The 57,671-nt window shown below is 46.8% G+C and carries 50 protein-coding genes and 1 riboswitch (1 of these 51 running past the window's edge); of the genes, 14 read left to right on the forward strand and 36 right to left on the reverse strand.

Annotation, left to right across the window (positions count from 1 at the left end; genetic code table 11):
• Positions 1-168: 168 nt before the first annotated feature.
• From AMS66_RS24225 to AMS66_RS24255, 7 genes are all read right to left on the reverse strand, one after another.
• Positions 169-3,276 carry an alpha-mannosidase gene (locus tag AMS66_RS24225; RefSeq protein ID WP_053783228.1) on the reverse strand — a complete coding sequence of 1,036 codons (3,108 nt, stop codon included), beginning with the start codon at positions 3,274-3,276 and terminating at the stop codon, positions 169-171.
• Between the two features lie 3 nt (positions 3,277-3,279).
• A complete protein-coding gene (locus AMS66_RS24230) occupies positions 3,280-5,628 on the reverse strand; it encodes a glycoside hydrolase family 3 N-terminal domain-containing protein (protein ID WP_181014160.1) in 2,349 nt (782 codons plus the stop codon).
• Between the two features lie 33 nt (positions 5,629-5,661).
• Positions 5,662-6,516 carry a carbohydrate ABC transporter permease gene (locus AMS66_RS24235; protein WP_236703612.1) on the reverse strand — a complete coding sequence of 285 codons (855 nt, stop codon included), beginning with the start codon at positions 6,514-6,516 and terminating at the stop codon, positions 5,662-5,664.
• An 84-nt stretch (positions 6,517-6,600) separates the two neighbouring features.
• A complete protein-coding gene (locus AMS66_RS24240) occupies positions 6,601-7,530 on the reverse strand; it encodes an ABC transporter permease (protein WP_053783230.1) in 930 nt (309 codons plus the stop codon).
• A 75-nt stretch (positions 7,531-7,605) separates the two neighbouring features.
• Positions 7,606-9,078 (reverse strand): ABC transporter substrate-binding protein, encoded by a 1,473-nt coding sequence (locus tag AMS66_RS24245; RefSeq protein ID WP_053783231.1) that lies wholly within the window; start codon positions 9,076-9,078, stop codon positions 7,606-7,608.
• A 282-nt stretch (positions 9,079-9,360) separates the two neighbouring features.
• The gene (locus AMS66_RS24250; protein ID WP_053783232.1) at positions 9,361-10,875 is read right to left on the reverse strand and encodes a response regulator transcription factor; all 1,515 of its coding nucleotides are present in this window, start codon (positions 10,873-10,875) and stop codon (positions 9,361-9,363) included.
• Position 10,876: 1 nt separating this feature from the next.
• On the reverse strand, positions 10,877-12,664 hold the full coding sequence (locus tag AMS66_RS24255) for a sensor histidine kinase (RefSeq protein WP_407944570.1): 1,788 nt from the start codon (positions 12,662-12,664) through the stop codon (positions 10,877-10,879).
• Between the two features lie 253 nt (positions 12,665-12,917).
• On the opposite strand from AMS66_RS24255, the gene AMS66_RS24260 reads away from it, so the two are divergent.
• On the forward strand, positions 12,918-15,674 hold the full coding sequence (locus tag AMS66_RS24260; RefSeq protein WP_053783234.1) for an endo-beta-N-acetylglucosaminidase: 2,757 nt from the start codon (positions 12,918-12,920) through the stop codon (positions 15,672-15,674).
• A gap of 125 nt (positions 15,675-15,799) precedes the next feature.
• Here the strand turns inward: AMS66_RS24260 and AMS66_RS24265 are convergent, their stop codons facing one another.
• The 5 genes from AMS66_RS24265 to AMS66_RS24285 form a co-directional block, all read right to left on the reverse strand.
• Positions 15,800-16,456, reverse strand: coding sequence for a hypothetical protein (locus AMS66_RS24265; RefSeq protein ID WP_053783235.1), 657 nt, complete (start codon positions 16,454-16,456; stop codon positions 15,800-15,802).
• Positions 16,457-17,035, reverse strand: coding sequence for a DinB family protein (locus tag AMS66_RS24270; RefSeq protein ID WP_236703601.1), 579 nt, complete (start codon positions 17,033-17,035; stop codon positions 16,457-16,459).
• A 35-nt stretch (positions 17,036-17,070) separates the two neighbouring features.
• Entirely contained in the window at positions 17,071-18,042 is a 972-nt protein-coding gene (locus AMS66_RS24275) for a helix-turn-helix transcriptional regulator (protein WP_053783237.1), read from the reverse strand.
• 132 nt (positions 18,043-18,174) lie between these two features.
• On the reverse strand, positions 18,175-19,710 hold the full coding sequence (locus tag AMS66_RS24280) for a replication initiation and membrane attachment family protein (RefSeq protein ID WP_053783238.1): 1,536 nt from the start codon (positions 19,708-19,710) through the stop codon (positions 18,175-18,177).
• Positions 19,711-20,062: 352 nt separating this feature from the next.
• On the reverse strand, positions 20,063-20,356 hold the full coding sequence (locus tag AMS66_RS24285; protein ID WP_053783239.1) for a YuiB family protein: 294 nt from the start codon (positions 20,354-20,356) through the stop codon (positions 20,063-20,065).
• A gap of 230 nt (positions 20,357-20,586) precedes the next feature.
• Between AMS66_RS24285 and hemQ the strand changes: the two genes are divergently transcribed.
• Positions 20,587-21,333 (forward strand): hydrogen peroxide-dependent heme synthase, encoded by a 747-nt coding sequence (hemQ, locus tag AMS66_RS24290; protein WP_053783240.1) that lies wholly within the window; start codon positions 20,587-20,589, stop codon positions 21,331-21,333.
• Between the two features lie 131 nt (positions 21,334-21,464).
• Here the strand turns inward: hemQ and AMS66_RS24295 are convergent, their stop codons facing one another.
• Both AMS66_RS24295 and AMS66_RS24300 read right to left on the reverse strand, forming a co-directional pair.
• The gene (locus tag AMS66_RS24295; RefSeq protein ID WP_024632648.1) at positions 21,465-21,719 is read right to left on the reverse strand and encodes a hypothetical protein; all 255 of its coding nucleotides are present in this window, start codon (positions 21,717-21,719) and stop codon (positions 21,465-21,467) included.
• Positions 21,716-22,909, reverse strand: a complete 1,194-nt coding sequence (locus AMS66_RS24300; RefSeq protein ID WP_053783241.1) for an NAD(P)/FAD-dependent oxidoreductase — start codon at positions 22,907-22,909, stop codon at positions 21,716-21,718. The genes AMS66_RS24295 and AMS66_RS24300 overlap by 4 nt, the downstream gene beginning before the upstream one ends.
• Before the next feature lie 536 nt (positions 22,910-23,445).
• Between AMS66_RS24300 and AMS66_RS24305 the strand changes: the two genes are divergently transcribed.
• Together AMS66_RS24305 and AMS66_RS32490 are read left to right on the forward strand one after the other, a co-directional pair.
• Positions 23,446-24,420, forward strand: a complete 975-nt coding sequence (locus AMS66_RS24305; RefSeq protein ID WP_236703613.1) for an NAD(P)/FAD-dependent oxidoreductase — start codon at positions 23,446-23,448, stop codon at positions 24,418-24,420.
• Positions 24,421-24,504: 84 nt separating this feature from the next.
• Positions 24,505-24,756 (forward strand): hypothetical protein, encoded by a 252-nt coding sequence (locus AMS66_RS32490; protein WP_144424598.1) that lies wholly within the window; start codon positions 24,505-24,507, stop codon positions 24,754-24,756.
• 21 nt (positions 24,757-24,777) lie between these two features.
• Here the strand turns inward: AMS66_RS32490 and sda are convergent, their stop codons facing one another.
• Positions 24,778-24,921: a sporulation histidine kinase inhibitor Sda gene (gene sda, locus AMS66_RS24310; RefSeq protein WP_017692430.1), complete on the reverse strand. Its 144-nt coding sequence runs from the start codon at positions 24,919-24,921 to the stop codon at positions 24,778-24,780.
• Between the two features lie 355 nt (positions 24,922-25,276).
• Positions 25,277-25,936, reverse strand: coding sequence for a YheC/YheD family protein (locus tag AMS66_RS24315; protein ID WP_053783243.1), 660 nt, complete (start codon positions 25,934-25,936; stop codon positions 25,277-25,279).
• Positions 25,937-26,172: 236 nt separating this feature from the next.
• Here AMS66_RS24315 and AMS66_RS24320 point away from each other — a divergent pair, with 236 nt between their 5' ends.
• Entirely contained in the window at positions 26,173-26,427 is a 255-nt protein-coding gene (locus tag AMS66_RS24320; protein ID WP_024632653.1) for a hypothetical protein, read from the forward strand.
• A gap of 26 nt (positions 26,428-26,453) precedes the next feature.
• The gene (locus AMS66_RS24325; RefSeq protein WP_053783244.1) at positions 26,454-27,980 is read left to right on the forward strand and encodes a Ppx/GppA phosphatase family protein; all 1,527 of its coding nucleotides are present in this window, start codon (positions 26,454-26,456) and stop codon (positions 27,978-27,980) included.
• On the opposite strand, the gene ppk1 is transcribed toward AMS66_RS24325, so the two are convergent.
• A complete protein-coding gene (gene ppk1, locus AMS66_RS24330) occupies positions 27,940-30,021 on the reverse strand; it encodes a polyphosphate kinase 1 (RefSeq protein WP_053783245.1) in 2,082 nt (693 codons plus the stop codon). The two genes, AMS66_RS24325 and ppk1, sit on opposite strands and share 41 nt — an antisense overlap.
• Before the next feature lie 248 nt (positions 30,022-30,269).
• Between ppk1 and AMS66_RS24335 the strand changes: the two genes are divergently transcribed.
• The 3 genes from AMS66_RS24335 to AMS66_RS24345 all read left to right on the forward strand — a co-directional run bounded on the left by AMS66_RS24335 (position 30,270) and on the right by AMS66_RS24345 (position 32,867).
• Positions 30,270-30,497, forward strand: coding sequence for a hypothetical protein (locus AMS66_RS24335; RefSeq protein ID WP_053783246.1), 228 nt, complete (start codon positions 30,270-30,272; stop codon positions 30,495-30,497).
• 414 nt (positions 30,498-30,911) lie between these two features.
• Positions 30,912-31,892, forward strand: a complete 981-nt coding sequence (locus tag AMS66_RS24340; RefSeq protein ID WP_236703614.1) for a glycoside hydrolase family 53 protein — start codon at positions 30,912-30,914, stop codon at positions 31,890-31,892.
• 483 nt (positions 31,893-32,375) lie between these two features.
• Positions 32,376-32,867: a hypothetical protein gene (locus tag AMS66_RS24345; protein WP_053783247.1), complete on the forward strand. Its 492-nt coding sequence runs from the start codon at positions 32,376-32,378 to the stop codon at positions 32,865-32,867.
• 200 nt (positions 32,868-33,067) lie between these two features.
• Here AMS66_RS24345 and AMS66_RS24350 read toward each other — a convergent pair whose 3' ends face one another.
• A complete protein-coding gene (locus AMS66_RS24350; protein WP_053783248.1) occupies positions 33,068-33,709 on the reverse strand; it encodes an NAD(P)-dependent oxidoreductase in 642 nt (213 codons plus the stop codon).
• A 497-nt stretch (positions 33,710-34,206) separates the two neighbouring features.
• Entirely contained in the window at positions 34,207-34,563 is a 357-nt protein-coding gene (locus AMS66_RS24355; RefSeq protein ID WP_053783249.1) for a HesB/IscA family protein, read from the reverse strand.
• A 446-nt stretch (positions 34,564-35,009) separates the two neighbouring features.
• Between AMS66_RS24355 and mqnE the strand changes: the two genes are divergently transcribed.
• On the forward strand, positions 35,010-36,116 hold the full coding sequence (gene mqnE / locus AMS66_RS24360) for an aminofutalosine synthase MqnE (RefSeq protein ID WP_053783250.1): 1,107 nt from the start codon (positions 35,010-35,012) through the stop codon (positions 36,114-36,116).
• Between the two features lie 218 nt (positions 36,117-36,334).
• On the forward strand, positions 36,335-37,396 hold the full coding sequence (locus AMS66_RS24365; RefSeq protein ID WP_053783251.1) for an NAD(P)/FAD-dependent oxidoreductase: 1,062 nt from the start codon (positions 36,335-36,337) through the stop codon (positions 37,394-37,396).
• Here the strand turns inward: AMS66_RS24365 and AMS66_RS24370 are convergent.
• Positions 37,393-37,647: a YuzB family protein gene (locus tag AMS66_RS24370; protein WP_053783252.1), complete on the reverse strand. Its 255-nt coding sequence runs from the start codon at positions 37,645-37,647 to the stop codon at positions 37,393-37,395. The two genes, AMS66_RS24365 and AMS66_RS24370, sit on opposite strands and share 4 nt — an antisense overlap.
• Positions 37,648-37,727: 80 nt before the next feature.
• Between AMS66_RS24370 and AMS66_RS24375 the strand changes: the two genes are divergently transcribed.
• A complete protein-coding gene (locus AMS66_RS24375) occupies positions 37,728-37,973 on the forward strand; it encodes a NifU family protein (protein ID WP_053783253.1) in 246 nt (81 codons plus the stop codon).
• A gap of 141 nt (positions 37,974-38,114) precedes the next feature.
• Here the strand turns inward: AMS66_RS24375 and AMS66_RS24380 are convergent, their stop codons facing one another.
• Positions 38,115-38,894, reverse strand: coding sequence for an SDR family oxidoreductase (locus AMS66_RS24380; RefSeq protein ID WP_053783254.1), 780 nt, complete (start codon positions 38,892-38,894; stop codon positions 38,115-38,117).
• A 324-nt stretch (positions 38,895-39,218) separates the two neighbouring features.
• Between AMS66_RS24380 and AMS66_RS24385 the strand changes: the two genes are divergently transcribed.
• The gene (locus AMS66_RS24385; RefSeq protein ID WP_053783255.1) at positions 39,219-40,217 is read left to right on the forward strand and encodes a DUF2167 domain-containing protein; all 999 of its coding nucleotides are present in this window, start codon (positions 39,219-39,221) and stop codon (positions 40,215-40,217) included.
• A 166-nt stretch (positions 40,218-40,383) separates the two neighbouring features.
• On the opposite strand, the gene AMS66_RS24390 is transcribed toward AMS66_RS24385, so the two are convergent.
• From AMS66_RS24390 to AMS66_RS24415, 6 genes are all read right to left on the reverse strand, one after another.
• Positions 40,384-41,220: a MetQ/NlpA family ABC transporter substrate-binding protein gene (locus tag AMS66_RS24390; protein ID WP_053783256.1), complete on the reverse strand. Its 837-nt coding sequence runs from the start codon at positions 41,218-41,220 to the stop codon at positions 40,384-40,386.
• A gap of 80 nt (positions 41,221-41,300) precedes the next feature.
• Positions 41,301-41,960, reverse strand: a complete 660-nt coding sequence (locus AMS66_RS24395) for a methionine ABC transporter permease (RefSeq protein WP_053783257.1) — start codon at positions 41,958-41,960, stop codon at positions 41,301-41,303.
• Positions 41,961-42,995 carry a methionine ABC transporter ATP-binding protein gene (locus AMS66_RS24400; RefSeq protein ID WP_053783320.1) on the reverse strand — a complete coding sequence of 345 codons (1,035 nt, stop codon included), beginning with the start codon at positions 42,993-42,995 and terminating at the stop codon, positions 41,961-41,963.
• Positions 42,996-43,122: 127 nt separating this feature from the next.
• Positions 43,123-43,264, reverse strand: a riboswitch (SAM riboswitch).
• Positions 43,265-43,393: 129 nt separating this feature from the next.
• A complete protein-coding gene (locus AMS66_RS24405; protein ID WP_053783321.1) occupies positions 43,394-44,122 on the reverse strand; it encodes a Cthe_2314 family HEPN domain-containing protein in 729 nt (242 codons plus the stop codon).
• A gap of 213 nt (positions 44,123-44,335) precedes the next feature.
• Positions 44,336-45,274: a COX15/CtaA family protein gene (locus tag AMS66_RS24410; RefSeq protein WP_082350882.1), complete on the reverse strand. Its 939-nt coding sequence runs from the start codon at positions 45,272-45,274 to the stop codon at positions 44,336-44,338.
• Positions 45,275-45,567: 293 nt separating this feature from the next.
• Positions 45,568-45,912 (reverse strand): thioredoxin family protein, encoded by a 345-nt coding sequence (locus tag AMS66_RS24415; RefSeq protein ID WP_053783258.1) that lies wholly within the window; start codon positions 45,910-45,912, stop codon positions 45,568-45,570.
• A 141-nt stretch (positions 45,913-46,053) separates the two neighbouring features.
• On the opposite strand from AMS66_RS24415, the gene AMS66_RS24420 reads away from it, so the two are divergent.
• Complete coding sequence (locus tag AMS66_RS24420; protein ID WP_053783259.1) at positions 46,054-47,334, forward strand: DUF2515 family protein; 1,281 nt, start codon at positions 46,054-46,056, stop codon at positions 47,332-47,334.
• A gap of 174 nt (positions 47,335-47,508) precedes the next feature.
• Here the strand turns inward: AMS66_RS24420 and AMS66_RS24425 are convergent, their stop codons facing one another.
• The 9 genes from AMS66_RS24425 to AMS66_RS24465 all read right to left on the reverse strand — a co-directional run.
• Entirely contained in the window at positions 47,509-49,137 is a 1,629-nt protein-coding gene (locus AMS66_RS24425; RefSeq protein ID WP_053783323.1) for a putative polysaccharide biosynthesis protein, read from the reverse strand.
• A gap of 60 nt (positions 49,138-49,197) precedes the next feature.
• Positions 49,198-49,638, reverse strand: a complete 441-nt coding sequence (locus tag AMS66_RS24430) for a DUF456 domain-containing protein (protein WP_053783324.1) — start codon at positions 49,636-49,638, stop codon at positions 49,198-49,200.
• Between the two features lie 54 nt (positions 49,639-49,692).
• Complete coding sequence (locus AMS66_RS24435; protein ID WP_053783260.1) at positions 49,693-50,442, reverse strand: Cof-type HAD-IIB family hydrolase; 750 nt, start codon at positions 50,440-50,442, stop codon at positions 49,693-49,695.
• Between the two features lie 284 nt (positions 50,443-50,726).
• The gene (locus AMS66_RS24440; RefSeq protein ID WP_053783261.1) at positions 50,727-51,599 is read right to left on the reverse strand and encodes a metal ABC transporter permease; all 873 of its coding nucleotides are present in this window, start codon (positions 51,597-51,599) and stop codon (positions 50,727-50,729) included.
• Complete coding sequence (locus tag AMS66_RS24445; protein ID WP_053783262.1) at positions 51,599-52,558, reverse strand: metal ABC transporter permease; 960 nt, start codon at positions 52,556-52,558, stop codon at positions 51,599-51,601. The genes AMS66_RS24440 and AMS66_RS24445 overlap by 1 nt, the downstream gene beginning before the upstream one ends.
• Before the next feature lie 3 nt (positions 52,559-52,561).
• Positions 52,562-53,383, reverse strand: a complete 822-nt coding sequence (locus AMS66_RS24450; protein ID WP_236703602.1) for a metal ABC transporter ATP-binding protein — start codon at positions 53,381-53,383, stop codon at positions 52,562-52,564.
• 31 nt (positions 53,384-53,414) lie between these two features.
• Positions 53,415-54,362, reverse strand: coding sequence for a metal ABC transporter solute-binding protein, Zn/Mn family (locus AMS66_RS24455; protein ID WP_082350883.1), 948 nt, complete (start codon positions 54,360-54,362; stop codon positions 53,415-53,417).
• 239 nt (positions 54,363-54,601) lie between these two features.
• Positions 54,602-56,575 (reverse strand): peptidoglycan D,D-transpeptidase FtsI family protein, encoded by a 1,974-nt coding sequence (locus tag AMS66_RS24460; RefSeq protein WP_053783264.1) that lies wholly within the window; start codon positions 56,573-56,575, stop codon positions 54,602-54,604.
• Positions 56,576-56,947: 372 nt separating this feature from the next.
• Positions 56,948-57,671, reverse strand: partial view of a peptidoglycan D,D-transpeptidase FtsI family protein gene (locus tag AMS66_RS24465; RefSeq protein ID WP_053783265.1) — the 3' end only. Its footprint extends 1,304 nt past the window's final position; only the last 724 of its 2,028 coding nucleotides appear in the window; its start codon lies off the right edge, out of view; the stop codon is at positions 56,948-56,950.

A 57,671-nucleotide genomic window follows, 5' to 3' on the forward strand; every position in this document is an offset into this window, starting at 1 on the left:
CCTTCTCCAAAAGGTAAAATCCGGGGATAAAGGCATAGCATATGCTTTCGATGTAGCTTTCTTTCAGAAAGCTTTTAGCTTACGCTTTCTTCAGATTACTTCTGTCCTCTCCGTTAACGTGTGAATAAAGAGCTGAACATACATAGCTCAAAATATTTCAAAAAAGGTTTACCGTAGTAGCACGGTTTTTATTTCGTAAGGTTTAAAAGACAATGTAATCTGACCATTGGTGCTGGCCAGCGGTTCGCCCTGTTCTTCCAAGGCGTTGGAGTGATAGGCTTGCTCAAATGCATGCGGCCATTGCAGTGTCATACTTTCACGTGTGCCTGAAGATTCATAGAAACGAAGCACTGTACCGTGTCCTTCCTCAGCCGGTTTGACCGTATCCAGAATGACATGACTGCTATCAAATTCAATCCATGCTCCAGTTGCCGGGCGTATGCCTGCGTTCTGCGCCACCTGCTGCACCGGCACTTCATGATTCAATTCGGCTGCCTGACGCACGGTATGTGCACTTCTCCAGTCGCCTTCATGTGGATACAGGGAATAGGTAAAGTTATGTTCTCCAAGATCCGCAGTCCGGTCAGGCCATCTCGGTGCACGCAGCAAGGAGAGGCGAATCGTGCTTCCCTGTACGTCGTATCCGTATTTGCAGTCATTAAGCAAACTGACGCCATATCCGTACTCCGCGACATCTGCGAAGCGATGTCCGCACACTTCATACTGAGCTTGCTCCCAACTCGTGTTGCGATGGGTCGGACGCTCCAATGCACCGAATGGAATTTCATATGTTGCTTTGGAAGTCACCACATCGATCGGGAAGCCCACTTTGAGCAATTTATGATCTTCATTCCAGCTCACATGGGTCTTGAAATCGATTCGTCGATTGTCATGATAGAATATAACGTCCTGTGTGATTTCCGACTGATGGATTTTCCAGCGGAAGCGAAGTACATCCTTCGTCGTGCCTGCCAGCACCAGTTTCTTCTCCATAAGCTCCGCTTCTCCAGCAACCTGGGCCTCATAACGGCTGTCGATATCCCAAGCATCCCAGAGCGTCGGACGGTCATGGAAAAATTGAAATTGATTGCCGCGTTCACCCGGCTTCAGAATCTCGCGATCTGCTGTCTTGTCCCACAAGCGGGATATCTCGCCACGATCGTTAAACTGCACATGGTAATACTCGGTTTCCCATGTGTCGTTAAAGCTCTTTTGGCCGGCAATGCTCGTCATTTCCCGTACATTCGTTTCCCTTGCATTTTCCGGTACGAGCCAAATCGTCTTATGCCCAAACGCTGGAATGTCAGTCACCAGAATCGAAACTTGGCTGTCTTCCCTATCCATTCGCAAACGCTGACCTTCTTCATCTATGACGTAACGATCAAATCCATCATACATCTGAAGCTGAACAACTGCACTTCTATTCCAGCCGAGGCTGTTAAACACAACATAAGGAACAGAACCCTCTGGCCCCTGCGTGTTAATCTCCTTCGTCAATGCCGCAACCCCTTGATTCAGTCCTGCTCTACCTAACTCAAATACCCGAACATACTCCTCATCCGAAGTTACATAGGATTCCGTAATGGCCGAACCAGGGATAATATCATGGAATTGATTCAGCAAGATCAGCTTCCAGCCATCATGCAGGGAAGAGCGTACTTCCGCTTCCTGCTGTGCATCCATATTCGATAGCGCAAGGGTGTTCCAGAGCTCCGCTTCACGATAAAGTACCTCAGCCTTCCGGTTGTTGCGCTTATTGCGTCCATGAGTCGTATAGGTACCCCGGTGAAGCTCCAAATACAGGTCGCCATGCCATTTTGGAAGATCAGGCTGTGCCTTCTCGATTCCGGCAAAAAAGGCTCCGGCCGTACTATAACCATTCTTCGGCTGTCCCACCATCAACTCCGAACGATCCACATACTCCAGCATCTCTCGCGTTACGCCACCACCGCCGTCGCCATGCCCATACAGAAGCATATGCTCAGGATGCGCCGCCTTCTCGCGGTAAGACTGCCAATGATCATGAATGTCCTTCGGCAGCGTGTGCTCGTTGACACCATGATTGAGGTAAGACAGGATGGCCGTTCCATCAATACCTACCCAGTGGAAAAGGTCATATGGGAATACGTTCGTATCATTCCATCCGAGTTTGGTCGTCATAAAGTACTCGACATTACCATGCTTCAAAATCTGAGGCAGGGAAGCACAATAACCAAATGTATCTGGCAGCCATTCAATTTGGGATGTTTTGCCGAACTCCTCCATATAAAAGCGCTGACCGTATAACATCTGACGAATCAGAGATTCCCCGCTCGGAATGTTCAGATCGGGCTCAACCCACATACCGCCAACCAGTTCCCAGCGTCCTTCGGCAATGCGCTTCTTCACCCGTTCATACAGCTCGGGATCATGTTTCTTCAGAAAAGCATACAGCAAAGGCTGGCTCTGTGAATAAACATAATCGGGATATTCATTCATAAGTGCATCCACCGTGGAAAATGTACGACTGGTCTTCCGCACCGTCTCACGTACAGGCCACAGCCAGGCAATATCGATGTGCGATTGCCCCACCATATGCTCCAAGCCTTCAGCGTTTCCACCAATCTCACGCACTTCATGAATCAATCTTTCTTCGATGCTGTGGATGCCATTTCCCTGCTTGACATCCTCTTCTGTCAGGCCAACAAATTGATCCATCGCTCGATATATCGCTTCCAGTAGGCGCACACGGCGGAAATCACTTTCCGGCAGCAGCACCGCGGAATCACGCACAATCGTGACCGTGTACATCAGGCTGCGGACAGGTTCATTCGGTCGCACCAACAAACTGCGGATCGATGTAATCGGCGGCTGAATAACCGCTTGCTGATTCAATGGATCGACAGGCTCAGGTACCGGATCGAATAACTCAATCTCAAGCTCGGGCTGTGCCCCTATTCGGGAAGGATCGAGTGTTACATACGTATGATTACGATCCAGTCCTTGATAGGAGTGTCCATTCACCCGCAGCAAGCCTTCTCCACCGGATTCAAATACAAGTCCGTAAGGTGCCTTCAGCCAGGAGGCGGGCATTTCCAGACGGGTACGGAAGAAATAGGTCGTTCCCTGATCACTCGGGAAACGTTCCAATCCCTCGCCTTCTGTATACGCCTTCTGATCCTCGTATTGTCCTGGTACTTTATAATAAGCGCGGGTGATGTCCCAACTGCGCAGCTCCATTTGCTCCAGCCACTGACATTCGGATAACTCGCGAATAAATCGTCTGATGCGTTCCATTCCTTACGCCTCCTCTACCGTCAGCTCGGTAAACTGCGTATCATTCACATGGCTTCCGATATGAATATGGAATTGTCCAGGCTCAACGACAGGCTTGAGATCACGTCCGATATATTGCAGCTGCTCCGCTCCAATATGGAAGGTTACAGTCTGCGTCTCTCCGGGTTCCAAATTCACTTTAGCAAACCCCTTCAGCTCCTTGGCTGGACGAGCCACTCGGCTGACCACATCGGATACGTACATCTGAATGACTTCTGCACCTCTGCAAGCCCCCGTATTGGTGACATCCACGGATACGGTAACCGTCTCGTCTGCTGTCATCGATTCCGTACTCAGCTTCAGCTCGCTGTAATCAAAAGTAGTATAACTAAGCCCATATCCGAATGGATAGCGAGGCTCCAAATCCTCTTCCAAATATCGCTTGCCGCGTGATCGTTTACCATTGTAGTAGATCGGTAATTGACCCACATGCTTCGGAATGGAGATTGTCAATTTGCCGGAAGGATTCACATCGCCAAATAAAATGTCCGCAATGGCATGCCCGCCCTCCTGGCCTGGATACCATGCTTCCAGAATGGCATCGGCATGTTCATCTACCCAAGGCTCGGTAATCGGACGACCGTTGATATAAACAATGACAAGTGTTTTGCCAAGCTTGTGGATCTCTTGAATCAGCTCCAGTTGTACTCCCGCAAGTCCAAGCGTCATGCGGTCAATGCCCTCCCCGCACTCCATGTCATTCCATGAGTTATCCGACACATTGGAAGCGCCGGTCTTCAGATCGATCGTTCCTTCACCAAAATCACGGGCACTTGAGCCCCCAACGACCATGATGACTGTATCGGCTTGGCGCGCCGTTTCTATCGCGTGCTCGAACCCTTCCCTCGAATCGCCCTTGATGCGGCAACCCGGTGCGTAGAGCACTTCGGCTTCACCATTCGAATTTCCACCGGAGCCTTCCCCCGCGTGCCCACTCTTACTAACGGCAAGCTTACTACGGATGCCATCCAGCACCGTAGCCACTTTGGATTTCGGTTGGGGGGATGTATAATCGCCCAACTGGTTGTAGGCCTGGTCTGCATTAGGACCAATGACAGCAATTCGGCCCGCTGTTGCCGTCGACAGAGGCAGAGCTGCAGCTTCATTTTTGAGCAAGACCACACCTTCTGCAGCCAATTGGCGTGCCAGTTGAATATGCTCTGCGCTGCCAATGACTTCTGCCGCTCGATCAGCATCCACATAAGGCTGCTCGAATAGTCCCAGCTTGAATTTCAGCGCCAGCACACGGCGGACAGCCTGATCCAGTACATGCATTTCAAGCTTGCCTTCCGAGATCGCCTGCACCAGATATTGTCCAAACATCTCACCGGACATTTCCATATCAATACCTGCCTGAATGGCCTGTACGGATGCTTCCAATCCATCTGCCGCCACATCATGCCCACTTGCGAGCATGTTGATGGCACCACAGTCCGTAATGACCAGACCGTCAAAGCCCCATTCTTTACGCAGAACATCCTCCAGCAATTCCGTATTTACCGTACACGGAATACCGTCGATTTCGTTATAAGCCGGCATAATGGATTGAGCGCCTGCTTCAACAGCTTTTCGGAACGGATATAGATCTACTTCAAGCAGTTCACGCCAGCCCATGTGCACAGGTCCCGCATTACGGCCACCTTCCGAGCTGCCATAACCGACAAAATGTTTCAGTGTAGCGGCTACCGCATCCTCTTGGTCCAAACGCTCGCCCTGAAGCCCCTGCACGGATGCAACAGCCAGTTCACCAATGAGATATGGGTCTTCACCAAAGCATTCCTCGGTACGTCCCCAGCGTGGATCACGTACAACATCCAGTACCGGGGAATACGTTACCGCACCGCCCTGAGCACGCGTCTCACGAGCAACAGCCCGGCACATATCACGGTACAGATCCACGTTCCAGGTACTGCCCAAGAGCAGGGGAACCGGATAGACTGTACCGTCAATCGCCATATGTCCGTGTGAGCATTCCTCTCCGATCAGAATGGGAATCCCCAGTCTGGAATGCTCTACAGCATGACGCTGAATGAGGTTTACGGCTTCTGCTCCTTCTCTGGCAGACAGTCCATTTTCAAGCGTAACACCCGTCCATGGATCTGCACGAAGCGCACCATACAGGGAGCCTACGCCCCCATTTACCACCTGCTGCTTAAAGGATTCATTCAGCGTGATGTTTCCCTCATTATTCGTATATGTCTGCCAGCCAAAAGGCTGGATGAGTTGACCCGCCTTTTCTTCCGTCGTCATTAAGCTCAGCAGATGTTCTACTCGCTCTTCCACGGATTTGCTCTTATCCTTATATATCATCATCCTTCGATGCCTCCATCTGTAGAAGTGATTCGGTTACTCTTTAACGGCTCCGACCGTCAGTCCCTGTACAAAGTAACGCTGGAAGAACGGATAAGCGAAAATAATCGGCAACGTGGCGAGAACCACCATGGCCATCCGTGAAGTATCCTGCGGAATGGATTGCATCGCCGCCAGACTCATCGAGCTGTTCGCCGAGTTCTGCTGGATGAACTGGATGCTGGACTCGATCCGCATCAGCATGGATTGCAGCGGTACGAGGTTCGGATTATCGATATATAACAGCGCATTGAACCAATCGTTCCAGTAGCCGAGCGTACTGAACAATCCGATCGTCGCTAGCCCCGGCAGAGATAATGGAATAACAATTTTCAAAAACGTATAAAATTCTCCGGCTCCATCAATTTTCGCCGATTCAATGACTGCATCCGGTACACTGGTTGAATAGAACGTACGCAGGATCATGATATAGAAGGCATTCATCGCGAGTGGCAGGATCAACGCCCATAAGGTATCTTTCAATCCAAGAAGCTGGGATACAACCATATAGGTTGGAATCATCCCGCCGTTGAACAACATGGTCAGGATGGCAAATATGGCGAAAAATCTCCGATAACGGAAGCTCTTGCGGGAAATCGCATAAGCGTACAATGACATTAGAATTAAACTGACGATGGTACCCAGTACCGTAACCAAAATAGTTACCCCGTACGCACGCAGCAGCGTGTCTCCACTCTGCCAGACAAACTGATAGGCTGCGAGACTCCACTCCGCCGGAATGAGTCGGTACCCGTCACGGGCCAGTACCTTCTCATCCGTAAGCGAAATGATGACCACAAACACAAAAGGAAATACACAAATCAAAGCGAATAGTCCGGCTATGATGTTCATAATTACGTTCCAGCCGTTGGATACATGATGGAAGTCGCGTTTTTTTACGAGTTGAGCCACAGTGGTTCACTCCTTTCCCTTATCCTAGAATAGGCTGCTATCTTTATCGATTTTGCGTACAACATAGTTGGAAATGATAACAAGTACAAAGCCCACAACGGATTGATACAATCCGGCAGCTGTACTCATGCCAATTTCACCGCTTGTTTTCAAGCCACGATACACATACGTATCAATAACATTCGTGACAGAATACAACGTACCTGAATCCCTTGGAACCTGATAGAAGAGACCAAAGTCAGCATAGAAGATACGACCAACGGCCAACAGGGTCATAATAATGATGATGGGGGACAGCAATGGAATCGTTATATTGCGAATCTGCTGCCATTTGTTTGCACCATCGATCATCGCTGCCTCATACAGCGACCGATCAATCCCCAGAATGGAAGCCAGATAGACGATGCTGTTGTACCCAATGGTTTTCCATAAAGCTACGAACACCAGGATATACGGCCAGTATTTCGCTTCCGAATACCACTGAATGGGTTCCACGCCGAACCATCCAATAATTTGGTTCAACATACCCCGGTCCATGCTCAGGAAGCTGAACGCGAAGTAACCGACAATAACCCAGGATAGAAAATAGGGCAGGAACATACCTGTCTGATACAACTTGGCCAATCGTTTATTGATCAGCTCCGAGAGCAGAATCGCCAAACCTACAGCGAATACCAGCCCCAGAACAATAATGGCGATGTTATAAAAAAGCGTATTTCGAGTAATGAGCCAAGCATCGTTAGTGCTGAACAGGAATTTGAAGTTATCCCAACCTACCCATTCGCTCTTCATCAGACTTGCCCAGAAACCTTCGCGACTAAAGCGATATTGCTTGAATGCTGCTACTGTGCCCACCAATGGCAAGTAGGAGAAGAAGAAGAACCAGATGGCGCCTGGCAGCACCATGAACAGCATGACTCGGTTTCTAATTAAATTTTTCAAAAATGCGGTCATATGGAGATCCTCCTTCAGGCTTGAATGAAAAAGGATCGGGCGCAACAAGCAGCGGCCCGATCCCTGAATTTACCCTTACTTATTTGCCGCTCTCCAGGCATCAAGCTGGGTTTGGGCTTCAGCCATCACTTTTTCAAGTCCGGCTTGATTGAACTTCTCAATCACTTGCTCCAAATTGTTCTCTGGGTCCAGCGTACCTGTCATCAATGCGGCCCAGTATTGCTCTTTGACATTCTGCACTGCTGTCAGTTCCGACGACACCTTACTTGAGTCAAAGTTAAAGCTCAGAATTGGGGAATTTACACCCTCTGCATTAAACTTCTTGAACTCATCCCATTTGTTATCCGGGTCATTGTTGTTCAGATACAACAACATGTTGTTACCGAGGGAGTAAGAAGGCATATCGTAGTTCTTGGATTCAGCCAGATTTTCCATGTGCGTATCATCCACTTTTTTGTAGTGAACGCCCTCAATACCGGAATCGACCATATTGCGCAGCACTGGATCTGTATTCAACAGGTTCAGGAACTCCATTGCTTTCTCCGGATATTCGGAGTTGGACGAGATGGCCATGATTGAACCTTGTACAGACGTGTTGGTGATGATCGCGTCACTCGCTGGTGTGGAAACTACCGGATATCCGTAACTTGCCGACCATTGGTTGTCTGCAAGCGGTTGAGTTTGTGCACGATCCAGGAACCAGTTGCCTGATGTAGTCAGGTCATTGGTGGAGCCTGTTGTTGCTGCCTCTGCAGATACATAACCAGCTTTGTAGTATTTGCTCATCGTTTTGAGTGCTGCCTTCATTTCTGGCGTATCCAGAATGTTCACAATCTTGTAATCCGTTGTATCCAGTTTGATTGCCATTGGCAAATTCTGAATGACATAGTCATAAGGAACATAAGGAACGAAGTTTTTATCCATTCCAAATGGAGTCACACTTGGCTCATTTTCCTTGATTGTTTTGAGCAGAGGCTCCAGACTGTCTAACGTACGAATATTGGAGATGTCCATTTTGTATTTATCAAGCAGCGTTTTGTTGAAACGCCATACCTCTTGTTGAGGCAACTCCTTGTTAGCCGGAATTCCGTAATTGTGTCCGTCTACTTTCGAACCGCTCAGGAATGCAGGATCGATGGTTTTAATGAGATCCTGACCGTATTTAGGTAGCAAGTCATCCAGCTCCATGAATGCGCCCTTTCTGGCATTTTGAACATAATCGAATCCGCCGGAAGAAGTGAACAGGATGTCCATTGGCTCGCCGGATGCCACGTTAACTTGCATCTTTTGCGGATAGTCACCCCAGTCAACCATCTTCATCGTTACTGTGGCATTGATTTTTTCTTTGGTGTACTTGCTGACTTCTTCCATCACTTTATTAACATCCTTCTGAGGAGTACCGATGGTATACCAGATCAGCTCGACAGGATCCTCACCTGCTCCCCCTGATTCTGACGCATCCTTGCTTCCTCCACAGGCGCTAAGAACAAGTGTAACCGCCATCAACAATGCAAGTACGAGAGAAAAACTTTTTCTTTGTTTACTCATTTCCTTGATCCTCCCTTTTCGTGTTCCCTTTAGCTCTACAAACTAACTGCTTTAACCTTATCGAATGAAAGCATTTTCAAAAAGAAGATAAACTTAATATTTCGAGGTACAAATTAAAGAGAAATCAGTACCGATTCATTAATTTGTACCTATTTGAATAAATCGCTTACATAAAAAAGACATACTGAGTAACATTTGGCACCAACTGCACTGCATGCCCTTCTGTCCTCAGAATGTCTCATCCATGTCAGTCCAATGGTCCAATTGATACTCCACTGGAAATTATCCAAAAACCTTAAAATCGGTAGGTGAAATTCCCACATATTTCCTAAACTGTTTATAGAAATATCCTGTCTCCCAGTACCCGACATTCCTTGCGATCTCATGTACTTTCAGATTCGAATTGCGCAGCTGTTCCTTGGCGCGTTCAATCCGGTATTTATTGATATATTCGGCAAAAGTCTCACCCGTCTCCTTGTGGAACAGTTGTCCCAAATATACCGGATGAAGATGATAGTGAGCACCCAGCAGTTTCAGGGAAAGCTCTTCTGCGTAATGTTTGTCAATATGTTGCAGCACCTGGTTGACGATTGGATTCTTCAGATCCTGAAGCAGAGACTGAATGGTCTCCGTACCAACCTGTTGCAACGCCTGCACCAGTTCATCAAAGGTACCACTATCCAGCACAAGGCGAAGTCCGCGTTGGTAAATGGCCGATTCGTCCGAATGTTTGATACCCTCCAGCTCCATCTTGAAGCGAATGACTACTTCCAATGCGATGTTCTGCAACTCAGCCGGAGTAACCCCGTCGCGATGCTGTTCAAAATCGACCCGAATTCGCTCAGCAAGCAGCTCTGCATTGCGGGAAAGAATGAGCTTTGCGTACTCCTTCCAATCAATGGTGAAGGAAGAAGCAGAGCTTCCGCACTTGTCCAAAATGTCATGATCGATCACTTTAAGGTCGGGATAGATCATGACATACTGAAGCGCCTTTTTCGCCTCCTGATAACTTGCAGGAGCATGGTGAAGTCCGCGCATCAGACTTCCTGCCCCAATCAGAACAGCAGGATGTGTCTCACAAAGCGCAGCGGATAATGCCTCAAGGCAATCCATAAACCCCTTTTTGTCATCCTCGCCTGCATGCACATTGGCAACCATGACGATGTCTCCATCGATGTCATGAAATATATTCACATAGGACTTATCCTTCAGCATTTCCTCCACTCGCTCGAACATGCCGGATGCTTCCCCTTTGGCGCGCAATACAGCTACCGCAACATCTGGTGCATCCAGCGAAATATTCAAGAACTGTGCTCGTTCCTCGAATTCCATGGCCGCGATCTGTCCCGTCAGCCATCGGTGAAGGATGTTGTCTTTCAGAATTTGAACACCATAAGCATCATCCGTTTGAGGAGACAATGCATGATCCAGCTTCGAAGCCGTATTGCGAAGCGTCGATTCCAACTCTTCCACATTAATCGGTTTGAGCAGGTAATTTTCGATGCCCAGTTGCATGCCTTCTTTCAAATATTCAAACTCATTGAAACCACTAAGAATAATAACCTTGATGTCAGGCTGCAATTGTCTTGCTTCCCGAATCAGATCCAGACCATTCATGAATGGCATGGATATATCCGTAATCAGAATGTCCACAGGATGCCCAGACAGGGCTTTTAAAGCGGCCTGTCCATTGCCGGCATGACTTACAATTTCCATATCGAACGACGACCAATCCAAAATATCGTACAATCCTTCAATGATGAACGGTTCATCATCCACAATAAATACCTTGTACATATTAAATACCTGTCCCTTCTGTATGAGGATAACGCACCCTAATCAGGGTCCCTTCACCGAGTGTACTCTCGATCGTGATGCCGAATTCTGGTCCATAAAGGAAACGCAAACGGGTGTGCACGCTTCGCAGTCCGAACATCTGGCCCGATTCTTCCGGACGTTCCAGTTCTTCGAGAATTTCAGTCAGACGTGCAGGTTCAATGCCTTTTCCATTATCTCTGACCTCAACCTGCAACACATCGTCCAGCTCTTCAACAACGATCGTTAATTGATTATCTGAACGTTCTGTCTGAATGCCGTGTACAACATAATTCTCAATAATCGGTTGCAGGGACAGCTTAACTACCGGATGTTGATTATGCACGGGGTCCAGCTGAATCGTATACATGAAAATGTCCTTATAACGAATCCGGAACAGCTCCAGATATAAACGGCATGCTTCCATCTCATCCTTCAGCGTATAGTTTTTCTTTTGCTGAACGAGGCTCTTAAATAACACGGATAAACTGTAGATCATCTCACCAACATCCTTTGCACCTTGAGAGATTGCCCTCATCCGAATGACCTCAAGCGTGTTATAGAGAAAATGGGGATTAATTCGAGCCTGGAGTGCAACCAATTCTGTCTCCTTTTGTTTGATTTCGGCTTTGTAGACGCGTTCAATATACTGATTAAGTTCATCCAGCATATCATTAAAGCTGTGCGAGATCTGTCCCAGCTCATCATCACGGGTATCATCGATGCGTGCTGTCAGGTTGCCATATTTCACCCTTTGCGTGAAACGAATGATTCTGCGGGTGCGTTTGGCAAAATTAATAATGAAAAATGCCGGAACCAATACTGCAAACAGGATACATATGATGCTAATAGAAACGATTGTATTGCGTGTACCCGCATAGGCCTCGGCCATCTCATCCACAGGAACCGTGCCAACGACCACATATCCCTGATCCGCTGAGACAAACTTGTTCACATACATATTTCGTTCCTTTTTCATCGAATCCATATCCGTCTGATCAAACAGGGAATCGGCCACATTCAGGTAAGGATATTTCTTCCCGTAATAGTTGTTATTGGAGTCAAACAATACCGCGCCCTTGGCTGACAGCACTACAATCTCTCCCTTGAGGTTACTTTCATAACTGTCGAGAGCATTACCAATGCCCGCAGAGTCGAAGAAAACAAGGAACTGTCCCAAATTTCGAAGGGTCTGTGTATTGTTGATGGGCACACGAATCGCATACAGCGCAGGATCCCATTGATTTATTTCTTTGCGTATCCAATAGTTTGGCGCGCTGATATTCGGTGTCTCCATCGCCATCACGTCAGGGATATAGGAATGGGCCACATTGGTGTCCAGCTTCCTGAATTGCTTATGTTGGTCGAAGGTGGACAGATCCTGCCGCTCTGCACTATATAACATGACTTGATTGATATCCGAATTGCGATCCATGATGTTCTGAAAATGCTTCAATACGTCAGCAGAATAATCATCCTGATTCGCATAATAGCCATTCGTCAGATGCTGCACATACTCCGCATACGTGTGATTCATCAGATAGGTGATATTGGCTGACAGCGCCTCATTCTGATGCATGTCCCTCACCATGTTCTGCACCGATTCATACTGTTGGTGAATATATCGGTCAACACTTTCCATGGCCGCTTTCTGGATCGCCAGCTCTCGGCGAATTGTCGCGTCGGACACCGACAGAAAGATGATATAGGACAAGGTAATAATCGTTACAATTGAAATCATGGAGAAGATGAACAGCATCTTCATAAACATATTGTTTTTAAAGAAATTTTTGTAAACGCTACCAATTATCAAGTCGAACGTTCCCCCCGATGCTGTTTTCCTGTCTAAAGTATATCATTTGCCTTCTGACATTAACTTGTCACCTGGAACTTTTCTTTAGTTTATACCTGTTTTTCTTTAATTTAGCCCTATTTGAAAATGCTTTCATGCCCTATCGTTAACCATAAGTTTATTTTTGTGTAAAAGAATACCTTACATTCATTCGACTTGAAGGAGGAACAGCATGAAACGCAAACACAAACCCAAAGGCCTTATCCCCAAAGTAACCGCAATGGTTCTCACTTCGGCTCTGCTTGGACAAGTCATTACTTCATCCGTTTATGCCGGAGACACGCTCCCTTATACAGGTGACAGCGCCAAAGGAGTAAACCAGCCTTATCAGCATGGCTACACCGCTTCCCAGATTCTGAATTGGACACCCGAAAGTGATATCCATGGTGATCTGCTTCGTGCTCATGTACCTTTGCAGCCACGTAATGATGCCTTTGCGGCCACACAAGCTTACCCCGAACTCAGCCCGGACACCCAGTTGTTTACGATGAGTGGCGATTATGGAAACGCGTTCTTTGATAGCACCCCTTACACGAATGAATTCAGCGAGTACCTCTTTAATTATTGGCAGTATACCGACTATTATAGCTATTGGCATGGTATGGCTTCTGCTGGCGTACCCGAGGAATTGTATGACCCCAATAAGGAATGGACGGAGAAGTACTTTGAGTTTGGCATTTTGAACATTCCGAATCCGGCCTACACCAGTGCAGCACACAAAAATGGTGTCCGGTCCATCGCCAACATCTTCTTCTCCGACAATGATCGCGGACCACAAACCTACAAACAGATGCTTGTGCAGGATGAAAACGGGAATTTCCCAGTCGCTGCAAAGCTCGTCGAAATGGCGAAGTATTATAATTACGACGGATACTTCTTCAATCAGGAAGAGGTTGCTAAAGGCGTTGCGCTCGAAGACATCGCTTCCTACAAGAAATTCATGAAATATTTAAGAGACGAAGGACTATATATTCAGTGGTATGACTCCACTATCAATACAACGGGCAAGATTCAATACCAGAACCAGTTTAACGGACTCAACAGTCCTTTTGTGCAAGATTCTGCATTAGGCAGAGTCTCGGATTCGATCTTCCTGAATTACGTGTGGAACCATGACATGCTGCGTGATTCGCGCGATCATGCCGTCAGCCTGGGACTTGATCCACTGGAAACGGTATTTGCCGGTGTCGAAGGTGGGCATGACCAGTTTGGCCGCTGGAAGCAGCTCTACGATCTGCGTAACAATCTGGACGAAAACGGTCAGCCGATGAACAGTATTGCAACACTCGGTGCCGACTTTACCCATAATGCCCTGGATGAAGAGATGGGCGATGGTAGTACAAATCATAGAGCCGAAGATGAGTACCAATGGATGACCTTTGTGCGTGACCGCGCTTGGTGGTCAGGTCCGAATCAGGACCCAACCAATGCACGCCGTACAGCATCCGTCGACCTGTCCGACGTGTATGCTTCCGGTGCAAAGTGGGACGGCATCGCCGCTTATCTCACCGAACGCTCCGTCATTCATGGCTCCAATTTTGTGACCAACTTCAATACAGGACACGGACTGAAATATTATGAAGACGGAACGGTCTCCAATGATTCCGAATGGTCCAATATCAATATTCAGGATATCCCGGTCACCTGGCAGTGGTGGATGGATAGTCAGGGCGACAAGCTCACTGTTGATTTTGACTATGGCCCAACCTATGAAAAAGGCGCTCGCTACACGTATGATTCCGTTGGTGCCTTCACTGGTGGCAGTTCTCTTGTCGTGAACGGAAAGCTGAATGCAGACAATTTCCTGCGTCTGTATAAGACGGATCTGTCGATCAATGCAGAATCCAAACTGGAACTAACCTATAACAAACCATCTGTCAATGACGCTTCTTCCCTGAATGTAGGACTGATCTTCGAAGATGAACCTTCTAAGGTGGTCAAAGTGAATGTGCCAAATTCAGGCCAGCACACGGCAGGCTGGAAAACCACTTCACTGGATCTGAGTGCATACCAAGGGAAGACCGTTGCAGCTTTTGGTCTATCCTTTGACCCTAATGGTACTACGTTTGAAAATTATCAAATGAACATTGGTGAGATTCGGTTCTCGGACGGTTCTGCCGCCAAACCGAATGCGCCAACCGGATTCCACATTGCCAAAGCACTGACCAACACCGATGAGTTGGTTGTCGAATGGGATATCGAGGACTATTCGATGGTTAAGCAATATAATCTGTATGAGAACGGCGCCTATATCGGCGGTGTGTATGACTCCACATTTTATATTAAATCACTCAAACATCCTGCTGGCAAACTGTCCATTCGGGCTGTAGGGGCAGATGGAACCGAGAGTGAAGCAACCGTCCTGTCGTATGATTTGAATGCAGCTGTTCAGGACATTGATGTCAAATTCAAAAACAATGGCGATGCCATGATCAGTTGGAAAAACCCGAAGAAGAACCCAGGTAAAGAGCCGATCCAGCTTACACTCCAAACTGAGTACACAAAGGAACCTTTCACCAAGACACTTCAGATCAAAAAAGGAAAACAGTCTGCCGTTCTGACAGGTCTTCCGACCAATGGTGAACATTACGTCCTGGATATTGCCATTGGCAAACAGAATCCAGTCACTACGACCGGACAACTGGCAGATACTCAGATTACACCATATGCCAAGGAAAAGGTTACGGTAAAGGATGGAAAGTACACCCTCGCATTGCCTGATTTGGAGGATTGGTACAAAATCTATGTCTATGAAAATGAGGTAGCACGCGAATTCGGAGTAACTTACGTTTCGCAGAAATTCCCTTATATCATTCGGGGCAGAACGAAGCTGAGCGAACTGACATTCACGCCTGCATCCAGCACCAGATCCCTGAAGCTCGTTATCGAAGATTATGCCGGCAATAAAGCAACGACGATTCTGCGATAAAAGATTCACAAGGTTAACCGACTTCTTGGCGTCGAGAAAACAATAGAAGAAATTAATCTAGCCCTTTCGCTTCCCTACAGGAAGTCGGAAGGGCGTTATTCATGTTCGGTACTTTTAATTAAACCCTACAATACACCGTTCATTCCACCAAATATCCAACCTAAAACATTAAAATAGATCATAATAAATGACAGTATAATTGCTATCGATAGAATGGGTAAAAATCGTTTTTTATTTATCGGTATGATCAGCAACAACACAATAATCATGATTAAATATATTATCATAAGGATTGGAACTAAATAGTAATGAGTATGAATAGGTAAGTAAGCGTGACGTAATTGAAACCCTTCTGACAGTAATAATGTAACGGGGAGAGCTGCAACAACATTAGATAACAGCCCACTCCCACGTGCATACCACATAATATAAGCACAGATCGGAGATACCACCGCGCATATCCCCCAAAAAACCATAGCCCTCTCAGGAAAAAAATTTAGAAATAATACGGTGTAAACATAATACACAGTCAGCATCGATCCAAAAAAGACGAGTATTTTTACTGCCGCCAATTTGGGAGAATAGCTAAAAACCGATATAAGCGCTGCAACAAATATCCATACACCCAGACGTCCACCGATACTGTCAAATATAGGGTTTATTCCCGGAACATCAACAAGTTTGGCTGCCACCCCCATGCTAACTCCGATCAGCATGGCATACCCTATCGATACAACTTTTTGTTTTGTGGTTGACTCGCTCTTAAGCCTAATCTGATTCATTTACCCTTGAACTTTCTGCTGTTCCAACAAATAAAATATATAATCGGTTGGCACACCGCTATAACCTTGCTGTCTCAACATCGCGGTCACATTGCCCCGGTGATAAGTCCCGTGGTTGACAACATGCTGTAGAATGTCGGAAAAACGTGTTTCCATTTTACCGTATTTTGGATGCTCAATCGTCATTTTTTTGTCCGGGTCAGGCGTATGCCGCAGTAAATCGCGGAAACGTTCGGCAACGCTGCCAAACAGCTCACGCATCTCATTCACGGTTTTGCCCTGTGCCTCCTCTGTCCAGCCCGAGATTTTCGGGAAAATCTCCTCGTTAGGAACTTCCGCGAGCACGAGCATGTAGAGCTGTTCGAACAAGTACATGTGTGCACATGTGTGTGATACGGATGGGAACACGCTCGTCACTTCCGCATGGAATACCTCCTTCGGGAGTTGCTCCAGGTGTGCACACAATCGATCGTTTGCCCAAACATGATAGTCATACAGTCGGTGTGGTTGTTGAAGCATCAATGAATTCACCTTTCCTTTCTTCGCATGGTTTGGCTGCCGCAGCTGTGTCTTTATCATATAACAAGTTCGCTGACAAATGTTGTCAGCAAACTTCAATCCGGATCGTCTTCATAATGTTTGGCGATACCGTATGCCATTTTCTGAATCCGCCGCTTCAACTCCAGTGGTTCGCGGATGCGAATGGCCGTGCCGAACGTCATGAGATATGTCGGGAGGTACTTGTTCATCGTCGGAGCATCGATCAGAAACCGTGCATCGCGATCGGTTCGTTCCGTCAAATAGTGGCGTAGATGCCAGTGGTTGCAAACCGCATTAAGCGTGTCAGGCTGTCCCTCGATACGGATAACCGTTAACGGCCCATCTGCCTCCCGTCTCTGGTTGGACTGCTCACAGAAAAACGCGGACGCAGAGAAAGACTCCGGCTTGTCAAACCTCGCTTCGGTTGACTCCAGCCGTTCGATTCGTTCGACGCGAAACGTCCGCATCGCCTGCGACCGATGGCAGAACGCGACAACGTACCATTCGTTTCGGTCATACGCTAGCCCATATGGATCCACTTCACGTTCGTCAGCCTGCTCCGCATTCGCTTTGCGATAGACCATACGGACCGTTCCCCCGTCTTTCGTCGCTTGTTCCAAGTCTCGCAACAACGGAACAACAGAAGGTGCACGCGCTGAAGAAACGACGTCCAAGCTGCTCTGCTGGCGAGACAGATCATGGCGTTGCTCTTCGTGCAGTCCGTTCTCCACCTTCTTCAATGCAAATTCAAGTTCCTGCACATACGGATAGCCGGCGCCTTGGGCAAATTTAAACGCATCCACAAGTGCCTTCAACTCTACGGAGTTGAAAAACAATGGCGTTTCTTTAAAACTTTCCAAAATACGAATGCCGCCATCATGACCCGATTCCGCAACGACCGGCACGCCGCTGGCGCATAATGCGTCGATATATCGATACACGGTGCGGACGCTGATCTCCAAACTGTCCGCGATTTGCGCTGCGGTAAGCTTTCTTCCGGATCGCAACATCCAAAGCATGGACAGCATATTATCCCATTTTGCCATCGGGAATCCCCCTTTTTCCTTGAGAGAATAAAACTCATTTAAGCATTATTGAATGATGTAAAATAATCATCTAGCAAAAAAGCGAGTCTCCTTTGATTTAGGGACTCGCCTTTGAGGTCTATATTATGAAAATTATGAAGTTCCCTTTTGCTTGCTTGCCTGCATCTGCTGGGCAAACCTCATCATCTCTTCAAACTCTTCTTCGGATACGGCATCGCCGTCGGCGCCTATGTCTTGTACAATCGGAATTTCGGGTTTGGCTTTGGTTCCTTTGCCGTATGTACGGGAACGGGTTCCAGCTGCACCAGCAGCCTGTTTGCCTTTGACCTTGGCTTGGTCACGAATGTATTGTACCGCCTTCTCATAGGAATTCACCTGCTTGAGCAGCATGTTGGAGGCAATGGCCTCAACAAAGTTACGGTTAATTCTTTGCTCACCACCGGATACAAGCAATGCCATCAAATAATGAATCAGCACATTGATCACTTCACCAGGCAACTTGTAGCTGAGGTCGATCTTCTCAAAAATGTCCACCAGGTTGTCCGGTACGGCACCAGGGAAGAACGTCTGAAGCAATCGTGTGTAGGGCTCATTACGCAGCATCATATTGTATTGATGAATATCACACTTGGTCGAAAATTGCGGTGGCACTTCGACGTAGTATTCCATCTGTACTACATGTTCGACAGGCGGTTCACCGGAATCCTCTTTATGCTCAGGCTCCTCCATATGCTGTCTGAGGGCAACAACCTTCGCTGCCTGTACTGTCTGCTGCTCATGTCGCTTCTTGGTCTGTCTGAACTGCAGGCTTGCCTTGTGTTGAAGATCATCCAGCACCAGCTGCCCCTGTGGGTTAAAGATATCATCTTCATCCAACAAACGACATACATCCTGTACGCTGAGATTGAACTTGTTCACAACATAATTCACAATGCCGAGCTGTTCGTGATCGAACCGCAATTGCTCCACATGACGGCGATTAACCGACTCACGCGGAAAACGCAATATAATGTCGGCATAATTCAGGCTGTTCTCTTCGGCCGCACCACTTATCCCGCTGCGCTGGGCCGAAGTCGAAACTTCCGACAACGCTTGTTCCAGTTCATAATCAATGACATGGGTATTCAATTCAAATATATCGTAAAAAGGAACGGAAATATTCTCTTTATTCGCTGCTGGGTAAGGCGCGTCACCGCTCTCTATCGCCGAAAAACCGGAACGCAGGGAGAGTACGGCGAACTTGCCGATTTTGTCACGAAGCAGTAGTGTCAAATGCTGTGTACGGAAAAATTCTACCGGGGAGAGCGGAGGCTGCAGCTCGTATTCGTAAATGTAATCATCATTTTCCGGAATATATAGCCGTGAAGTCTGAAGTAATCCCACGGCTTCCAGCTTGGATGCCTGCTCCACCAAATATTTGCGTCCTTTCTCGCTTGGCTCAAGTCCAAGCGTCATGAACAGCCTCCGTTGCTGTTCAAGCGGGGAATAACCGACCTGTTCACCGGGAAGATGCTGAAACAGCAGTCGATACAAGCCAACCGCAAAGGCACCTACCATTGGCTGATATGCTCCGGTAAGCATACGGTCATCCAGGGCACTAAGTCCAAACTCCCTGTACACGCAGTAACGATGATGTTCAGTATAATGGTGCAAATTCTTCATGCGCATAGCTTGATCTCCTTCTCCCCAAAAGTATGTTTATCTATTCTATCATAAATGTCGGATCCTCAAATGCTCAAAAACAGGTAAAAAACGGACCTGTTCTCGTTCCGTTTCGTCCTAGGTCGACAGCATTCACGTTTTCGCAGAGTTGCTAGATTACTATAAAAGCTACAGTCATAGAAAACAAGTAAACATATGGAGAAATGTTATCCAGATATATATGAGACATGTCCGTAAAATAGTGCACACTTTTTTGATGCACGCCAAAAAGCCTTCCCTTTGCACTCGTAAGCGTTTACGACAAAGGCAAGACCTTTAGAAATTGCAGTCCAGCGATTGCTACCATTTGACTAGCCGATTAGAACATTTTGTACCCACCCAGACGAAGTTTGCGAATGGCCCAGCCACTAATTACCGCTCCAGCAAGTCCAGCTACGCCCGTCATATAGTCTACAATATGGAAAGAACCCAGATGCGACATCAGCGATGCCGTATGATCCCATAAGGAATACACGACGACAGGCAGAATGACAATAATGAACAGATAGGAAGGAAACCAGGTTGTCTTCATCAGCATATTCAGAATGAAACCGATACCAAACATCATAACGAAAAATAACACCATCAATACCAGCACAGGTATAAACTGCATCGGGTGACGTTCACCTCTTCTTTCACTGACTCGGGTTTCTCTTACTACGGATAGTAGATAGTGTACCGCAAAAAATGTGGCGAAGCAACGAACTTTCTGGACAAATTTCCCTATATTCACCTTCTCTTCATTTGCCCTTCTGCTTCCTGTTGGGATACAATGAAGACGATAAAGTACTCAACCGTCCCTTACCGGATTTGGAAATATACATTGCAGGAGGAATACAATTCATGAACGAAGCCGCATCAACTCTGGAGGGCTGGTACGCCCTGCATGATTTTCGCTCGATTAACTGGGCCGCCTGGAAAGCAGCCGATGATGAGGAACGTGCCGTAGCACTGGACGAGCTGGAGGAATTCTGGAAAGAATGGAAGGAAGTCGAGAATTCGTCCCAAGGGAGCACAGTCGTGTATACGGTTGTGGGCCAAAAAGCTGACCTTGTCATGATGCATCTGCGTGAAACGCTGGAAGATCTGAAGGCCGTTGAGAATGCCTTCAACAAAACGATGTTTGCCCAGTACACGACCAAATCGTATTCTTACGTCAGCGTAGTTGAGCTGAGTAACTATCTCAGCAAAGAAGGCGAAGACCCGATGCAGAATCCGGAAATTATCGCCCGTCTCAAACCGGTTCTGCCACAGCGGCAATACATCTGCTTCTACCCGATGAACAAAAAACGCGAGTTGAACGACAACTGGTACATGCTATCCATGGATGAGCGTCGTACAATGATGCGCAGCCACGGCATGATTGGTCGCAGCTATGCGGGCAAAGTGAAACAGATCATTACCGGTTCCGTTGGTTTTGACGACTGGGAATGGGGCGTTACGTTGTTTGCAGATGATGCACTTCAGTTCAAGAAACTCGTTTACGAGATGCGCTTTGACGAAGTCAGTGCCCGTTTTGGCGAATTCGGCTCTTTCTATGTGGGAAGTCTGCTGAACGAAGGAACTTTGGAAGACATGCTCAAGCTGTAAATCGAATAAAGCACAAAAAGCACCGCGACACCTCCATTAAGGATTGGGTCAGCGGTGCTTTTACATATTCCTATGAATATAAATGATCAAACGAAATGGATGAATCGGGTTCTTTTGAATAACTTGATCTCTTAATCCTGATCCTCTTCGTCAACCGCTTTCAGAGACTCCAGAAACTCAGCTGTAGCTCTGTCACGGTCACGTCCTTTCTCCTTAAGCCGCTCGATGGCAGGCAAAATGAGAATATCAACTTCCTTCTGAACGATGTAAGCCAGATCATACTGATCCTGTTCCTCCAGATAACCGCCGACTTGCATCAGGGCGTTGTACCGATCCAGTTCTTCGCGCGTGAGTAGCCCTCTGACCTGAACACTGCAATGTCTCATCCAAAAAACCGCCCTTTCTTCAGTACTAAAGGAATACCACCGATGATAAACAAGTACCGGAGATCCACCAACTTTTTCAGCTGAGCCGCTTTCCATCCCTTGTATTTCTTACCACCTACGACGGCGATAGCTTCACCTTTCCCCAGCGACGCGACCGTACCTTTACTTGTAAATACAAAAGGTTGTGGTTGCTTCTTGCGGATGGCTGCGACAACGTTTTTGGCACAGTTAACACCCTGCTGCATCGCGATCTGAGCTGTTGGTGGATATGGGCGGCCTTCGTTGTTGAATACCAGTGAATTGTCACCGATGACATAAACATGCTCATGTCCTGGAGCACGAAGAAATTCATCGACTTTCACCCGTCCACGCATCACTTCAAGGCCAGCCTGCTCAAGCAAGGCGTTGCCGCGAATACCGCCGGTCCATACAACCGTTGCTGCATCGAGTTTTTCTCCTTCACCCACAATGACTCCGTCTGGCAGACATTGCTTGATCGGAACACCGATTTTGAAAGTAACGCCTTTTTTCTTCAACACGTTCATTGCATGCTCAACCAGTTCCGGGTCAAAGCCGGGCAGAGCTGAAGGCGCTGCTTCCACATTATAGATGTGCACATTTTTCGGATTCACGTCGAATTCCTTGCAAAGCTGAGGAATTCGATCCGCTAGTTCAGCCACGAATTCGACTCCACTGAAGCCAGCTCCACCCACGACAAAACGAATGCGGTTACGTTTATTATCGTTTTTGTACATGGCAAACTGATATTCGATATGCTCACGAATCATTCGGACCGAGTTAATGCTGCGAATGGTCATCGCATGATCGAGCATGCCCGGAATACCGAAGGTTTCCGGTTCCCCACCCAATCCAATAATCAGATAATCATAGGATAACGTGCCGTCCTCCAGAATGATCTTCCGATCCTGCAGCCGGATCTCCTTGACCGAAGACTTGACCAAATCAATCTTGAACTCGTCAATCAGCTTCGATATCGGGACCCTTGCATGTTCAACAGTATCTGTACCGGCTGCCGGCATATGTAGATGTGTGGTGATATAATGATAATCATGCCGGTTCACCAGTGTGACATCGGCCTCGTTATAGTTCAATTCCTTCTGCAGCCGCTGGGCTGTCAGAATCCCGCCATAGCCCGCGCCGAGGATGACGATTTTGGGAATGCTGCTCATGTCTGTACCCCTTCCGGTTTCGTTCGCATCAACCGTTCGTTTGTTTGTTTTGTAAAAAGTCTCTTACTTACCCATATTGATGAGGTCTTATCCATTATGACGACAAATGTTAACTTCGCGAATTTATTTGAACTTTTTGCATGCAAGTTATCGATTAAAATTGTGAAATTATACACAAGATTCAACAAAACGCGGGTATTGTCTTCACATTACAAATTGGGGCTAAATTAGACAAAAAAACACATAGTACAGGTCAAGGATATCTGTATTTCTGGCAAATATCAAGGTTTTTTTTGTTATTTTTCATAACCTTTCATTTCCAATTTCATCCTATTCTCACCTGATCTTCATCTATTGTTCCCAGATTCATCAAACTGCCAACTTTGCAACCCAGTTTACACCGTTTATAATGAGAAAGACAGTTCAGCAACAAACGCTGGTTACAGTACGTACCCGGCTTTATTATTTCTGTTAACTACCTATTAAAATAAGAAAGGTGTTGTTGATTCTTGACTGCACAAACTGCCGGTCATGACATGACCGATTTACTTATTATTGGTGGCGGCCCTGCGGGTCTGTTCGCCGCGTTTTACGGAGGGATGCGTCAGGCATCTGTTACTCTGGTTGAAAGTATGCCACAACTTGGTGGACAACTTGCCGCCCTCTATCCCGAAAAATTCATCTATGATGTAGCCGGTTTCCCGAAAGTGACCGCTCAGGAACTGGTGAATAATCTGGTGGAGCAAATGAGCCATTTTAACCCCAACATCCGGCTTGAGGAAAAGGTTGTATCGGTAGAGAAATTAGAAGAGCGTCACTTCGTCATAAAAACCGATGAGAATGAATATCACGCCAAAGCCGTAATTATCACTGCGGGTGTGGGTGCATTCGAACCCCGTCGTCTGGAGCTTGAGGGTGCGGCCAAATTCGAAAAAACCAATCTGCACTATTTCATCAGTGATCTGAATGCCTTTGCCGGCAAAAAAGTACTGATCAGTGGTGGCGGTGACTCCGCTGTGGACTGGGCGCTCATGCTCGAGCCGATCGCTGAGCAAGTAACCCTGATCCATCGCCGGGACAAATTCCGCGCGCATGAGCACAGTGTCGAAAACCTGATGAATTCCAAGGTGAACATCGTTACACCGACCGAAATTACGGAACTTCACGGTGAAGACCGTATTACCAAGGTTACTTTGGCTCACGTCAAAACCAAGGAAACACAGGAAATTGAAGTCGATGATGTCATCGTCAACTTCGGCTTTGTCTCTTCCCTGGGACCTATCGCAGAATGGGGCATCGAAATTGATAGCAATTCCATCGTGGTCGATTCCCGCATGGAAACTTCGATTCCGGGTATCTATGCTGCCGGAGATATTACAACTTATCCAGGCAAGCTAAAGCTGATTGCTGTCGGATTCGGTGAAGCGCCAACCGCAGTCAACAATGCCAAGGTTTACTTCGACCCAGACGCCAAGTTGTCCCCGGGACATAGTAGTAACATGAAGCGCTAATTCCCTATGGGATCATATAGAACATAAAAGACACAAAAAAGGGTATCTTACTCCTGAATGAATTCAACATCAGGAGGGATACCCTTGTCTTATATATGCCCGCTGTGTAACGGTCTGGTTGTACCGGAGCAGGCTTGTCCCCACTGCCTTCAGGGACTGTCAGAATGCGGCAAATTGGACGATTACACCGGACCATACAGCCCCTACGCCATTCACACTTCCTCTGACACGGCAGACGAAGCAGAAAACGTTTGCAATCATATGATGTTCTGTCACCACTGCCAGACAAGCACGCTATGGCCTGTCCATCTATGGGACATATCCGGAAACCTGTAACATTGCCTGCAATGAGGATCTCTAGTGAAGAATGGCAGATACGTCGGTACCCAGTTTGCGCTTATGGATTTCTGCCAACAGCAGTGCGATGAAATCTCGTTCGAGATTCAACTCAATCGCCTTATGGTAGGAATCCAACAACATCTCATCGGATAACATAGCCATTTCCCGCCACAACCTTTCCTTTTTTTTCCTCGAAACTATCATATCAGAGATTTATAAAGAGAACAAGCGTTCTTGTTATCCACAACGTTATGTGGAAATCCTGTGTATAGTTTGTTGATAAATGGTAAAAATGTTGATTGATCAACGTGGATAGTGTGGACAGTATTTATACACAGGATCGTAGCTTATCGAACAGAACGATTATCAGAGCGTTTTTTTTTAGAATAAAATCATAGTTTCAAGAGTTGATGCGAGTAAATTACCCTTATTGTTATATTTCAAACGTTCTCCATCTAGTTTCTTTCTATATTACTATCGGATTTTCTTTGGATTTTTTTAGCTTTTTTCACCATTTTCATTGCGGTCTGGTGTTCACTTCCAAAATCCATATCTTGCCTGAATGATCCAGCCCATAATCGAAGCCGAGCTGGCCGACACCTGGGAACCGACTTTCCATGATATGTGTACAGGTGAGTGTCAGTGAACGCATCTCTCGACGTTTATGTTTTCCGGAAATATGAGGTAGAGACAGAGCGAGCGCTCTCCTACCAGACAGCATCGTTCCTCCTTTGCTAAGATTGGTCACGACCAGTCCCGGACGTGCGAGCCGTCCCACCATAGAACGGAATACCCAGCCTCTTTCCGTCTTGACGACTTTGACTCTGTAATCGATAGGTCTGCCTTGAATGGTCGCCAGATGAATGCCTTGCTGGATCATGTATCTCCGTCTGGCTTTTACACGGATTAGGGAACGGTACATCTGATTAAAATGAGTAAAAGAACGGGTTATTTTCATATGAGTGTATCGATAGGCTCCTCCGCTTGCCGATACTCTAATGACACCGTAACCTCCACCACCGACAACAGGTTTGATATACACCATTCCATAATGACTAAGCATCTTTAGCAGATTCCCCGAGTTGAACGCCTTCGTCTGTGGAATATGGACAGCAGCTACCGGATATTTCAACAGCGCTGCTGTCTTCAGCCATTTGCTTGCAAGTTGTCTCGACATGGGTTGATCTCCTTTCGTGAACAATAGTCCTTCCTTATACATACTCAACAGGAGCCGTGCTTTCTTGGATGTCTGTCCAAGGCTGGAGCCCCTTTTCCGTGGATAAAGTCCATCAGCTTGGTTCAAGGCCGGAACAGGCGCCTGGTTTGCTTTTCAAACGCATCAATCTATCGTATGCTACTAAGGAATGGTATGGAGAGGCTTAAATATGAGGATTTAAGGAGCGTTCAGAAGACATGGAATCATTTTTCAAATCACTGTATGGCGTAGCCTATTTTGCAATTTCTATCGTTCTGGTAGCCATTACGGTACTTCTATTCGTTACAGGTATTCGACTGTTTATGAAGAAAAGCAATCGTGGCTTTGCTGTGAGTTGTATTCTGTTTGCCTGCTTTATCGTCTTCATTATTGTGGTCATGCTGACCACGCCCTTCTCCTCGACGCCTCCTGGTTCACCGGAAGCCATGGCAGCCTTGCTGAGAATTGGGTAGATTAACCTCTGTAGAAGGAGATGCTTATGACACATAACGAAATACTCGGAATCATCGATATCGGCTCCAATTCCATACGTCTTGTTATTTATGAACTTGACCAGGATGGGGCCTATCGCATCATTCATGAAGACAAATATGCCGCTCGTCTGAGCAATGTGGTTGAACAAGACGGAACCATCCTGCGACATTCACTGGACAAGGCTATCACGATTTTGCGACAATTCAGGGCTACCTGCGAAGCTTATCAAGCCAAGCTTATCCGCGCCGCAGCTACAGCGGCCATCCGGAATGCAGGCAATGCCTCAGAAATTATAGGTTGGTTGGAAGCTGAGACGGGACTTACGATTGAATGTGTATCCGGCGATCAGGAAGCCTATTATGGTTTCCTTGGAGTCACCCAATCCATTGATCTGGCGGATGGTTATGTCGTGGATATTGGGGGCGGCAGTACCGAGATTACTGTATTCCGTGATCGAAAAAGACTGCACAGCATCTCTCTGCCTATTGGTGCTGTTAACTCACATGCCCGTTATGGTGGAGAAGATCAGTGGACTGAAGCTAATGCGACCGCACTCTGTAAGGAAGTTATACGGACATTAAGTGATCAGGATTGGGTCAGACAGCATCCAGGACTACCTCTAATAGGGCTTGGTGGCACGATGCGTACCCTGGCCAAAGTGGAACAGAAGAGAACGCAGTATTCATTGCCGGTTACGCATCATTACGAGATCGGTGCGGAAGAGATGGAAAATATTGCTCGTTCTTTGCCCTATCTAACCTCGGCACAACGCAAGAAAGTGCCCGGCCTTGCCAAGGATCGTGCCGACATTATTGTTCCAGGAGTTCTCATATTGCAGACGGTCTTCCGGATCATCCAGGGAGATCGTTATGTCGTGAGCGGAGCGGGATTACGGGATGGTTTGCTAAGGGATCTCCTGGCTGCAGGTCAGCCGGTAGTGCCGGACGCGCTGAAGGACAGCATTCGCAACTTCATTCATTTTGGCCCACCGATTCCCGAGAAACGTCTGAATCGAATCCACCATGATGCGCTTACCCTGTATACCGCCTTACATGGCAATTCCCCCGATCCAGCGGATACCCGGATCCTGTACACAGCCTCCATGCTGCACATGGCTGGAAAACAGATTAACTATTTCCGGTATCCCCAGCACTCGGCCTATTGGATTATGAATGCAAGCATCTACGGACTATCTCACCGGGAGACAATCCTGAGTGCCGTTGCAGCCGATTATCATCCAAAAAAAAGAACGCCCCAGTTGCTTCATAAGCACAAGGACATTCTAAAGGATTCGGACGAACGGCATGCCCATCGCTTGGGCTCTCTGCTGCGCGTAACTGAAGCGATTAATCGAGCTGAAAGTATTACCGCCATAAAGGCAGCAAAAGAAAACGACTCGCTGCAGATTCAATTCATCTGTACAGCCGAGCCGTTACTGGAACTGAGCGACCTCGAAGAGGCCGTCAAAGATTTGCAGGAAGCTTGGGGAGTTACGTTATCGCACTCCATTCAGCAGGCTTCCAGGGGATAATCCCCATCGCCTCCGTCTGACTTCTCAGCGGGGGCTTTTCATTTTGTACAAATACATAATTGCCGCCAGGCATAAGCTCTCTTGCCTTCACATTATCCATGAGCGACAAATTCAATATGTCCACCAGCATCTTCTTCAGTTCCGGATCAAACACAGGACACATCAGTTCAATTCTTCGCTTCAAATTACGGGTCATCCAGTCTGCACTGGACAGATACACATCCGGGTTCCCGCTGTTTTCAAAATAAAACAGTCTGGAGTGTTCCAGGAATCGGTCCACGATGCTGATTACACGAATATTTTCACTAAGTCCCTCTACACCAGGACGCAAGCAGCATACACCGCGCACGATCAGATCAATCTGTACTCCAGCTTGAGATGCCAGATATAATTCATCGATCATATCCTGATGGGATAAGGAATTGATCTTAGCAATAATCCTGGACGGTCTTCCCTTCAAGGCATGCTCCGCTTCCCGCCGAATGAGCGCGAATAGTTCATCCTTCATGCCGTCTGGGGCGACGCGGAATGCCTGCAACGCTTTGGGTCCCGAATATCCGGTAATCTCATTGAACAATTCCGATGCATCTTCGCCAATGATGGGATTGGAGGTGAATAGTCCCACGTCGGTATATACTTTGGCTGTACTTTCATTGTAGTTCCCAGTTCCGACATGCACATACCTTCTCAGACCATTCTGTTCCCTGCGTACGACAAGAATAATCTTGGCATGAGTCTTTAATCCAACCAATCCATATACCACATGACAGCCTGCCTTCTCCAGCGTGCGGGCCCATGCAATATTTCGTTCTTCGTCAAATCTGGCTTTCAACTCAACAACAACGGTCACCTGTTTGCCGCTCTCAGCAGCATGAGCCAATGCAGGGATGAGACGGGAATCCCCATTCACCCGGTATAACGTCATTTTGATTGCCATCACGCGTGGATCTTCCGAAGCCTCCACAATAAAGTCCGTTACCGGTTCAAACGATTCATATGGATGATGAACGAGCACATCCCGTTTACGCAGCAATTCAAAGTGACTTTCCCGTGGAAGGAACTCCAGGGGATACACCGGCTGTACCGGACTGTATTTCAGATGAGTAAACCCTTCCAGACTATCCACAAACCCGGCCAGAAAACTCAGATCCAGCGGTCCATCAATTTCGTACACGGGGTCTTGAATATCGAACTCTTCCTGCAGCTCAAGCAATGCATCCGGTCGAAAATCCGTGCACACTTCCAGTCGTACCGGTGCTCCCCGGCGTCTGCGCCGCAGTTCCTTCTCAATCGCTTCAATTAAATCTTCCGCTTCTTCTTCATTAATGAAAAGATCCGCATTGCGGGTCACCCTGAATTCCTGTACAGCCAGTGGAACATATCCACTGAATAGGGTATGAATATGATGTTTGATGAGATCTTCGATCAAAATGAACGTTTTCTTTTTACTATTCGCCCGAAGAGGTACCTGAATAACCCGAGGAATATTGGAAGGCACCTGAACAATAGCCAAAAACGGCTCGCCCTCCTGCTCTTCTTCCTTCTGCAGCATCACGGACAGATATACAGACTTGTTGTGTACCAGCGGGAATGGACGACTCTGATCAATAGCCATCGGTGTTAATACCGGAAAAATGATCTCATGAAAATACTGATCCATTGCCCGCTGCTGGGTCATATTCAGATCTGTGTATTCCTGGAAATTGACGCCTTTCTTGGCGAGAAGACGAATGAGTTCCCGATAGGTTTTATATTGTTCGGCGACCATGGTCCCCGTTCGTTTAATCAATCTACGGTACAAGCCGGAAGGGGTGTAGCCCGTAAAATCCTTTTGCGTAAATCCGGCCTTGATCTTCTCTTTCGTCTCCGCTACCCTTACACTTACGAACTCGTCCAGGTTACTGGCAACAATGCCAAGAAACCTCATGCGTTCCAGCAGAGGTGTTGTTGGATCTTGCGCCTCCTGGAGCACACGACGATTGAATTCCACCCAACTTAAATCACGGTTAACGTAGTTACCTGTTTTGACATCTCTATGCATGTATGGCCTCCGAATTTGTTGCATATCTATTCTTGGTTAGATGTTCTCAACTAATTGTACTATTCGTGATTGGCTACAAGCGTCAGCGCAGTGTAAATGCTATGTAAAATTTATGTAAATGATACCTTATGACGATAACTTTTTCCATCCCTTTACAAAGAGAAGTAGACAGAGTAAAGTGATGTACAGTGTAAAATGGTTCGTTTCCTGTTCACATTCCAAAATTGTATTTGTTAAAGGAGTATATAATGAAATCTAATAAACCTAGAACGTTACAAAAAAATATAGAATTTTTCACAGCTGCTCTATCGCAATGCACGGTAACTGCATGGCAGGAAGATCCGGCTGGCGTATATTGTGAAGTGGGCCGTGGCATCGTGGAGCGGATCAACGAATACAGCGTGAGAATTCGCAACGAGGACGGTACGAAAAGTCATTATGACCGGGATATTACGATGTTCCAAACCGAAAAATAATTTTGCGCAAATATGAAAAAAGACTAGCTTTCCGGAAAAGAGTGTTGTATACTCTTGCCACAAGGAAAGGAGGTGCGTCAACATATCTAATCACATGTTGAACGTGTCCCTTACCCGATCCACTAGCTCAAATTAACTGATTCTGGTGGAGGCGCGGGATACGGATCAAGGTTTCAAAAAGCGCCACGGGTAGAAAAGCCGTCTTCGGACGGCTTTTTGTTTTGTCTTTTTTCATGAGAGGTTGAAAAAACAACCAAAATATTGGAAATGGACCCTGTAGCTGAGTAAACAATGATCGCTATAATTAGGTTGCAACTCAACCCATATTCGAGGAGGCATATTGTAATGTTCAAAAATGTAAGGGGTTTCAAAACATCCATCGCTCTGGTCTTTGTTTTGTTATTCACCTCCATTATGCTGCCCGCAGGCCAGCATGCCAGTGCAGCACCGAGCTTCGCCAAAGGAGCCGACATCAGTTGGGTTCCCGGGATGGAAGCGCAAGGTTACAAATGGAAAGACAAAAACGGCGTACAGCGTGATATTATTGATATTTTGAAAAATGATTACCAGATCAACTCCGTTCGTATTCGTGTCTTTGTTAATCCTTCGAATGATTATGGTAACGGTTACATGAATAAAGATCGTGCAGCCGCTCTGGCCCTGCGTGCCAAAAATGCAGGCATGAGTGTCATGCTGACACTGCACTACAGCGATTCCTGGGCTGACCCGGGTCAGCAAACCAAACCTGCGGCCTGGAAAAACTACACGTTCCAGCAGCTGATGGATGCTGTATGGAATCACACGCGTGAAGTCATGACGGCCATGCAGAGCAAAGGCGTCACCCCGGACTGGGTACAAATCGGTAACGAAACAAGCAACGGCATGTTATGGGAAGATGGGAAAGCATCCACCAACATGAAAAACTATGCGTGGCTGGTGAACACGGGCCATAACGCTGTGAAGTCCATCAGCACCAACACCAAAACAATCGTTCACCTTGCAGGTGGGGATGATAATGCCCTCTATGTATGGAATATCGGTGGCCTGATTGATAACGGTGCTAATTTTGACATGATTGCCATGTCCCTCTACCCTTCTGCTTCTGGCTGGAACACAGCTGTCACCAATGCGGTGAACAATGCCAAGGATTTGATCAACCGGTATGGCAAAGAGATTATCGTATCGGAGATCGGGATGGATAATACCCAACCGGCAGCCGGTAAAAGTTTTGTTGCAGCCATGAAAACGCAATTCCGCAACTTGCCGAGCAGCAAAGGTAAAGGCGTATTCTACTGGGAGCCTGAAGCAACGCCAGGCTACAACGGCGGTTACAGCAAAGGTGCCTGGCAGTCTAATGGCTTGCCTACTGTAATGTTGGAAGGGTTTATCGACTAAACACGGAGATAAGTGACTGATGAGCAGCAGGTGGGCGTTACGGGTACGGATCGTTCTTTCGATCGCTGTTATCCCCAGATTTATTGAATGTCCTATTCCATAGGGCAAAATCCGGGGATAAAGGCGAACGCTACCGCTTCTTCAGAATCGATTCCGTCCCTCCACTACGTTGGCTGCTTGTAGGATACTTCTAAAATGTGTTAAGTAGTGATTTGGGGTAGAAAAAGATAAAGGCGCTGCTTCTGTTGGGAGCAGCCTTTTTTTTTTGAGGTTGAAGTGAGTTGATTGAATTGGATGCGTTAAGCAAGGCTAGGTCGGTTAGCTTCTTCAATTCGGTTAGATCGATTCGTTGGATTGGTTTCATGTTAAATAGTAACGCTTGGTGAATCTGAACGTAAATAGTCTTTTCGCTCATATACTTATATAATAAGATAAAGATTCAGACAGCACATGTGCAACCTTATTTCAAAGGTGGGGAAACGTATGGGATTTTTAAAAGAACTGGGTCAGTTTGCTGGAGAAGTTACCGGAAAAGTACTGGGCGGCACCGTCAGAGTGGCTGGCGAACTTGCAGGAAGCCCATTCATTAAAGAAAATGGTAATGGTGTAGAGAAAGCTACAATTAATACAGGGAAAACGGTAGGACAACTTGCCAGCGGTACATATGATATGGCCAGTGGTGTGATCAGAAAAGACAATACTGCATTAGACGCTGGACTTGCCGATATTGGAGGAGCTGTTACCAATACAGCTAGAGGTGTAGTGGTATCAGCGAAATATGTGTACCAAGGTGGCAAGGATGTTGTTGTTGGTATGAAAGACGAGGATATGGAGAGAGTAAAACTGGGGGCAAAACATCTGGTTGCCGCTGCGGCAGTCACAACATTGGCTGTAGGACTCGTAGATGCTATGGATGGTATGGAGTCGGCAGAATTGATAGAGAATTCAAATATAGATGACATTACACCTCATTAGGTCGAAGGATAAATGCGGGAAAACGTCACTATGCAGAATGTTAGTTTGGAGATAGCAATAGGGATACTAGCGTAGACCAGCCTGAAGAGGACTACGTTCAGTATTTCCGGATTATATACACCAACTTCATAACGACACAAAAAATGGACGCTAATCTTGTAATGATTGGCGTCCATTTTTCATCTGTCAGTTCAAATCAATTACTTCGCTTCGCCTACAACCGTAAAGCGTTCGTTCTTATGCTGCGGGTTCTCGATCTCGTCCACCAAAGCGATGGCATAGTCAGCATAGCTGATGTAACTGTTGCCTTCACTGTTCACCAGAATCTGATCTTTACCTGATTGGTATTTTCCTGTCCGAACACCTTCCGGATTAAAGAAGCCAGCCGGGCTCAGGAACGTCCATTGAATTCCGGAGGAAGCTTGCAGATCCTGCAAGTTTTTCCCCTGATTCGTCGCTGTTGCTTTGTATGCATCAGGGAATCCTGGAGAATCTACTACACGCAACGTTTGTGTTTCATCTGTGAACAGACTGCCAGCACCACCGACAACGATCAGTCGAGTATTCGGTGCATCTTTCAGCGTGTTAATCAAGGCTTGTCCTGCTTCCACATGCAGATTCTCTTTCCCGGCTGGCGCACCGAATGCATTGACAATGATGTCAAATGATTTGGCTTCTTCTGCTGTAAGGTCAAATACATCTTTTTCAAGTACATTCAGACTTTTATCTTCCACCTTGGATGCATTACGAACAATCGCCGTTACTTCATGCCCTCTATCCAACGCTTCTTTCAAAATCAAACTTCCCGCTTTGCCTGTCGCGCCAATAATTCCAATTTTCATCATGATCTCTCCTTTGGTTTTTCTTATTCAAACTCTATGTTGTAACTATAATTGTTACAACATAGCTTGTCAACTATCATGAAACCCCCTGTCATTCCACCAGAGGGACAGGGGGTTTGAGACTGATTATTAGCATGTAACTAATTCAAGAGTGTCATGCGCTTTTTTCTGTATTGCCTGTGGGATATTTGGCCTATCGGAAGTCGGAAGGATCTCCACTCGCTTCTCGATTTCCAACGCGGTCTGCGCTCCTAGAGGAGCGCCTGGTGAAATGATTTCCCCACTGTATATGCTGATTCCGAGTGGGAAAAGATAGTTTTTCCCGCCATTGTTATCCCACGTGACTTCCGTTGTTAAATACCGCCTCCGTACCCGTTGCTGTGCCTACATCGATTGTGATCTTGTAATATTGGATATTATATCCATTAAATACAAAAAACCTCCATAACGTGATTAGTACGAGACTAATCCGCTATAGAGGTCTTGATTCACCATGATTAACAATCTTTATCAGGTACGCCCGCTTCTTCCTTCGTACGGAAGGATGATCCACAGCCGCATGTTGCCACTGCGTTCGGGTTGTGGATGGTGAAACCACCGGACATGCCGGATTCTTCAAAATCAATTTCGAGTCCATTCAGATATTTCAGGTTTTCCTTCTCTACAACAACCTTCATATTCTGAATATCCATATAGAGGTCCTCATCGGACTCTTTATCGTCAAAGCCCATGGCGTACGAAAATCCGGTACAACCGCCCGGTGCTACGCCAAGACGCAAGAACATACCAGGTGTTTCTTGCTGTGCAAGCATTTCTTTCAATCTGTCAGCAGCCGTTTCGCTGATGTTAATCATGCCAGGTCACTCTCCTTTTCGTTAACTCTTCCTTAAATTATACTCCACCCCGTCAAGAGCCTCAAGTCATGTTTGCCTGTTTCCGCGTTCCCCCTTAACTCCTTTTTCTTCCCAGTGTATTGAACCCCCGGGACACGAGGTTTATAATGGGTAGGTGATCGCTTTGAAATGTCGATATTTTGTCATGACTTATTCAGGTGATGGGCATATATGGAGTTGTAATTTTTTTCACATTTCGAGACTGTACGCAGTCCCCAATGCATATAGAGTCACATAAAGACTCGTTTTAATGAAAAAATTAGTTTTACGTACGCAGCACAAGCTGCACCGGGTAAATAAGAGTTAGTCCACATAAGATGGCGGCAGATGACCGCATCTTTTCTATGTAGTTCTGTAAGTAAGTCCTACACCCAACTCGATTCCGGTTAAGAATAGGAGGAAACAACATGTCTACATTGGTAACACCGTTCACAGACAAAAGAATGGCTGAAATCGTTGAGAAAGTGCAGAACGGCGTAAGGCTGACCGTAGAAGACGGCGTTTATCTGTATGAATCGGATGATCTGCTGACTTTGGGCCAACTGGCCAATGAGGCCAACCTGCGTAAGAATGGCAAGAAAGTTTATTTTATTGAAAACATGAGCCTTTATTTTACCAACGTATGCGAAGCCCACTGTGCTTTCTGTAACTTCCGCAAAGATCAGGGCGAAGATGGCTCCTACACGTTGTCCGGTCAGGAAATGATTGATTACGTGGAACAGCATATTCATCCAGGCGTACGTGAGTTCCATATTGTAGGCGGACATAATAACCATGTTCCTTTTCAATATTATGTCGATTCCTTGCGTGCTTTAAACGAGAAATATCCGGACGTTACGCTGAAAGCCTACACAGCAGCCGAGATTGATTTCTTTACCCGCATCAGCGGACTGAGCATCAAGGAAGTATTACAGGAGCTGCAAAAAGCAGGTCTGAAATCACTGACTGGTGGCGGCGCTGAGATCTTGTCCGATGAATACCGCAAAAAAATGCGTGTAAACAAAGCGAACGTTGACCGCTATCTGGAAGTGCACCGCACTGCTCATAATTTGGGCATGCGTACCCATACAACGATGCTTTATGGATCCATTGAGTCCTATGAGGACCGTGTGAACCATATGGTACAAATTCGCGAGCTTCAGGATGAGACGAACGGATTCATGGTCTTTATCCCGCTATCCATGCAGCCGAAAAGCAAAAACGCGAGTATCATGCGTCGTAACTCCGCTTACGAAGATCTCAAAACGATTGCGATCAGCCGTCTGATGCTGGATAACATCGATCATATCAAAGCCTACTTCATCAACATCGGTCCACAGTTGACTCAAGTCGCCCTTGGATTCGGTGCTTCGGATGCACACGGCACGATCGTTCGCGAACGGATTAGTCATGCAGCAGGCGCACTAACACCTGAAGGCCTCACCCGAAAAGAGCTTATATGGTTAATTAAGGGTGCTGGACGCATTCCTGTGGAACGCGATACGTTCTACAATGAAATTCAAGTGTACGAGTAGCATGTAACAAGAGCATCACTCCAGCAGTCGACTTTCAAGCTACCCGGGGAGCCGTTTGGAATGGAGGGGTGCGAATTGCTGGAGCATATCCGTAATTTTAAATTCCTATTTTCAATCATTTCAAATAAAAAACAAAAGGAGCAGCTATGTTATTGCATAGCTGCTCCACAGGTTACAGCCCCGTTCACACGGGACTGATGCAGAAAGGAAGCCGAGTCATGAAAAATTTCGTCATTCTCGGAGGCGGCTATGGTGGCCTCACGATTATCAAGGAACTTTTGGAAGGAAAAATCCCGTCAGATACACAAATCGTGTTGGTGGACCGGAGCCCATTCCAAGGATTGAAGACAGAATATTACGCACTCGCAGCAGGGACCGTATCCGACTATGACCTGCGCATCCAATTTCCAGTGAGCGACAAAGTCACTTACCGTTACGGAGAAGTAACTTCGATTGACCTGGAACAGCGTCAGATTGAATTTGAAGGCCAGGACCCGCTGGAATATGACAAGCTCGTGATTGGACTTGGATGTACAGACCGGTTCCACAATACGCCGGGAGCCGAGGAATACAGCTGTACCATTCAAAGCTTCAGCAAAACACGGGAAACCTACCTTCGTCTTAACGAGGTTAAAGCTTATGGTAACGTGCATATCGTCGGTGGTGGATTGAGCGGCGTCGAGATAGCTGCAGAGCTTCGTGAGAGCAGACCCGATCTGAACATCAGCATCCTGGACCGTGGTGAACGTGTATTATCCGCTTTCCCGCAGCGCTTGTCCGCTTATGTTCATGAATGGTTCAGCGAACATCAGGTCGAGACACGCGGGCATATCGCTATTTCCCGACTTGAACCGAATGCCATTTTCAACCGGGATGAAGAAATTCAAACGGATGCGGTAGTCTGGACTGCCGGAATTCAGCCCGTAAAAGTTGTACAGGATCTCGATGTGACCAAGGACCCTCAAGGTCGTGTCGTACTGAACGAATATTATCAAATTCCGGAATATACCGATGTCTATGTTGTAGGTGACTGCGCCAGCGTGCCTTATGCACCAAGCGGTCAGGCTGCCGAAGTACAGGGCGAACAAATCGCTCATATTCAGCATGCCCTCTGGAAAGGCGAAAAGCCCAATCCGCAGCCACTCAAGCTTCGTGGCACACTCGGTGCACTTGGCAAGAAGGCTGGATTTGGGCTGATGGGCAAAACGTCCATGATGGGACGTGTGCCACGTATTTTAAAAAGCGGCGTGCTCTGGATGTCCAAGCGTCATCTCGGTTAATCGAGATCCAGCTCGCTCCAGGCATCGGCTTCAGCAATTTTGGCCAAGATGGCGTTATATAAATCCTCCACTTTGTCGGTAATGACTAACTCGCCATTCACCAGTGCAAATGGAGTCATATAACATTGGCCGCAGTTGCTGAGGCAGCCGTATTCTATCACATCATAGTCTGGATTTTCTTCCAGTTGATCCATGACTTCATCTGTGCCAAAATGCATATTATTGGCACAAAATTCAATAATCGGTCTCATGTAGGTTCACCTGCTTTGTTTGACCATTTTAATTTATGGCCATTTGTAATATAATATAGTGAGGAAAGGAGTTGAAAAAAATGAGCGAAAACGCACAAAGCACCATGTATGATGAGGTATCTGATGTGCTTGACAAACTTCGTCCGTTCCTGCAACGCGATGGCGGTGACGTGGAACTGGTCGACGTGGAGGACGGCATTATTAAGCTGAAACTGGTCGGTGCCTGCGGCAGTTGCCCAAGCTCCACCATTACCTTAAAAGCCGGGATTGAACGCGCCCTTCTCGAAGAAGTTGAGGGTGTACAAGAAGTCGTACAAGTATTCTAATCAATCCTTCACGAAATAAACCTCAAGAGCCTTTCGCTTCGCATGAAGCGGAGGGCTCTTTTTTGTGCAAATGAAGAAAGCCTTTTTTTCACTTCCCCTGCCCTCTCTCCACATTGCATTTCATTTCAAGATAAACCCGCATTATACATCCTCACGCTGTATGTTGGGACGAATCGGATCAAGTCCTCCAGATACATCCATAATGTTGCCTGTTATAAAATCAGAATGATCGAGACATAGATAGGTGATCACTCGCGCAATATCTTCACCACTTCCGGGACGTCCTCTTGGGGTTTCCTCGTCGGTTATGCCTGCCATCTCATCAATCGTTTTTTCTTTGTTGGCACCGCGAATATCACCTGGACATACCATATTAACCGTAATGCCGTAGGGAGCTTCCTCCACAGCAAGTGTCTTTGTAAATGAAACCAGACCTACCTTGGCAGCAGCATACACCGCCCGATGAGGCCATGACCTCGCTTCTCCCGCATGACTGAAGCCAAAATGTATAATTCGTCCCCAATGCTTGCGCCGCATTTCTGGCAATACCCGCTGATCCAGCAGCATCGGTCCAAGCAGGTTTCCTTGCACAAGCATCTGAACCTCATCTTCCGAATACTCGGCAAACAGTCGACGTTCACGGACAAAAGGACCCGCATTGTTCACCAGAATATCAATGCTGCCCAGTTTCTCTTCGACCTGAGCAACGAGCATGGTGATCTCTTCTGTCTTGGAAATATCGGCCTGGACGGCAATACAACGCACACCCTTGGCGACGATCTGAGCCTCTAACGCCTCAGCTTCCGTACGGCTATGTACGTAATTCAGAGCAATATGGCAACCCTGATCCGCCAGACTGAGGGCCGTCATTTTACCAAGACCTTTGGCACTTCCCGTTATGAGGGCAATCTTTCCCTTCACGTTCATCCCCCTCTTCAAAGAGCAGTCACTCATCCAGTATAAAAGATTTATCATCCCCCCACAACTCGCGTTTCCCACCAATCTGTACCATTTGCAAAAAAGTGTAAATTAAGGACTAAATACTTATCTTTCAAACAACTGAAATAAATTGAATTAGGTCTTTAGTAGGAAAATTAACCCTTAATCACCATATTTCCCTTGTCTGGTTCGGATGCCTATGGTAATGTCGATAAGTCTTTATTTTCTTATGAATATAACGACACAATACATATGTTCATGTAAATGACAACATTGCATGACACCTTCGAAAGGAATATAGCGTAAATGAAAAGATGGTTAGCCTCTCTATTCGCAATTTTGCTTATTGCCTCATTTCAAGCTCCATTCTCAACCACAGCATCTGCAGAAAGTGAAAGCAATAGTTCCACCGAAGATTATCAATGGATTGATGGACCTTCAAATGTAGTACTTGATAACAAAGCAACATTAACCGTAGCTGAAAATCTCTCCTATCTCGATGCAGCTAACACCCAAAGGTTTCTGGAGGATACGGACTCCTTCCCCAATGGAACGGAAATTGGAAGTATCTATGGAGCCGGCGAAAACTCCAACTGGTATGTTATCTTTGAATATAACGATACCGGCCATGTCGATGACAGTGAGAAAGACGATCTGGACGCGGATGAACTGCTTGATAGCTACAAAAGAGGTACAGAAGAGCAAAATGAGAAAACTACACCCGAAAACCAGCTGTTTATTACCGGATGGGAGATTGAGCCCGCCTATGAAAGCACCAAGCATCAATTGATCTATTCTCTTGGTCTTGAGGATGCAGAGCGGGAAAAACTAGTCAATTACAATGTGAACGTACTCACCCGCGAAGGATATATCGGAGTTATCCTCGTTACGGATAGTGCCAATTTTGAAGAAAATCGTACACAGTTTGAAAGCTCCGTACTTAACCAACTCAACGTGATCAAAGGAAACACCTATGAAGAGTTTGATGCATCCGTAGACAAAAAATCAGAACTTGGCCTGACCAGTCTTATTTTGGGCGGTGCTGGTGTAGCTGTAGCCAAGAAAGTCGGATTATTGCTTTTGCTTAAAAAAGGATGGTTTGTCATCGTTGCCGCCATTGTTGGCGCTTTTGGATGGATTCGCCGCAAGCTGACTGGCCGCAAAAAGAATGCTGACCCAGGAGATCAGAACCCGCTATCTCCTGCTGAGGAAGCTTACCAACAGCATGCTGCCGGACAGGAGTCCGCAGATTCTGACAGCTACCAGACAGATGGACGTTCAGATACTGATCCGCATAAACGATAAAGCTAATAAAGTAAAGTACTTAAATTGCTATTACATCGAAGCGCTTAACATGACGTACAAAACAAAAAGCCCTGCATTCTCTAAAAAGAGAATGCAGGGCTTTTTTAGTAGCTCTATAAGAAATGGAGCCGGGTATTACAATTAATCTTCAGCTTAATTGTTTAGCTTAAAACGCAGGTTCTACAGCACCTTGATAACGTTCTTTGATGAACGTTTTAACCTCTTCGGAATGCAGGGCTGCAGCCAGTTTCTGGATGGCATCTGCATCTTTGTTATCTTCACGGGATACGAGGATGTTTGCATAAGGGTTACCTTGCAAGTCCTCGATCAGCAGCGCATCCTTCTCTGGGTTCAGATTCGCTTCCAGCGCGTAGTTGGCATTGATGAATACCAGGTCTGCTTCATCCAATTGACGAGGCATCATGGCTGCATCCAGCTCGATGATATTCAGGTTTTTCGGATTAGCTGTAATATCCTGAATCGTAGAAGTGATATTTGTGTTGTCTTTCAGCGTGATAAGTCCTTCTTTTGCAAGCAACAACAGTCCACGACCGCCGTTGGATGGGTCATTAGGAATGGCTACTTTTGCGCCGTCTTTCAACTCATCCAATGATTTGATTTTTTTGGAATAGCCAGCAAATGGTTCAACATGCACAGGTGTTACAGCAACGAGGTGGAAACCACGTTCTTTGTTCTCTGTATCCAGGTATGGCTGGTGTTGGAAAAAGTTCGCATCCAGTTGTTTATCTTCAAGCTGTTGGTTCGGTTGAACATAATCATTGAAAGTCACGATTTGCAAGCGAATGCCTTCTGCTTCGAGTTCAGGCTTGATGCTTTCCAAAATTTCAGCATGTGGTGTAGGCGATGCTCCCACTTTCAATTCGACGGTGCGCGGTGCGCCTCCGGCATTGTCTGCGCCGCTGTCGGAATCCTTGTTGTTTCCGCAAGCCGCAAGAACCGCAATCAGCATAATACTAAGTAGAGCAAAAGACCATTTTTTCATGTGTAAAACCCCTTCTCCAATAAATTTTTTTTGCATTTTGCACCAAGTCGATACCGAATCAGGCAAATGCTATATATGTGTTATTTCCTGGTGAACCATTTAACCAAACGATCGCCAGCCATCTGAAGCACTTGCACCAGAATGATCATAAATACAACGGATATAATCATAATTTCATACTGATAACGGAAGTATCCGTAGTTGATGGCCAATGTTCCCAGACCTCCACCACCAACCATCCCCGCCATCGCAGTGTAGGAAACGAGGGTAACGATTGTAATGGTGGTCCCGGCTAACAGACCCGGCAATGCCTCTGGCAGAAGCACACGTCGTACAATCTGTCCGGTTGAAGCTCCCATCGCCTGTGCCGCTTCGATGACGCCACGATCCACTTCACGCAGTGTAGTTTCCACCAGCCGCGCAAAGTAAGGAGCAGCGGCAATGACGAGCGGTGGTATAACCCCCAACACACCTGTTGCTGTACCAACCAATGAACGCGTAAATGGAATGAGTGCAACAATCAGAATGATAAATGGCACCGATCGCAAAATATTTACGATAAACGATAGTATAGTGTACACCACTTGGGACTGAATCGAAGCCGACCTTGCTGTCATGAACAGCAATACGCCTAGTGGCAAACCAATGATTATCGTGAACAGTCCCGATGCTCCCAGGATTTGCAGTGTTTCGATTGAAGCCTTACCTATTTCTTCCCAACGTACTGTTGAAAAATCCATTTAACGAAGCACCTCCACATCAAGTCCCTGATCCATTAACTCTTTAATGGTGAGATTAATCTCATCCGACTGCCCTTCAAAACGAACGGTCAGTTGTCCATAGGGAACTTGTTTGATTGTTGAAATGGTGCCTTGCAAAATGGCGAAATCCACTCCTGTTTTACGAACCGTTCTGGACAAAATCGCCTCATATGTTTTATTGCCCAGGAAGGATATTTTCACAAGCTTAGAAGATCCGTCCGTCTGCAATGAGACATCTGCACTCGCCAGAGCAGTCTCTTCTAATGCAATTCCCACCTCATGGTCCCGCATCATAAAGTCACGCGTAATTGCATGCTGCGGCTTGAGGAATACTTCCGTCACCGGCCCTTGCTCCACGATACCTCCCTGATGGATAACGGCCACCTGATCACAGATATTCTGGATCACGTGCATCTCATGGGTAATTAGAACAATCGTGAGGTTGTACTTTTCATTAATATCCAGCAATAACTTCAGAATCGAATCGGTGGTCTGGGGATCAAGTGCCGATGTGGCTTCATCACACAGCAACACGTTCGGATCACTCGCGAGTGCTCTCGCAATACCTACCCTTTGTTTCTGTCCGCCTGACAGTTGGGCCGGATATTTATTGCTGTGGTCCTCCAGTCCAACCAATGCGAGCATTTCCTTCACTTTCCGATCCATTGCAGCCTTGGGAGTATTAACGAGCTTCAAAGGAAAAGCCACATTATCATAAACCGTAGCTGAGGATAACAGATTAAAGTGTTGAAAAATCATGCCGATCTTACGCCGTTGTTGTTGCAAATCAATCTTATTGAGACTGGTTAGATTGATTCCATCCACCCATACCTCGCCTGCCGTCGGGCGTTCGAGCAAATTGATACAACGGATCAATGTACTCTTGCCTGCACCGGAATGACCGATAACTCCGAATATTTCACCCTTGCGGATATTCAAATTTAAATCTGATAAGGCCGTCGTACTTTTTGAACCTTTACCGTACGTCTTGGTTAAACCTTTTAATTCAATCAAAATTACTGCTCCTTCCCACTGCCTACATGTATCTTTACCCGAATGAAAGGAAAACTCCCCTTCAATGTACAAAAAAAGAGCCCCTTTTGCAGAAACAAAAAGGGCTCTTCACGTGAAAGATTATACCTTCTCATCTGCCAAAATTGTGCCTTGCACCATTTTGTAGGAATTAGCACCTAACATCTATAAAGAATGACACAGCTGTCATGCAGTTATAAATCGGTTGCCGGGCTTCATCGGGCCTGTCCCTCCGCCGCTCTCGATAAGAAATATTTAATTTATAAGTTCAGTAGTTATAATAGGTTAATGTCATAAATGTTAATTCCATCTAACTGTCGATCAGGAACTCAGTATAATCCAAGTATTCCGATTTGTCAAAGGTAAATATTACAATCCGATCACTTCGCGGGTTGATTCATTACCTGGGTATGCCACTTCTTGTTGATGTAGCCATACGCTGCTTTTAACGTCTCACATACCATATCCACACCCTGGCGGAGTTCCAAGAGATGTTGATCCAGATCCTCCAGCTTCACTTTCCCTTGCAAAGTCTGGTGCAACTGCCACAGATCATCCTGCATTTCGGAGTTCATGTAATGAATCTCCATGTTTCTTCGTTTGCGCAATTTGCTCATTGGCTCACGGTAGGAGTCTTTGATCTGGATCAGTTCGTTGGCAAGAACATAATGCAGCTTGTCATATCCGAACTGTCGTAATACGGTAAAATAAGAATAATGAGTTTTAACATTGGTTGTGTTCAGCTCAAATATTTCATTCAACACTGTACCTAACTTATCCAGAATGGCAAAACATCGGATGAAACCATCTTTATAGAAATAGACGTAACGGGCGTACTCCGCTTTTTCTGGAATCGTCATATCATCCGTAGAGCCCGCTTTGACTTTCTGACGAAAATGGGAAGCAGCAAAACAGCTTTGCTCCAGTTCATCCAGCGAGGAGATGAGTCCCTGAGTCCACACATACAGTTTACGAAAATCATGGGTAGGATCGTGGTCCACATGCATCTGTCGCTGAAATAACTCAAGCGTATCCGCCATTGCCTCTATTGCATCCTTCAGTACCCCTTCGTTTTTACGCGGCTTTTCACCCAGCAACGTTCGCAGCATATATAGCCTCCTCTTTCCACTCTGCAGATCATCAAAATAATCATAATTCACCATATTAAACAAAATCGGAATCAGAGTAAACGTATGACCGCTGCTTACAATAGGGTGCCCTGACACGCCTGACATCAAACAAAGTTCACCTGTCCAATGATGTACATCATCGGATGGTGAACTTCACTGGATTCATCCCTGAACTACAATAATTCGGATATATTAGAAACGGTTAACGGGCCGATGCAACTTGTACACCAGGAAACTCATATAGGTTAACACACCGAATAAAATGGCAATATCGAGCATATGCGCCAGCGCCACGAACATGTACACTTCCGGGGTGCTCATCGTGAGCATCAGTCCAAAACCAATGACTACTTGCAATAGAACCAGCACAACAGAAATCACGCCTAACGCTCTTAGTTCCGTGTTATCCGGGTGTTTGCGATACGCAAAATGTCCGAGGATTGCAATGACAATCACTAATGACACAGCCGCTAGCCGGTGAGCAAAAGCAACAGCTACGCCACCCGAGAGCTCGGGAATAATCTGCCCGTTACAAAGCGGGAAGCCTGAACAACCTCCAGCCGAATCGGTATGGCTCACAAATGCCCCCGTATATACCACGAGGTACGTATAGATCGTGGAGAACCACACCAGATTTCGAAAACCTTTACTGACCCGCGGATATCGATTGAGTCGTTCCAATCCACCGTGGCGAGCCTCCTGCCGAATACCGAGCGCCATCATCAAAGAGCTGGCAAAAGCGATCAGTGCAAAGCCGAAATGCAGTGCCATGACTGCGGAAGATTGGGAGAAAACGACGGCAAAGGCTCCCATAATTCCCTGGACAATAACAAATATCAGCGTTAACAATGAAAACAACTGTAGGTCACGACGTGATTTGCCAAACCGCAAGAATGCTACAAAAGAGGCTATGGACAACAGCCCTGCCAATGCGCTTACAGCGCGATGGGAAAATTCAATAAGTGAGGCAACAGTGTGTGCAGGCACAAGTTTTCCGTTACATAATGGCCATTCCGCGCCGCAGCCGAGGCCTGATTCCGTTCGGGTTACAACGCCTCCGCCAAAGGTAGCCAGAAACATGACAAGACAGGTTAATACGGTTAACCATTTAAACAAGGTTAAGTGTTTCAATTTTTTTCTCACCCGCTGTTGGTTTAAGATGGCGAAGAACTACATCCTCCGCTTGATTCGATACTTTGACACTTATTTCACAACTAAATTCATTATACCGGATAAATGTGTCATTGACGTCGCGCTTTGTGACAAAATGTTAACGTCTGTGAAAAAATGGACCCGCCATTTATTAGTAACTATGTACACCATTAGCTTCCCCGAAAAAGTTAAAAATACAAACGCCACTTCCCTATTTCAAGAGAAATGGCGTCCTTCAATTATAACCTTTTACAAGGTGATCCTGTCATGCTTTATTTATGAATTGTGTTATATACCTCAACTGCACGTTCCAGGAATTGCTCGATCTCTTCTCTCGACTTGCGCAGTTTATTCACATATCTAACGAGTTCCCGGCCATCCGTGTAAGCTACAAAGCTTGGAATGCCAAGGATATTTTGCTCTTCGCTAACTGTACCCACCTGATCCACATCGACTTCAACCAATGTCAGCTCACGTGCAAACTTTTCCTCAACTTCAGGCATAAAGGGATCGATGAACTTGCAATCACCACACCAATCTGCCTTAAATACGGCTACAGTTAAACGCGGAGATTGGATCGCCACATCGAATTCCGGTTTGGATGTTATCTTTTCCATCACAGCATCTTCCTTTCTATACCTTGTCTTATTCTCTAAGTGAAGCAAATTGCGGAGTGGAAGTCAAATATTCAGCGCATACTTAAATCAACAGCATTAAAAACAAACAGTAAACAGATGATCAGGAAAGGATGTCATGTCATGACTTCCGTTAAAACGGATTCCTCCGAGTCTGCCCATCACGGGTCAATATTGCAGATGGTTCGATCCATCCCAGGCGCGGCCCGGGAAGTGTGGAGGGGTAAACAGGCGGCTTGGCAGGCCTCTGCACAGCTTCGTCATCCCTTGCGTGATATGGCTTGGGACTCTGACATGGCTGCAACCTTACAAGCTGAGGTGGAACGCCTATTGCCTGGCAACGAGAGTGCTTTTGCCCGAAACACGCTCAGTGCACTGGTCTGTGAAGAGGACTGCATTATTCTGGAAGAGATCAAAACATTAACGCAGGAAAACAATCGGAGTAATATCACTCGCACAGCAGCATACCTAGAATGTTACGAACAGTATCCAGAGCTGCATTGGGCCCTGCTTGCCCATATGGTGTCCCGCAACGGCGGATATCATATGACCGATCTTCAGAGTGATCTTATTCACAATCTGCAAAATCAAACCGACCGTGAGCATATGTATCGACTACTGGAGCGGTGTAATGCACTCATTTTCCAGGACGCCTATCCCCAGCTTCTGTTGTATATGAACAGTCGCCGGATCGGCCGGAGCTGTTTTCATTTGTTGTCCCATTTTCATGTATCGGCGTTCATGACACCGTTCTGGGAACGATTTTGGCTGGAGCGATGCAGCTCGCTGCTGAGTGTGGCGTTAATTATTAATGAGCAGAACTATATCGAGAGCCGGGTGGTGCAGCATCCCTATTTTCAAAAAGAGGTGCTTTCTAAACCCGCATTCCATCTGCATAATCTGGCTGGGCTGAACCACATCGTGTTCCCACTTGGACGTGGAAAAGGTCTTGCAGGCCGGGTAATTGAACATTTTGGCAAGCTGGATGAACGGATTATGTTCGGCAAAGGCTTGTATGCGATGCTGTTTGGAGTGGAACAAATTTTCACACAGGTGTTGGAGTTTGCGCGCTCGGTTCCTCACCGTGGTTCACGTGCTGAATATTGGCCGGGTCTGTTCACCGCACATGAAGATGAAGCAGGAGAAGCTGACCTCTATAGCCAGGAGCTGCTGGATCAAGAATGGCTGGCGGAAGGCCAACGGTTATATAGTCCTGAATTGCTGGCCGTATGGGGCGATACGCCGTATGAACCGATAACAAGGCAGGATTGGCTGCAAAATCGCGATTGTCTAGGTCATCTCACGATCCCGCGCCGCCCCTGGCTGTTCGAGATGAGCCATGAACATCGGTATGGCATGCTGAAAACCGCATTAGCTCACGATGCCAAAACCTTGACGCATTAAGGACGGTTAACCTCACAAGGAAATCGTCTAGAAAGCGGAACGCCGTACCCTTATCGATTGGCTTCTTAATTCAGTCATTTTTCAAATACAAAAAGCCCTGTCCGCTTTGGAAGCAGACAGAGCTTGTATTTATTTCAAACAGATAACGAAGTGTGTATTGTGTGTTGGAATAAGTTATCCACGTTGCCCGGCTCCACGTTGTAGACGCATAAGCGGGCGGAGTATCTTTTGCAAAATACGAGGGTAACTGCCCAACTCGTCTTTACGAAGTACACGCAGAACGACCATAAGTACCAGATACACGACAACTACAAGAGCACCTACAAACAGACAGGTAACGAGGAAAGATACACGTGTCGGCAGGAATAAACCAAAAATGGAGTTCCCGGCCCAGTTTGCCGCAAAACCAACACCTGCCGCAAGCAACACGGTAATGATGAATCCTTTCCAGCGATCCCCCATGATCGAGAAATCAACAATTTTTCTCAGCACCCGTAGGTTCAGGTACGTAATAACCAGGAAGCACAATGCGGTCGCAATAATGATCCCGTAAATGCCAAAGATCGGAGCCAGGATCAAACTGGCTACAAGTTTGACCACGATACCAGCTGCCACACTGATCATTGTGATCCGTGGTTTGCCCACCCCAAGCAGAATGGAGTTGGTGGTCATCATCGTAATTTGGAAAATGGTACCGAACGTCAGCAATGTAATGATGGGTGTCCCATCTGGACTGGTGAACAGTAAGCCGTTAACGGAATATGCCGCCGCACACAGTGCAATGACAATCGGCATTCCTGTCAGAATCGAAATGCGCAAAGCAAGCGTCACCTGATTTTTCAGATGAACTTCATCCTTGCGTGCAAAAGCTGCGGAAATGACAGGCACAAGCGATTGACTCAGAGCAATAGCCAGAATCGGTGGGATGCCTGCAATACTTTGGGCTTTGGCACCGAGGATCGCAAGTACTCCTGTCGCTTCTTCCAGTCCAATCCGACCGCTAAGCAGCGGAACTACCAGCGATGAATCGATAAAGTTAATTGCCGGAACAGCGAGTGAAGATAATACAATTGGAATCGAAAGTTTGAATATATCACTGTAGATGCCCCGCATAGGCAGTTGCTCCACACGCTCGTAATTCAATTGCGCTGCACGGTCATTTTTGCGAAGCTTCAAGGTGAAGTACAGCATGACGCCAAAAGCACCGATACTTCCGAATACGCCTCCAAATGAAGCCCCTGCGGCAATGGTTTGATCATCGTAATTCCATTGCAGCATAACAAACGCCACGATAATCGCTGTACCCACGCGTGCAAACTGCTCCACAATCTGTGAAATGCCGCCTGCCGTCATGTTGCCGCGACCCTGGAAATATCCACGCATCATGGCGATGGCTGGAAACAGCAGCAGCGCTGGAGCCAAGGCTCGAATGGCGCTCACCGATTCAGGTACTTTGGATACGTACGTCGCATAATAAGGTGCCGCGAACCACAATAAAGCAGACATGACTACCCCGGCTACAGCCGCAAAGATCAGGGCTGCACGGTAGATTTGTTGTGCTTCACTTGCGCGTCCCAGCGCATAGCGTTCGGACACCATTTTACTAAGTGTACTTGGTATGCCTGCTGTTGCTACGGTTAATAGCATTAAATATACCGTATTGGAGATGGTAAACGATGCATTACCGATATCGCCGAGGATGTGCTCCAGCGGCACCCGTTGAACTAATCCGAGTACCCTCGCAATCAGCGCAGCTGCCGCCAAAATAAGCGTACCCCTAATAAATGTTTCCTTCTTAGACAAGCCAATTCCCCTTCTTTCCCCCACACCGACGTGCATCCAGATGAAGCCGCTCCCGAACGTCTATGCGAATCTTACCACCCAGATAATAAACAGAACAATCATGACGATTTGCAAAATAATTTTCATGACGGTGCTTGTAAACAGCCCCACCACGGAGCCAAATCCAACTTTGGAAGCTTTGGAAGGTGAGGACCCTCCGATCAGTTCCCCGATAAAAGCACCAATAAACGGCCCTAGTACCAGTCCGAACGCCGGAATAACAAATGGGCCTATAATGACACCAATTGTACTGAGTGTCGTCGATAATTTGGAGCCGCCGAATTTCTTCACACCCCAAGCGCTGACGACATAATCAGCCACGAACAACACCACTACGATCAAAATCTGGATGATCCAGAACCATACACCGAACGGATCAAAGCTGAAGAACCAGCCATAGACCAGAAACGCGAAGAAAATCGCAAAAGCACCAGGCAGTATGGGATATACCGTACCGGCCATCCCCACCGCAAACAACAGTACAATTAAAATCCAGCCAACGGTTGCGAGCAAAGGTTATTCCCCCTTCAAAATATGTTCACGGATCACCTCGACAATGCCATCTTCGTTGTTGCTCGCTACGATCAGGTCAGCCGCTTCCTTCACCTGTTCCTGCGCATTGCCCATGGCAACACCAAGACCCACGGCTTCAATAACGGCCAGATCATTCAAGCTGTCTCCAACAGCGACCACTTCGGACATGTCTATACCCAGCAACTTGCAGACTTCAGCTACACCGCTCGCTTTGGATACACCGCCAGGGTTAATCTCAATATTAACAGGCGAGGAGTTCGTCATTTGCAGACCACCCATTTGCTGCAGCTCCATCATAATCTGGTGACGGGCTTCATCCACTTCAGTATTAAATCCGAATTTCAGCCATTCCAGACCTTCGATATTGTCCGTCCAGCGATCACGGTTGAACAGCTCTTCCACGGAGTATGCCCAGTACCAGCTATTATATTTTTCGCCAATCTCCTGCATTTTGCGGATCAATGCCGGGTCCATCAGATGGCGCATATGCAAATCATGCGGAGCTTTCCAGACTTCACTGCCATTGACCGTAACCATCGGGGTCTCCAGCCCAAGCTGTACCGCATAAGGCATCGCATGAAAAACGGCTCTTCCTGTTGAAAGGCACACATGAACTCCCCGTCGAATGGCAATCTGAATCCATTTGGCGGTCTCCTGTGTGATTTCATGATTATCGTTAAGCAGTGTTCCATCCATATCCAATGCAAGCAATTTGTATTTTAGTTCACTCATGCTGTATTTCCTCCTTAATGGTCTCTCTACTTCTCCCTGTCCAACATACTCTCACAAAAAGATCGCCCGGCATCCGCGTAGGCGGATGCTCCGGACGTCACAGCTAACGACATTTTACCACAGATCGTCGGCCTGCAACAAAGTAACGCGCGATGCGGGTGAACCTTTTCAACGTTACAACAGATGTCTGTCCCGATTCGTGTAAGAGTCTGGTATGAGATAAAACTTACTCGAATCCATGAAAAAACCGCCTGCAATGCAGGCGGCTGCTATTTTTTATCCATTTAACGTGCCGCGAATTTGCGACGAGCATACCGGAAGACAATACCATGCTTTGGAGATAGTAGCAGAGCCAGAACAAACAGAATGCCTGCTACCGCCACCATGCAACCTGCAATGGAAGCATCCAGGGCGTAAGCCATGATGTAGCCTCCAACCGAGGAAGCTGCTCCTACGAGCACGCTATATAGAATCATTTTGCCCAGTCGATCCGTGAGCAGGTAAGCCGTCGCCGCAGGTACGATGAGCATGCCAACAACGAGAATCGACCCTACACTTTCAAATGAAGCCACAGATGTCATGGAAACGAGCCCCATAAGCAGATAGTGGAACAGCACCACCGGAATGCCGCAGGCCGCAGCCAGCGCCGGATCGAAGGCACACAGCTTGAATTGCTTGTAGAACAACCCGATTACGACGAGGATCACCAGCAACGTGATGCCAAGCATCCAGACTGCCCTAGGTCCTACATCCGTTCCCCCAAGGGTCAGGGTATCCCACTGCACATATGCGATCTCACCGAACAACACACAGTCCAGATCCAGATCAATATGCCCGGCATTCAAGCTAATCAAAATGACACCCACTGCGAAGAGCGCCGTAAACACAATCCCAATGGAAGCATCGGACGATAGTCCTCCAGCCTGCAAGCTTTGAATGAAGAACACCGTCAGTAATCCAAATACCGTTGCACCTAGAAGCATCCATAGTGAATCACGTGAACCGCTCCACAGGAAAGCAATCGCAATACCCGGGAGAACCGCATGACTGATCGCATCTCCTACCAGAGCCATCCGCCTTAATATGAGAAAACAGCCAAGAATGGCGCAGGCGGAGGATACAAGGATGGCCGTTAATATAATCCAAAACGTCGCCATTACAGCTCACCCCGTTCCTGCTGTGCCCGCTGTGCAGAAAGTGTCTGGAGCGTGGCATGCTCTTCTTTCAAATAAGCCGATTTCGCCTGAATGCTGCGCAAACGCCGAGCCAGCAATCCACGACGTGGAGCCAGCAATGCAGAACCGGCAAACAACACTGTAGCTGCCAGAACCGTTACAGGTCCAGTTGGCAGATTAGGCACCAATGTGCTGAAGATCGTACCTGTTGCACCGCTCAGTGCTCCAAATACGCCGGCCAACAGTACCATGAGTGAGAGCGAGTCCGTCCAGCAGCGGGCCGCTGCTGCAGGGGTCACCAGCAAAGCAGCAACAAGCACCACACCCACCGCTTGAATTCCCGCAACAACCGCAATAACGGTCAACAGCAGAATCAGTTGTTCCAGCATGCCAACTGGCAGTCCCATGCCCCGTGCAAATCCCGGGTCAAAGCTCACCAGCTTGAATTCCTTGAACCATGCCAGACAAGCAATCAATAATATAAGACAGACACCGCCCATGACATACACATCCGTCATCACCATGGATGCGGCCTGACCAAACAAATATTTATCAAGTCCACTCTGACTGCCGCTTGCACCGTGCTGAATACGAGTAAGCATCACTACGCCAATTCCGAAAAATACAGTCAACACGATGCCCATCGCCGCATCCTGCTTGATCCGGGAATACCGTGTAATCCACGATATGCCGAAGGTAGCCACAATTCCAGCGACGAGTGCACCGAACAGAAATAAACCTACGGATTTGGTTTCCGTCAACATAAACGCGATACAAATCCCGGGCAGAGCTGCATGAGCCAACGTATCCCCCATGAGACTCTGACGACGCAAAAATGTAAATGAGCCAATAATTCCACTACTGAAGCCGAGCAATAAGCAGCCAAGCAATATCCAGCGTGTATTGGGATCGGACACTATGGCTACTATCCAGTTCCACATGCACTACACCTGGCCTTTCTCCGACCGGCTCCCGATCATCGCTATCCGGCCTCCGTACGTCTCTTGCAAAGTATCCGGTACAAATACTTCATTCGTCGGTCCACCAGCAACCAGCCGTCCATTAAGCAGCAACACATGGTCAAAATATTCCTCTACTGTTGCCAGATCATGGTGAACAACCAGTACGGTCTTCCCTTGCTTCTTCAACTGTTCCAACAGTGAAATGATAGCTTTCTCCGTTGTGGCATCTACACCTGCAAACGGCTCATCCATGAAATACAATTCGGCATCCTGTACCAGTGCCCGTGCCAGAAAGACACGCTGCTGCTGTCCGCCGGATAGTTGACTGATCTGGCGGTACATATAATCACCCATTCCCACTTGCTCTAGGCAGTGAGCTGCCAGATCCCGTTCTTTTTTGCCTGGACGGCGGAACCAGCCCAGATGTCCATAACGCCCCATCATGACAACATCGAGCGCGTGAGTCGGGAAATCCCAGTCGACGGATTCCCGCTGAGGCACGTAGCCGATCCGGCGACGCTGTTCTCGGTAGGACTGACCAAAAATCTTCACCTCGCCGTGCATTTTAGGTACTAGTCCCAGAACGGCTTTGATCAGAGTCGATTTCCCGGCCCCATTGGGACCCAGAATGCCAATCAGCTGACCTTCCGGAATGTCAAAAGATACCCCACTGAGCACCGGCTTTTTATGGTAAGCTACCGCCAGATCCCGAACACTAAGAGGAGCTGATGTAGGTTGCGTTCCCTGCAAATGGTTAGCATTTGGTTGTGGTTGAGATTTTTCCGATAAAATTACTTCACTCATATTCTTTCCACTCCTCTCTTCATATGGTTTATCACTTTAATGCTTCTACAATTGTCTGAGTGTTGTGGCGGATCATGCCAATATACGTTCCTTCTTCTGTTCCCTCAGCACCCATTGCATCCGAGAACAGTTCACCACCAATGCTTACCGTATGTCCTTTTTCGGCTGCCCCGGCAATAATTGCTTCCATTGCCTTTGCCGGTACGCTGGATTCTACAAATACAGCCTTGATATTGTTATCCACGAGGTAATCCCGCAACTCACTAACATCCCTCGCACCATACTCGGCTGCTGTACTGATTCCTTGAAGCCCCATCACTTTCATGCCATAGGCTTGGCCGAAGTATCCAAAGGCATCATGCGCCGTGACCAATACCCGGCTGGCTTCCGGAATCTCCTGAATTTTTTCCCGCACTTCGGTATCCAATGCCTCCAGTTTCGTTAGATACTGCTCTGCCTGGGTCTTGTACTCTTCTGCATGTTCCGGGTCTGCTTCCACGAGTGTATCGCGCATAGCCTCTGCCGCATGCATCCAGTGGCTGACATCGAACCAGACGTGTGGATCGTATTCGGTGCCGCCTGTATCTTTTCCTGATCGCAATTCATCCACTGGAATTTTCTCCGTGACGGCCGTTACTGTTTTGCTCTTGGACATTTTCTCCAAAATATCTGTCATTTTGCCTTCGAGGTGCAGTCCGTTGTAAAAAACGACTTTCGCTTGCTCCAGCTTGCGAATATCACCTTGCGAAGCCTTGTACAAATGGGGGTCTACACCCGGACCCATCAGCCCGGTTACATCAACATATGCCCCTCCGACTTCACGCGCAACATCCGCAATCATGCCTGTTGTGGCTGTGACCTTCACTTTCCCTTCACTGTCTCCTGTTTCTGCTGCACTTGAGCACGCTGTTAGTACGAACACCAATACAACAGCAGCAAGCGTCATCAAACCTCTCTGAATACTCCTCATCTTCACCATTAACAATCTAAATCGCCCCTTTCCCTCTACTAACATAATTGTTCTAATCTAATTTTGTTGTACAAGGTATTAAAATTTATACAAGACTAATAATGTTTCCCTTGTGCAAATTTTAGCCGATGCAAAATAAAAAGGCAAGGGAAATTTCCCCTGCCTGTCCAAATGAGTATATGGGTCTTTTTATTGACCTATCTTCTTTTCCGTTCAAATCTGCTCTATTTCTCTTGCGCTGTATCACGTTACTCTTTGTCTTTTTCCTGATCTTTCTTCCCTTTTGGAGTCCCATCGAGGCCATAAACATCATCGTAGGCATCGAAGATTTTACGTGCAATTGGAGACGCGCTAACCGATCCAAAGCCACCTTCGGGTACAACAACGGCTATAGCCAGCTTCGGATTATCCCGTGGTGCAAATGCGATAAATACACCGTTTTCCTTCTTTTTCGGTCCTGTTCCCTGCTCCGAGGTTCCTGTTTTTCTTGCATAATCGTAGGCGAACCCTTCAAAGGAACTTACTCTAGTGACCATACCCTTATGCACTTCATTCCAGTATGCGTCCGCAAAATCAACCTCGTTTAACACTTTTGGTTTGATTTTCTTGACCACATTGCCATCAGCGTCACGGATTTCTTTCACCAAATGAGGTTCCATCCGTTTGCCCTTATTCGCAAGCATTGTGGTATATTGCGCGAGTTGAAGCGTTGTATATTTACCTTGCTGACCAAATGAGGCAAAAGCGAGACGTGTAAGAGCCGATTCATCTTTGTTTGTATACTCTAGTCTACCCAGGAATTCACCGGGTAAGTCAACACCAGTTGATACACCCAAGCCAAATTCCTTCATGTGCCTGTCCCAAATATCAATCCCTTTATCCGATCCATACTTATTTAGCAGTCTCTTACCAACCATATCAATCATAAAGGAATTGGAAGATTTCTCAATAGCCCGTCTCGCTGTAATATTTCCATTATATGCAGAATGTGAGTTCTTCACTTGTCTCCCGTCTTTCCCCAAAATGGCATATCCCTGGTCGTGATAGGTCTGCCCAGTCGTAAATAGTCCTTCTTTTAATCCAATCAATACACTGAGTGGCTTGATTACGGAACCTAGCAAAACAACGGATTCAGTATGTTTTTTCGTATCGTCTGGCGGGAAGGAAGCCATTGTACCATTTCGAAAAACATACTTGATCTTGTCATAATCCCAGTCATTCGGATCATAGTCAGGCATACTCGCCATGGCCACAACATTGCCTGTATCCACTTCCATGGCTACCGCGTATCCGGTAACAGCTTTCGGCAACTTCCTCAATTCATCTGTAATAGCTTGTTGTGCAACCATCTGAATTTCCTTGTTGATGGTTGAAATTAGACTATACCCCTTTTCAGGTGGGGTCAGATTCATCGTTCCGTCTGGCAAATTGCGTGCATCAATATCAATGGACTGGTAGCCACTACGTCCACGAAGGTCCTCCTGATATTGCAGTTCCAAGCCGTCAAAGCCTACCTTCTCTTCTTCGTGATAAACAAGACCCGGATCACGCAGAGTACTTGCAGATTCCCGAATGGCTTTATATTTTTTAAGTGTATCCGGTGCTCGCTTGAATTCTCTTGTATAGCCGACCACCTGAACGGCTACCCCATCCGGATCGTATTTTCGGACATTTTCCTCAAGTACCATAACGCCCGGATACTCTGCTTTTTTCTCCATGAAATAGGCAATTTCTTTGGTTGTCAAATCGGATTTAACTAACCTCGGTACATATCCAAATGTCTTCTGGTAATCCAGATCCAGTCGCTTCACAATCTCTTCTGCATCTGGTTGTTCTTTGTCCCCCGGGTTAAACTTCTTAAACACAGCCGCCAGTTCATCAGCAAGTTCCTGCGCTTCCTGCTTGCGGTCATCATTTCTATAATCCTCATACAACAAAACATAGAGGGACTGTACAGGCTCCGAATAAGCGAGCGCGACCTTCCCAGTCGCATCGTAGATTGGCCCACGAACAGGGGCGAGCGGAATATCTTTGGTATTACGGCTGGTCTCCATATAGGTCAGTTCAGGTCCCTCGACAAATTGCACAAAAGCCAACCTGAAAATAAGGATACTGAATATCACAAACGCAGCGAAAAAAAACATGTTCATTCTTACACTAGACGGCTTGTTAACTGGTGGATCTTCATTGGACATTTTCTTTTTCCTCAATCGGTTAAACATGGGATAAGCCTCTCCGTTCTTATGTAAAAGTAGATTAATCAATCAGCACGTTTTGCATCATTCGGTTCAAGTAACATACCTTTCCTTATACAAGTCTATCAAAGGTCAACTGCCATGTCCTCCAGATTTTGGTTACATTTTCGTAAACAGAAGAGACATATGCCGATTCTTTCGAGACGATGTCAATACAGACATATCGTTAATCTTTTTAATCCTGAAATAAATTTTCATTCTATTATATAAACGTGACATGCACGAAGTTTGTTACACGCTAATTTGCAGCAGCTTGCTGGAGAGAGACATTCAAGTTCTGGCAAAACGTAAAAGAGAGGCCCCTCGAAAGGGTCCTCTCTTTGGATTCAAAGACTCACATTACTGTGTATTTGATTCTTTATTTTTATCTTTTTTTGGTACACCGTCCAGACCGAACTCCTCGTCATACGCATCAAAGATCGCGCGTGCTACTGGAGCAGCACTGCTCGAACCAAAGCCCCCTTCAGGGATGACGACAGCAACAGCCAGCTTCGGATTGTTGCGTGGTGCATAAGCGATAAACACCCCATTATCCACCAGTTTTCCCCCGACTACCTGTGTGGATGTTCCTGTTTTTCTGGCAAAATCATACGGGAAACCGCTAAATGAAGATACCTCGGTTGCCATGCCTCGCTGTACTTCATTCCAGTAAGCATCGTTAAAATCGACTGTGCTGAGCACCTTCGGTTTCATTTTCTCAACCACATTGCCTTGCGAATCACGGAATTCACTGACTAATTGTGGCTCCATTCGTTTTCCTTTGTTCGCAAGCATCGTGGTGTATTGAGCAAGCTGCATCGTTGTATATTTCCCCTGCTGTCCAAAAGAGGCATATACCAGCTTGGTCAAGGAACTCTCGACGCTATCCTTACCATATTCTTTGCGCCCAAGCCATTCATTAGGCAGGTCAACACCTGTGGAGACACCTAACCCAAATTTCTCCATGTATTCATCCCAGACATCGACACCCTTTGCCCCATATCGGGAGTACAGCTTCTTACCGATTTCATCAATCATGAACACGTTCGAGGAATGTCGAATCGCATCACGAGGAGTTAACGAA

Origin of the sequence: Paenibacillus xylanivorans (assembly GCF_001280595.1) — a bacterium.
Taxonomy (GTDB): domain Bacteria; phylum Bacillota; class Bacilli; order Paenibacillales; family Paenibacillaceae; genus Paenibacillus; species Paenibacillus xylanivorans.

Coding starts and splice junctions, on each gene's coding strand:
- AMS66_RS24225 (WP_053783228.1), bottom strand. CDS start 3,276: ATGGAACGCATCAGACGATTTATTCGCGAGTTATCCGAATGTCAGTGG.
- AMS66_RS24230 (WP_181014160.1), bottom strand. CDS start 5,628: ATGATGATATATAAGGATAAGAGCAAATCCGTGGAAGAGCGAGTAGAA.
- AMS66_RS24235 (WP_236703612.1), bottom strand. CDS start 6,516: ATGAACATCATAGCCGGACTATTCGCTTTGATTTGTGTATTTCCTTTT.
- AMS66_RS24240 (WP_053783230.1), bottom strand. CDS start 7,530: ATGACCGCATTTTTGAAAAATTTAATTAGAAACCGAGTCATGCTGTTC.
- AMS66_RS24245 (WP_053783231.1), bottom strand. CDS start 9,078: ATGAGTAAACAAAGAAAAAGTTTTTCTCTCGTACTTGCATTGTTGATG.
- AMS66_RS24250 (WP_053783232.1), bottom strand. CDS start 10,875: ATGTACAAGGTATTTATTGTGGATGATGAACCGTTCATCATTGAAGGA.
- AMS66_RS24255 (WP_407944570.1), bottom strand. CDS start 12,664: ATGTTTATGAAGATGCTGTTCATCTTCTCCATGATTTCAATTGTAACG.
- AMS66_RS24260 (WP_053783234.1), top strand. CDS start 12,918: ATGAAACGCAAACACAAACCCAAAGGCCTTATCCCCAAAGTAACCGCA.
- AMS66_RS24265 (WP_053783235.1), bottom strand. CDS start 16,456: ATGAATCAGATTAGGCTTAAGAGCGAGTCAACCACAAAACAAAAAGTT.
- AMS66_RS24270 (WP_236703601.1), bottom strand. CDS start 17,035: ATGATAAAGACACAGCTGCGGCAGCCAAACCATGCGAAGAAAGGAAAG.
- AMS66_RS24275 (WP_053783237.1), bottom strand. CDS start 18,042: ATGGCAAAATGGGATAATATGCTGTCCATGCTTTGGATGTTGCGATCC.
- AMS66_RS24280 (WP_053783238.1), bottom strand. CDS start 19,710: ATGCGCATGAAGAATTTGCACCATTATACTGAACATCATCGTTACTGC.
- AMS66_RS24285 (WP_053783239.1), bottom strand. CDS start 20,356: ATGCAGTTTATACCTGTGCTGGTATTGATGGTGTTATTTTTCGTTATG.
- hemQ (WP_053783240.1), top strand. CDS start 20,587: ATGAACGAAGCCGCATCAACTCTGGAGGGCTGGTACGCCCTGCATGAT.
- AMS66_RS24295 (WP_024632648.1), bottom strand. CDS start 21,719: ATGAGACATTGCAGTGTTCAGGTCAGAGGGCTACTCACGCGCGAAGAA.
- AMS66_RS24300 (WP_053783241.1), bottom strand. CDS start 22,909: ATGAGCAGCATTCCCAAAATCGTCATCCTCGGCGCGGGCTATGGCGGG.
- AMS66_RS24305 (WP_236703613.1), top strand. CDS start 23,446: ATGACCGATTTACTTATTATTGGTGGCGGCCCTGCGGGTCTGTTCGCC.
- sda (WP_017692430.1), bottom strand. CDS start 24,921: ATGGCTATGTTATCCGATGAGATGTTGTTGGATTCCTACCATAAGGCG.
- AMS66_RS24315 (WP_053783243.1), bottom strand. CDS start 25,936: ATGTCGAGACAACTTGCAAGCAAATGGCTGAAGACAGCAGCGCTGTTG.
- AMS66_RS24320 (WP_024632653.1), top strand. CDS start 26,173: ATGGAATCATTTTTCAAATCACTGTATGGCGTAGCCTATTTTGCAATT.
- AMS66_RS24325 (WP_053783244.1), top strand. CDS start 26,454: ATGACACATAACGAAATACTCGGAATCATCGATATCGGCTCCAATTCC.
- ppk1 (WP_053783245.1), bottom strand. CDS start 30,021: ATGCATAGAGATGTCAAAACAGGTAACTACGTTAACCGTGATTTAAGT.
- AMS66_RS24335 (WP_053783246.1), top strand. CDS start 30,270: ATGAAATCTAATAAACCTAGAACGTTACAAAAAAATATAGAATTTTTC.
- AMS66_RS24340 (WP_236703614.1), top strand. CDS start 30,912: ATGCTGCCCGCAGGCCAGCATGCCAGTGCAGCACCGAGCTTCGCCAAA.
- AMS66_RS24345 (WP_053783247.1), top strand. CDS start 32,376: ATGGGATTTTTAAAAGAACTGGGTCAGTTTGCTGGAGAAGTTACCGGA.
- AMS66_RS24350 (WP_053783248.1), bottom strand. CDS start 33,709: ATGAAAATTGGAATTATTGGCGCGACAGGCAAAGCGGGAAGTTTGATT.
- AMS66_RS24355 (WP_053783249.1), bottom strand. CDS start 34,563: ATGATTAACATCAGCGAAACGGCTGCTGACAGATTGAAAGAAATGCTT.
- mqnE (WP_053783250.1), top strand. CDS start 35,010: ATGTCTACATTGGTAACACCGTTCACAGACAAAAGAATGGCTGAAATC.
- AMS66_RS24365 (WP_053783251.1), top strand. CDS start 36,335: ATGAAAAATTTCGTCATTCTCGGAGGCGGCTATGGTGGCCTCACGATT.
- AMS66_RS24370 (WP_053783252.1), bottom strand. CDS start 37,647: ATGAGACCGATTATTGAATTTTGTGCCAATAATATGCATTTTGGCACA.
- AMS66_RS24375 (WP_053783253.1), top strand. CDS start 37,728: ATGAGCGAAAACGCACAAAGCACCATGTATGATGAGGTATCTGATGTG.
- AMS66_RS24385 (WP_053783255.1), top strand. CDS start 39,219: ATGAAAAGATGGTTAGCCTCTCTATTCGCAATTTTGCTTATTGCCTCA.
- AMS66_RS24390 (WP_053783256.1), bottom strand. CDS start 41,220: ATGAAAAAATGGTCTTTTGCTCTACTTAGTATTATGCTGATTGCGGTT.
- AMS66_RS24395 (WP_053783257.1), bottom strand. CDS start 41,960: ATGGATTTTTCAACAGTACGTTGGGAAGAAATAGGTAAGGCTTCAATC.
- AMS66_RS24405 (WP_053783321.1), bottom strand. CDS start 44,122: ATGCTGCGAACGTTGCTGGGTGAAAAGCCGCGTAAAAACGAAGGGGTA.
- AMS66_RS24415 (WP_053783258.1), bottom strand. CDS start 45,912: ATGGAAAAGATAACATCCAAACCGGAATTCGATGTGGCGATCCAATCT.
- AMS66_RS24420 (WP_053783259.1), top strand. CDS start 46,054: ATGACTTCCGTTAAAACGGATTCCTCCGAGTCTGCCCATCACGGGTCA.
- AMS66_RS24430 (WP_053783324.1), bottom strand. CDS start 49,638: ATGGCCGGTACGGTATATCCCATACTGCCTGGTGCTTTTGCGATTTTC.
- AMS66_RS24435 (WP_053783260.1), bottom strand. CDS start 50,442: ATGAGTGAACTAAAATACAAATTGCTTGCATTGGATATGGATGGAACA.
- AMS66_RS24440 (WP_053783261.1), bottom strand. CDS start 51,599: ATGGCGACGTTTTGGATTATATTAACGGCCATCCTTGTATCCTCCGCC.
- AMS66_RS24445 (WP_053783262.1), bottom strand. CDS start 52,558: ATGTGGAACTGGATAGTAGCCATAGTGTCCGATCCCAATACACGCTGG.
- AMS66_RS24450 (WP_236703602.1), bottom strand. CDS start 53,383: ATGAGTGAAGTAATTTTATCGGAAAAATCTCAACCACAACCAAATGCT.
- AMS66_RS24455 (WP_082350883.1), bottom strand. CDS start 54,362: ATGGTGAAGATGAGGAGTATTCAGAGAGGTTTGATGACGCTTGCTGCT.
- AMS66_RS24460 (WP_053783264.1), bottom strand. CDS start 56,575: ATGTTTAACCGATTGAGGAAAAAGAAAATGTCCAATGAAGATCCACCA.